General features: G+C 67.7%; 54 protein-coding genes and 1 other RNA gene (2 of these 55 cut by a window edge). 29 read left to right on the top strand and 26 right to left on the bottom strand.

From position 1 onward, the window contains the following. The 14 genes from ACFO5X_RS04875 to ACFO5X_RS04810 form a co-directional block, all read left to right on the top strand. Positions 1–708, top strand: the 3' portion of a protein-coding gene (locus tag ACFO5X_RS04875; protein WP_380716111.1) for an ABC transporter substrate-binding protein. The gene continues 606 nt to the left of window position 1, outside the view; only the last 708 of its 1,314 coding nucleotides appear in the window; the start codon falls outside the window, past its left edge; it ends in the stop codon at positions 706–708. A 108-nt stretch (positions 709–816) separates the two neighbouring features. Continuing rightward, positions 817–1,764, top strand: coding sequence for a carbohydrate ABC transporter permease (locus ACFO5X_RS04870; RefSeq protein ID WP_380716110.1), 948 nt, complete (start codon positions 817–819; stop codon positions 1,762–1,764). 121 nt (positions 1,765–1,885) lie between these two features. After that, positions 1,886–2,824 (top strand): carbohydrate ABC transporter permease, encoded by a 939-nt coding sequence (locus ACFO5X_RS04865; RefSeq protein WP_380716109.1) that lies wholly within the window; start codon positions 1,886–1,888, stop codon positions 2,822–2,824. Between the two features lie 115 nt (positions 2,825–2,939). After that, complete coding sequence (locus tag ACFO5X_RS04860) at positions 2,940–3,116, top strand: hypothetical protein (protein ID WP_380716385.1); 177 nt, start codon at positions 2,940–2,942, stop codon at positions 3,114–3,116. 4 nt (positions 3,117–3,120) lie between these two features. After that, positions 3,121–4,218, top strand: coding sequence for an ABC transporter ATP-binding protein (locus tag ACFO5X_RS04855; RefSeq protein ID WP_380716108.1), 1,098 nt, complete (start codon positions 3,121–3,123; stop codon positions 4,216–4,218). Then, positions 4,211–5,206: an ABC transporter ATP-binding protein gene (locus tag ACFO5X_RS04850; RefSeq protein WP_380716107.1), complete on the top strand. Its 996-nt coding sequence runs from the start codon at positions 4,211–4,213 to the stop codon at positions 5,204–5,206. Before ACFO5X_RS04855 ends, ACFO5X_RS04850 begins: the two co-directional genes overlap by 8 nt. Positions 5,207–5,216: 10 nt before the next feature. Beyond that, positions 5,217–6,851 (top strand): dihydroxyacetone kinase subunit DhaK, encoded by a 1,635-nt coding sequence (locus ACFO5X_RS04845; RefSeq protein ID WP_380716106.1) that lies wholly within the window; start codon positions 5,217–5,219, stop codon positions 6,849–6,851. A gap of 189 nt (positions 6,852–7,040) precedes the next feature. Continuing rightward, the gene (gene gap, locus ACFO5X_RS04840; protein ID WP_380716105.1) at positions 7,041–8,042 is read left to right on the top strand and encodes a type I glyceraldehyde-3-phosphate dehydrogenase; all 1,002 of its coding nucleotides are present in this window, start codon (positions 7,041–7,043) and stop codon (positions 8,040–8,042) included. A 369-nt stretch (positions 8,043–8,411) separates the two neighbouring features. Then, positions 8,412–8,708: a hypothetical protein gene (locus ACFO5X_RS04835; RefSeq protein ID WP_380716104.1), complete on the top strand. Its 297-nt coding sequence runs from the start codon at positions 8,412–8,414 to the stop codon at positions 8,706–8,708. Between the two features lie 81 nt (positions 8,709–8,789). Beyond that, on the top strand, positions 8,790–9,680 hold the full coding sequence (locus ACFO5X_RS04830) for a P-loop NTPase family protein (protein WP_380716103.1): 891 nt from the start codon (positions 8,790–8,792) through the stop codon (positions 9,678–9,680). Between the two features lie 29 nt (positions 9,681–9,709). Then, entirely contained in the window at positions 9,710–10,873 is a 1,164-nt protein-coding gene (locus tag ACFO5X_RS04825) for a GumC domain-containing protein (RefSeq protein WP_380716102.1), read from the top strand. 83 nt (positions 10,874–10,956) lie between these two features. Then, positions 10,957–12,399, top strand: coding sequence for a xylulokinase (gene xylB / locus ACFO5X_RS04820; RefSeq protein ID WP_380716101.1), 1,443 nt, complete (start codon positions 10,957–10,959; stop codon positions 12,397–12,399). After that, a complete protein-coding gene (xylA, locus tag ACFO5X_RS04815; protein ID WP_380716100.1) occupies positions 12,396–13,697 on the top strand; it encodes a xylose isomerase in 1,302 nt (433 codons plus the stop codon). Before xylB ends, xylA begins: the two co-directional genes overlap by 4 nt. Positions 13,698–13,801: 104 nt before the next feature. Then, on the top strand, positions 13,802–15,109 hold the full coding sequence (locus ACFO5X_RS04810) for a cytochrome-c peroxidase (protein WP_380716099.1): 1,308 nt from the start codon (positions 13,802–13,804) through the stop codon (positions 15,107–15,109). Here the strand turns inward: ACFO5X_RS04810 and hpaH are convergent. The 6 genes from hpaH to ACFO5X_RS04780 form a co-directional block, all read right to left on the bottom strand. Continuing rightward, positions 15,106–15,903, bottom strand: coding sequence for a 2-oxo-hept-4-ene-1,7-dioate hydratase (gene hpaH, locus ACFO5X_RS04805; protein WP_380716098.1), 798 nt, complete (start codon positions 15,901–15,903; stop codon positions 15,106–15,108). The genes ACFO5X_RS04810 and hpaH overlap by 4 nt on opposite strands. Further along, complete coding sequence (locus ACFO5X_RS04800; RefSeq protein ID WP_380716097.1) at positions 15,900–16,754, bottom strand: fumarylacetoacetate hydrolase family protein; 855 nt, start codon at positions 16,752–16,754, stop codon at positions 15,900–15,902. Before ACFO5X_RS04800 ends, hpaH begins: the two co-directional genes overlap by 4 nt. Next, positions 16,751–18,163 (bottom strand): pyridoxal phosphate-dependent decarboxylase family protein, encoded by a 1,413-nt coding sequence (locus tag ACFO5X_RS04795; RefSeq protein WP_380716096.1) that lies wholly within the window; start codon positions 18,161–18,163, stop codon positions 16,751–16,753. The genes ACFO5X_RS04800 and ACFO5X_RS04795 overlap by 4 nt, the downstream gene beginning before the upstream one ends. Positions 18,164–18,285: 122 nt before the next feature. Further along, positions 18,286–19,266 (bottom strand): 3,4-dihydroxyphenylacetate 2,3-dioxygenase, encoded by a 981-nt coding sequence (gene hpaD, locus ACFO5X_RS04790; RefSeq protein WP_380716095.1) that lies wholly within the window; start codon positions 19,264–19,266, stop codon positions 18,286–18,288. 116 nt (positions 19,267–19,382) lie between these two features. Beyond that, positions 19,383–20,894, bottom strand: a complete 1,512-nt coding sequence (gene hpaE / locus ACFO5X_RS04785) for a 5-carboxymethyl-2-hydroxymuconate semialdehyde dehydrogenase (RefSeq protein WP_380716094.1) — start codon at positions 20,892–20,894, stop codon at positions 19,383–19,385. Beyond that, on the bottom strand, positions 20,887–21,285 hold the full coding sequence (locus tag ACFO5X_RS04780; protein WP_380716093.1) for a 5-carboxymethyl-2-hydroxymuconate isomerase: 399 nt from the start codon (positions 21,283–21,285) through the stop codon (positions 20,887–20,889). The genes hpaE and ACFO5X_RS04780 overlap by 8 nt, the downstream gene beginning before the upstream one ends. Positions 21,286–21,416: 131 nt before the next feature. On the opposite strand from ACFO5X_RS04780, the gene hpaR reads away from it, so the two are divergent. Together hpaR and ACFO5X_RS04770 are read left to right on the top strand one after the other, a co-directional pair. Beyond that, entirely contained in the window at positions 21,417–21,869 is a 453-nt protein-coding gene (gene hpaR, locus ACFO5X_RS04775) for a homoprotocatechuate degradation operon regulator HpaR (protein WP_380716092.1), read from the top strand. Between the two features lie 93 nt (positions 21,870–21,962). Then, positions 21,963–23,132: a lytic murein transglycosylase gene (locus ACFO5X_RS04770; protein WP_380716091.1), complete on the top strand. Its 1,170-nt coding sequence runs from the start codon at positions 21,963–21,965 to the stop codon at positions 23,130–23,132. Positions 23,133–23,144: 12 nt separating this feature from the next. Here the strand turns inward: ACFO5X_RS04770 and ACFO5X_RS04765 are convergent, their stop codons facing one another. Next, entirely contained in the window at positions 23,145–23,837 is a 693-nt protein-coding gene (locus ACFO5X_RS04765) for a DUF4336 domain-containing protein (protein ID WP_380716090.1), read from the bottom strand. Positions 23,838–23,968: 131 nt separating this feature from the next. Between ACFO5X_RS04765 and ACFO5X_RS04760 the strand changes: the two genes are divergently transcribed. Further along, positions 23,969–25,189 carry an MFS transporter gene (locus tag ACFO5X_RS04760; RefSeq protein WP_380716089.1) on the top strand — a complete coding sequence of 407 codons (1,221 nt, stop codon included), beginning with the start codon at positions 23,969–23,971 and terminating at the stop codon, positions 25,187–25,189. A gap of 113 nt (positions 25,190–25,302) precedes the next feature. Here ACFO5X_RS04760 and ACFO5X_RS04755 read toward each other — a convergent pair whose 3' ends face one another. Together ACFO5X_RS04755 and trhO are read right to left on the bottom strand one after the other, a co-directional pair. After that, positions 25,303–25,959: a DUF4272 domain-containing protein gene (locus ACFO5X_RS04755; protein ID WP_380716088.1), complete on the bottom strand. Its 657-nt coding sequence runs from the start codon at positions 25,957–25,959 to the stop codon at positions 25,303–25,305. A gap of 217 nt (positions 25,960–26,176) precedes the next feature. Continuing rightward, entirely contained in the window at positions 26,177–27,088 is a 912-nt protein-coding gene (gene trhO / locus ACFO5X_RS04750) for an oxygen-dependent tRNA uridine(34) hydroxylase TrhO (RefSeq protein ID WP_380716087.1), read from the bottom strand. A gap of 97 nt (positions 27,089–27,185) precedes the next feature. On the opposite strand from trhO, the gene pncA reads away from it, so the two are divergent. From pncA to pncB, 3 genes are all read left to right on the top strand, one after another. Continuing rightward, complete coding sequence (gene pncA, locus ACFO5X_RS04745; RefSeq protein ID WP_380716086.1) at positions 27,186–27,785, top strand: bifunctional nicotinamidase/pyrazinamidase; 600 nt, start codon at positions 27,186–27,188, stop codon at positions 27,783–27,785. A 65-nt stretch (positions 27,786–27,850) separates the two neighbouring features. Then, positions 27,851–30,070, top strand: a complete 2,220-nt coding sequence (locus ACFO5X_RS04740) for a hybrid sensor histidine kinase/response regulator (protein WP_380716085.1) — start codon at positions 27,851–27,853, stop codon at positions 30,068–30,070. 68 nt (positions 30,071–30,138) lie between these two features. Further along, entirely contained in the window at positions 30,139–31,428 is a 1,290-nt protein-coding gene (gene pncB / locus ACFO5X_RS04735) for a nicotinate phosphoribosyltransferase (protein WP_380716084.1), read from the top strand. A gap of 6 nt (positions 31,429–31,434) precedes the next feature. Here the strand turns inward: pncB and ACFO5X_RS04730 are convergent, their stop codons facing one another. From ACFO5X_RS04730 to ACFO5X_RS04695, 8 genes are all read right to left on the bottom strand, one after another. Further along, positions 31,435–32,715 carry a sensor histidine kinase gene (locus ACFO5X_RS04730; protein WP_380716083.1) on the bottom strand — a complete coding sequence of 427 codons (1,281 nt, stop codon included), beginning with the start codon at positions 32,713–32,715 and terminating at the stop codon, positions 31,435–31,437. Positions 32,716–32,824: 109 nt separating this feature from the next. Continuing rightward, positions 32,825–33,751 carry a DMT family transporter gene (locus ACFO5X_RS04725; protein WP_380716082.1) on the bottom strand — a complete coding sequence of 309 codons (927 nt, stop codon included), beginning with the start codon at positions 33,749–33,751 and terminating at the stop codon, positions 32,825–32,827. Next, positions 33,748–34,278, bottom strand: coding sequence for a hypothetical protein (locus ACFO5X_RS04720; RefSeq protein WP_380716081.1), 531 nt, complete (start codon positions 34,276–34,278; stop codon positions 33,748–33,750). Before ACFO5X_RS04720 ends, ACFO5X_RS04725 begins: the two co-directional genes overlap by 4 nt. Next, positions 34,275–35,873, bottom strand: a complete 1,599-nt coding sequence (locus ACFO5X_RS04715; RefSeq protein ID WP_380716080.1) for an ABC transporter ATP-binding protein — start codon at positions 35,871–35,873, stop codon at positions 34,275–34,277. Before ACFO5X_RS04715 ends, ACFO5X_RS04720 begins: the two co-directional genes overlap by 4 nt. After that, positions 35,870–36,685 carry an ABC transporter permease gene (locus ACFO5X_RS04710; RefSeq protein WP_380716079.1) on the bottom strand — a complete coding sequence of 272 codons (816 nt, stop codon included), beginning with the start codon at positions 36,683–36,685 and terminating at the stop codon, positions 35,870–35,872. Before ACFO5X_RS04710 ends, ACFO5X_RS04715 begins: the two co-directional genes overlap by 4 nt. After that, positions 36,682–37,629 (bottom strand): ABC transporter permease, encoded by a 948-nt coding sequence (locus ACFO5X_RS04705; RefSeq protein WP_380716376.1) that lies wholly within the window; start codon positions 37,627–37,629, stop codon positions 36,682–36,684. Before ACFO5X_RS04705 ends, ACFO5X_RS04710 begins: the two co-directional genes overlap by 4 nt. Positions 37,630–37,735: 106 nt before the next feature. After that, entirely contained in the window at positions 37,736–38,185 is a 450-nt protein-coding gene (locus tag ACFO5X_RS04700) for a hypothetical protein (protein WP_380716078.1), read from the bottom strand. 147 nt (positions 38,186–38,332) lie between these two features. After that, complete coding sequence (locus tag ACFO5X_RS04695; protein WP_380716077.1) at positions 38,333–39,814, bottom strand: ABC transporter substrate-binding protein; 1,482 nt, start codon at positions 39,812–39,814, stop codon at positions 38,333–38,335. Between the two features lie 176 nt (positions 39,815–39,990). Here ACFO5X_RS04695 and glpK point away from each other — a divergent pair, with 176 nt between their 5' ends. Beyond that, a complete protein-coding gene (gene glpK / locus ACFO5X_RS04690; protein ID WP_380716076.1) occupies positions 39,991–41,469 on the top strand; it encodes a glycerol kinase GlpK in 1,479 nt (492 codons plus the stop codon). A gap of 28 nt (positions 41,470–41,497) precedes the next feature. Here glpK and ACFO5X_RS04685 read toward each other — a convergent pair whose 3' ends face one another. From ACFO5X_RS04685 to rnpB, 3 genes are all read right to left on the bottom strand, one after another. After that, complete coding sequence (locus ACFO5X_RS04685) at positions 41,498–43,990, bottom strand: GcvT family protein (RefSeq protein WP_380716075.1); 2,493 nt, start codon at positions 43,988–43,990, stop codon at positions 41,498–41,500. 105 nt (positions 43,991–44,095) lie between these two features. Then, a complete protein-coding gene (locus tag ACFO5X_RS04680; RefSeq protein WP_380716074.1) occupies positions 44,096–44,497 on the bottom strand; it encodes a hypothetical protein in 402 nt (133 codons plus the stop codon). A 189-nt stretch (positions 44,498–44,686) separates the two neighbouring features. Further along, positions 44,687–45,085: RNase P RNA component class A (gene rnpB, locus ACFO5X_RS04675), an RNA gene on the bottom strand. 158 nt (positions 45,086–45,243) lie between these two features. On the opposite strand from rnpB, the gene ACFO5X_RS04670 reads away from it, so the two are divergent. From ACFO5X_RS04670 to ACFO5X_RS04655, 4 genes are all read left to right on the top strand, one after another. After that, a complete protein-coding gene (locus ACFO5X_RS04670) occupies positions 45,244–45,939 on the top strand; it encodes a hypothetical protein (RefSeq protein WP_380716073.1) in 696 nt (231 codons plus the stop codon). Positions 45,940–46,001: 62 nt separating this feature from the next. Then, on the top strand, positions 46,002–46,661 hold the full coding sequence (gene pgsA / locus ACFO5X_RS04665; RefSeq protein WP_380716072.1) for a CDP-diacylglycerol--glycerol-3-phosphate 3-phosphatidyltransferase: 660 nt from the start codon (positions 46,002–46,004) through the stop codon (positions 46,659–46,661). Beyond that, a complete protein-coding gene (moaD, locus tag ACFO5X_RS04660) occupies positions 46,661–46,906 on the top strand; it encodes a molybdopterin converting factor subunit 1 (protein WP_380716071.1) in 246 nt (81 codons plus the stop codon). Before pgsA ends, moaD begins: the two co-directional genes overlap by 1 nt. A 5-nt stretch (positions 46,907–46,911) precedes the next feature. Next, positions 46,912–47,349, top strand: coding sequence for a molybdenum cofactor biosynthesis protein MoaE (locus ACFO5X_RS04655; RefSeq protein ID WP_380716070.1), 438 nt, complete (start codon positions 46,912–46,914; stop codon positions 47,347–47,349). A 96-nt stretch (positions 47,350–47,445) separates the two neighbouring features. On the opposite strand, the gene ACFO5X_RS04650 is transcribed toward ACFO5X_RS04655, so the two are convergent. From ACFO5X_RS04650 to ubiA, 3 genes are all read right to left on the bottom strand, one after another. Beyond that, a complete protein-coding gene (locus tag ACFO5X_RS04650; RefSeq protein WP_380716069.1) occupies positions 47,446–47,769 on the bottom strand; it encodes a hypothetical protein in 324 nt (107 codons plus the stop codon). Then, positions 47,766–49,721, bottom strand: coding sequence for an OmpA family protein (locus ACFO5X_RS04645; RefSeq protein ID WP_380716068.1), 1,956 nt, complete (start codon positions 49,719–49,721; stop codon positions 47,766–47,768). The genes ACFO5X_RS04650 and ACFO5X_RS04645 overlap by 4 nt, the downstream gene beginning before the upstream one ends. A gap of 65 nt (positions 49,722–49,786) precedes the next feature. Next, a complete protein-coding gene (gene ubiA / locus ACFO5X_RS04640) occupies positions 49,787–50,749 on the bottom strand; it encodes a 4-hydroxybenzoate octaprenyltransferase (RefSeq protein ID WP_380716067.1) in 963 nt (320 codons plus the stop codon). Positions 50,750–50,761: 12 nt separating this feature from the next. On the opposite strand from ubiA, the gene ACFO5X_RS04635 reads away from it, so the two are divergent. From ACFO5X_RS04635 to ACFO5X_RS04620, 4 genes are all read left to right on the top strand, one after another. Beyond that, positions 50,762–51,484: a 16S rRNA (uracil(1498)-N(3))-methyltransferase gene (locus tag ACFO5X_RS04635; protein WP_380716066.1), complete on the top strand. Its 723-nt coding sequence runs from the start codon at positions 50,762–50,764 to the stop codon at positions 51,482–51,484. Next, complete coding sequence (locus ACFO5X_RS04630; protein WP_380716065.1) at positions 51,481–52,119, top strand: hypothetical protein; 639 nt, start codon at positions 51,481–51,483, stop codon at positions 52,117–52,119. The genes ACFO5X_RS04635 and ACFO5X_RS04630 overlap by 4 nt, the downstream gene beginning before the upstream one ends. Continuing rightward, positions 52,116–52,643: a hypothetical protein gene (locus ACFO5X_RS04625; protein WP_380716064.1), complete on the top strand. Its 528-nt coding sequence runs from the start codon at positions 52,116–52,118 to the stop codon at positions 52,641–52,643. The genes ACFO5X_RS04630 and ACFO5X_RS04625 overlap by 4 nt, the downstream gene beginning before the upstream one ends. A gap of 112 nt (positions 52,644–52,755) precedes the next feature. Further along, positions 52,756–54,126, top strand: coding sequence for a glutamate--cysteine ligase (locus ACFO5X_RS04620; RefSeq protein ID WP_380716063.1), 1,371 nt, complete (start codon positions 52,756–52,758; stop codon positions 54,124–54,126). 54 nt (positions 54,127–54,180) lie between these two features. Here ACFO5X_RS04620 and ACFO5X_RS04615 read toward each other — a convergent pair whose 3' ends face one another. The 3 genes from ACFO5X_RS04615 to plsY form a co-directional block, all read right to left on the bottom strand. Further along, positions 54,181–54,717 carry a GbsR/MarR family transcriptional regulator gene (locus ACFO5X_RS04615; RefSeq protein ID WP_380716062.1) on the bottom strand — a complete coding sequence of 179 codons (537 nt, stop codon included), beginning with the start codon at positions 54,715–54,717 and terminating at the stop codon, positions 54,181–54,183. Positions 54,718–54,769: 52 nt separating this feature from the next. Then, the gene (locus tag ACFO5X_RS04610) at positions 54,770–55,537 is read right to left on the bottom strand and encodes an intradiol ring-cleavage dioxygenase (RefSeq protein WP_380716061.1); all 768 of its coding nucleotides are present in this window, start codon (positions 55,535–55,537) and stop codon (positions 54,770–54,772) included. 96 nt (positions 55,538–55,633) lie between these two features. Beyond that, positions 55,634–55,926: the end of a glycerol-3-phosphate 1-O-acyltransferase PlsY gene (plsY, locus tag ACFO5X_RS04605; protein WP_380716060.1), read on the bottom strand. It continues 313 nt past the right edge of the window; 293 of the gene's 606 nt are visible here — the last part of the coding sequence; its start codon lies beyond the right edge, outside the window; the stop codon is at positions 55,634–55,636.

Below are 55,926 nucleotides of genomic sequence, written 5' to 3'. Positions count from 1 at the left end.
GAGCGCGGCTCGGAAGGTATCACCATGGGGATCACCGGGGCGCTGTACCCCTGGGGCTTCAAATACGAGAACACGCCCGGCAAATACGACATGGAAGGCGCGGTGAACTCGCCGCAGGCGGTGGAAGCGCTGGAATTCTACAAGGAATTCTATAAGACCGCGACACCGCCCGGCTATACCAACGCCTATATGGGTGAAAGCCTTGACGCCTTCAAATCGGGTCAGGTGGCCATGGGGATGAACTGGTTCGCCTTCTTCCCCGGCCTCTATGCCGATCCGAACGTGGGTGGCGACAAGATCGGTTTCTTCGTCAACCCGCCGCAGAACCAGGCCGGCTCGACGCTGGGCGGGCAGGGCATCTCGGTCGTCTCCTACTCCGAAAAGCAGGACGCGGCGCTGGAATACATCAAGTGGTTCGCCCAGCCCGAGGTCCAGCAGAAATGGTGGTCGCTTGGCGGCTATTCCTGCCATAACGCGGTTCTGAACGATCCGGGCTTCAAGGACTCGGCCCCCTTCGCGGGCGACTTCCTCGAGGCGATGGGCGCGGTGCAGGACTTCTGGCAGGAGCCGGCCTATGCCGAGCTGCTGCTCGCGATGCAGAAGCGGATGCACGACTATGTCGTCGCCGACCAGGGCACCGCGAAAGAGGCGCTGGACGCGCTGATCGCCGACTGGACCGAGGTCTTCGAGGACGAAGGCAAGCTCTGATCCCGATGAGGGTGGGCAGATTGCCCACCCTACACCAAGCCGTAGGGTGGGCGATCCGCCCACCCCTCGCCGCCGCGTCCCCGCGACGCTGAATGCCCAGGCCCGCACATGACCGACACCATCGCCGATCGCGCCGCCCGCGCCACGCCCGTTCCCGTCGCCCGGCGCATCCGGGGCCTGTCGGACCGGGCCATCGCCTGGATCTTCGTGGCGCCGACGATCTTCCTGCTGCTGGCGGTGAACATCTTCCCGCTGATCTGGACGATCAATCTCAGCTTCACCGACTTCAAGGCCAACCGCGCCAACCGCGGTGTCGAATACATCGGGCTGAAGAACTACGAGCGCATCCTGACCGACAGCGACATCTGGCTGACGATGCAGGCGACCGCGCATTTCCTGTTCTGGACCATCGTCCTGCAGGTGCTGATCGGCTTCACGCTGGCCTGGCTGATCAACCGCAAGTTCCGCGGCAACGATCTCTGGACCACGATCATCGTGCTGCCGATGATGCTCTCGCCCGCCGTGGTGGGCAACTTCTGGACCTTCCTCTACCAGCCGCAGATCGGGCTGTTCAATTACATCGTCGCCTTCTTCACCGGCGTCGATCCATCGAGCTTCGAGATGATCGGCTCGGTCGCGCTCGCGCCCTGGGCCATCGTCATCGTCGACACCTGGATGTGGTCGCCCTTCGTCATGCTGATCTGCCTGGCCGGGCTGCGCTCGATCCCCGACTACATCTACGAGGCGGCCGAGATCGACCGCGCGTCGAAATGGCGCCAGTTCTGGACCATCACCGTGCCCATGGTGCTGCCCTTCCTGATGCTGGCGGTGCTGTTCAGGGGCATCGAGAACTTCAAGATGTTCGACCTCGTGGTGCAGCTGACCGGCGGCGGGCCGGGGTCGACCACCGAACTCACCTCGATCAACCTGAAACGCGAGGCCTTCGAGAAATGGCGCACCGGCTACGCCAGCGCCTATGCCATCATCCTCTTCGTCACCGTCTTCGGACTGGCCTCGATCTACGTGAAGGCGCTCAACAAGGTGAAGGAGCGCTGAGGATGCTGGCAGGATCTTTCTTGAGTATTTGGAAAGAGAAGAAGCCGGGCGCGGTCTTTCTCTTCTTTTCAAATACTCCCGCCGGAGGCACCGGCCGCAAGGCCGGATCAGGGGGCGCGCCATGAGCAGCTATTCGATCACGGAACCCTCGGCCCGGCAGAAGTGGATCGCCGGCACGCTGGTCGTGCTCTACGCGCTGATCACCATGATCCCGCTGGCCTGGATCATGATGACGGGCTTCAAGTCGCCGGCGGATTCCATCAGCTATCCGCCCAAGGTCATCTTCGACCCGACGCTCGAAGGCTACGTCAACCTCTTCACCACCCGCACCCGCCAGACGCCCGAGTTCCTGGCGGCGAACCCGCCGCAAAGCTGGGCGGACGAGATCGTGCGCCAATACGACATGGTCATCGTCGGCCCTTCCAAATTCGGCGAACGCTTCCTGAATTCGGTGATCATCGGCTTTGGCTCGACCTTCCTGTCGATCGTGCTCGGCACGCTGGCCGCCTATGCCTTCAGCCGCTTCAAGATCCCGCTCAAGGACGACCTGATGTTCTTCATCCTCTCCACCCGGATGATGCCGCCCATCGCCGTCGCGATCCCGATCTTCCTGATGTATCGCCAGCTGGGCCTCTCGGACACGCATCTCGGCATGATCCTGCTCTATACGGCCGTGAACATCAGCCTTGCCGTCTGGCTGCTCAAGGGCTTCATCGACGAGATCCCGCGCGAATACGAAGAGGCGGCGCTGATCGACGGCTATACCCGCTTCCAGGCCTTCGTGAAGGTGGTGCTGCCCCAGGCCGCCACCGGCATCGCCTCGACCGCGATCTTCTGCCTGATCTTCGCCTGGAACGAATACGCCTTCGCCGTGCTGCTGACCACGGCCACCGCCCAGACCGCGCCGCCCTTCATTCCAACCATCATCGGCGTCGGCGGGCTCGACTGGCCGGCGGTGGCCGCGGGGGCGACGATCTTCCTGCTGCCGGTGATGATCTTCACCATCCTTCTGCGCAAGCACCTGCTGCGCGGGATCACCTTCGGGGCGGTGCGCAAATGAGCGGGGCGGGGGATGGTGGGCGCAATCGCCCACCCTGCGCAGAGCCCGCGCGCTGGCGTCGGTTGGGTTGGGCAGGGATGGACAGAGAAGAAAGGGCAGCGTCGTGAGGGCCTTCGTGAACGGATTGATGCGCCTGCGCCGCGGCCCCTGGGAGATGGTCGCAACCCTCCTGATCGGATTGGGCGTGGTCATGCTGATGCAGCCCTTCTGGCTGATCCTCTACACCTGGTCCTTCCTCACCACGCTGGCCGGAACCGTGATGTTCATCATCGTCAGCCATTTCCCGGAGTAGCCCCGTGGCCGAGATCGTCATCAAGGACCTGCGCAAGGAATTCGGCGACTTCACCGCCGTGCAGTCATCGTCGTTCCGGATCGAGGATGGCGAGTTCTTCATGCTGCTCGGCCCTTCAGGCTGCGGCAAGACAACGACGCTGCGCATGATCGCCGGGCTGGAGCTGCCGACCTCCGGCGAAATCTGGATCGACGGCGAGGAGGTCAGCCAGAAACCCGCCAGCGCCCGCGACATCGCCTTCGTCTTCCAGATGTTCGCGCTCTACCCGCATATGAACGTGCGCCAGAACATGTCCTATCCGCTGGTCAGCCAGGGAATGCCGCGCGCCCGGGTGCGCGAGAAGGTGGCCGAGGTGGCGAAAATCCTCGGGATCGAGGACATCCTGAACCGCCCCGTCGGCGGCCTCTCGGGCGGCGACCGCCAGCGCGTGGCGCTGGGCCGCGCCATCGTGCGCGACCCCAAGGCCTTCATGATGGACGAACCGCTCGGCGCGCTCGACGCGGAATTCCGCGAACACATGGCCGAAGAGCTGCGCGCCCTGCACGACCGGATGGGGGCGACCACCGTTTACGTGACCCACGACCAACTGGAAGCGATGCAGATGGGCGACAAGATCGTGGTGATGAACCACGGCGTGATCGAACAGTTCGGCGCGCCGCAGGACATCTACGACAAGCCCGCCACCATGTTCGTCGCCGATTTCATCGGCTCGCCCGCGATGAACTTCCTCAAATTCACCGGCACCGTGGAACGGGGCGCCTCCGAGGTGGCGATGCACCACCACCGCTTCGCCATCCCCCAGACGCGCGAGGCCTTCGACGGCGACATGGTCTTCGGCGTGCGCCCCGAGCATATCCGCCTGACCGACGACGGCGCCTTCCGGGGCGAGATCGTCGCCAGCGAATACCTCGGCACCACCCAGATCGTCACCCTGAAAACCGGCGGAGGACGGCTCAAGGCGCGCATCGGCTCGGATCAGGTGGCCCGCACGGGCGAGACGGTGGGCCTCGATTTCAACCCGGCCACGGTCACGCTGTTTGACAGCCAGTCGGGCCGCGCGCTGGTCTCGGACCTGAACGAAGGGGTGCTGCGCCATGGCTGAGGTCATCCTGAACGGTGTCTCCAAGGCCTTCGGCGACACCCGGGCGGTGCAGGATGTCACCCTGACCGTGCCCGACGGCGCCTTCGTCGTGCTGCTCGGCCCCACCGGCGCGGGCAAGACAACCGTGCTGCGGCTGATCTCGGGTCTGGAAAATGCCGACGCGGGCGATATCCGGATCGGCGGCCGCTCGGTCATTCACGACACGCCCGCGCAGCGCGACGTGGCGATGGTCTTCCAGCAATATTCGCTCTACCCGCACCTCACCGTGCGCGACAACCTCGCCTTCCCCCTGCGCTCGCCGATCCTGAAGACGCCCGAGGCCGAGATCGCCCGCCGGGTGCAGCAGGTGGCCGAGGTGCTGCAGATCCCCCACAAGCTCGACAACAAGGCGACCGCGCTCTCGGGCGGCGAGATGCAGCGCGTCTCGATCGGCCGCGCCCTGGTCCGCGACCCGCAGATCTACCTGATGGACGAACCGCTCTCTTCGCTCGACGCCAAGCTGCGCGCGGAACTGCGGATCGAGCTGAAACGTATCCAGGCCGACCTTGGCGCGACCCTGCTCTACGTCACCCACGACCAGATCGAGGCGATGACGATGGCCACCCATGTCGGCGTGCTGGATCAGGGCCGGCTGGTGCAGTTCGGCACCCCGCGCGAGATCTACGAATCTCCGGTTTCGCAATACGTCGCCTCCCGCCTCGGCCTGCCGCGCATCAACCTGCTGCCCGCCACGCTCTTCGGCGGGGCACCGGCGGGCGCGCGCACCATCGGGATGCGCCCCGAACATGTGGCCCAGGGTGAGGGCAAGCCGGCCCGCGTCACGCGCGTCGAACATCTGGGCGACCACACCCGCCTGCACCTCAACCTCGAAGGCCATGACATCGTTACCCTGACCGAGGTCCATACGGTCTACGAACCCGGCGACACCGTCGCCATCCAGCCCCGCGCGGCGCTGTATTTCGATGCCGCCGGCGCGCGGATCGGATGAGGAGACAGCCATGAAGCAGTTCATCAACAGCAAGGAAACGCTGGTCACCGAGGCCATCGACGGCGCGCTGCGGCTGGGCGGCGGCCGGCTCGCCCGGCTCGACGGCTATCCCCATATCAAGGTCGTGGTGCGCACCGACTGGGACAAGTCCCGCGTCGCGCTGGTCTCGGGGGGCGGTTCGGGGCACGAACCCAGCCACGCGGGCTTCGTCGGGCAGGGGATGCTGACGGCGGCAGTCTGCGGCGACGTCTTCGCTTCGCCCTCGGTCGATGCGGTGCTGGCGGCGATCCTGGCGGTGACCGGCAAGGCCGGCTGCCTGCTAATCGTCAAGAACTACACCGGCGACCGGCTGAACTTCGGCCTCGCGGCGGAACGCGCGCGCGCCTTCGGGCTGAACGTGGCGATGGTCGTGGTCGATGACGACATCGCCCTGCCCGACACGCCGCAGGCGCGCGGGGTCGCCGGCACGCTTTTCGTGCACAAGATCGCCGGCGCGCTGGCCGATCAGGGCGCGTCCCTGGCCGAGGTGACGGCGGCCGCCCGCAAGACCATTGCCGGGGTGATCTCCATCGGCATGTCGCTCGACACCTGCACCGTGCCCGGGTCGCCCAAGCAGGACCGCATCGACGCCGGCAAGGCCGAGCTGGGCCTTGGCATCCACGGCGAGCCGGGGATCGAACAGGTCGATTTCACCTCCGCCGCCGAGGCCATGGGCATGGTCGTCGACCGCCTCGCGCCCAAAGTCGGCCCCGGCCCGCATGTGGCGCTGCTGAACAACCTCGGCGGCGCGATGCCGCTGGAAATGGCGGTCCTGGCCGAGGAACTGGCCCGCTCGCGCCTGGGCGAACGCATCCGCTGGATGGTCGGTCCCGCGCCGCTGATGACCTCGCTCGACATGCAGGGCTTCTCCGTCTCGCTGCTGCCGGTCGGCGCCTCGGAAGAGACGCTGCTCCAGGCCCCCGTCGCGCCCTGGGCCTGGCCCGGCTGCCGCGCGGTGGGGCCGGTCGCGGTGCTGCCGCTGCCGGACGGGCTGACCCCGATCCAGCCGATGCCCTCGAAGAATCCGGCCATGGCACGCTTCCTGACCGACTGCTGCGAAGAGATGATCGCCGCCGAGGCCGCGCTGAACGACCTCGACGCCCATGCCGGCGACGGCGACACCGGCTCGACGCTGGCAACGGCCGCCCGGGCCCTGATCAAGGCGGTCGACCGGCTGCCGCTGGCCGACCTCACCCAGCTCTACCGCGCCATCGGGCTGGAGCTGTCCCAGACCATGGGCGGCTCCTCCGGCGTGCTGCTGGCCATCTTCTTCGCCGCCGCGGGCGATGCCTCGGCCAACGGCGCCAATCCCATCGGCGCGCTGAAGGCGGGGCTGGACCGGGTCCAGCAGGTCGGCGGCGCGCGGGTCGGCGACCGCACGATGATCGACGCGCTGGCCCCCGCGCTCGAGGCGGTGCCCGAGGGTCTGGACAAGGCCGCCGCCGCCGCGCGCGCCGGGGCCGATGCCACGGCCGCGATGCGCCGCGCCAACGCCGGCCGCGCGAGCTATATCGCCGCCGACCAGCTGGTCGGCCACAAGGACCCGGGCGCCGAGGCCGTCGCGCGCCTGTTCGAATTTGTCGCCCGCCACCACCAGGCGGCGTGAAGGCAGGCGGCCGGGCAGGGGGGCTCTGCCCCCCGCCACCCTTCGGGCGGCCCCCCTGAGGTATTTGGAAACCAGAGAAGGGGAGAGGACTGGATTTCGCGGAGAGGCCATGCTACACGCGCCGTTAGCGCTAGCGGGTCTTTAGTTGTTGATTGTTAGCGCTACCATCTGCCATCAGGAGGACGCCCCATGACCGCAAAGCTCGCCATCAACGGATTCGGCCGGATCGGTCGCTGCGTGCTGCGCGCCTGGATCGAAAGCGGGCGCAGCGATGTCGAGATCGTCGCGATCAACGACTTGGCCCCGGTGGCGACCAATGCGCATCTACTGCAGTTCGACTCGGTCCACGGCCATTTCAACGCCGATGTCACGGTGGGCGATGACCATATCACCGTGAACGGCCACCGCATCCGCGTCACCGCCGAACGCGACCCGGCCGGGCTGCCCTGGCAGGGGGTGGACGTGGCGCTGGAATGCACCGGGATCTTCACCAGCAAGGACAAGGCCCAGGCGCATCTGAGCAACGGATCGGGCCGGGTGCTGGTCTCCGCCCCCGCGTCCGGCGCCGACAAGACCATCGTCTTTGGCGTCAACCACGACACGCTGACCGCCGCCGACAGGATCGTGTCGAACGGCTCCTGCACCACCAACTGCCTGGCGCCCGTCGCCCAGGTGCTGGATCAGGCCTTCGGCATCGTCTCGGGCTACATGACCACGATCCACTCCTACACCGGCGACCAGCCGACGCTGGATACGGCGCACAAGGATCTCTACCGCGCCCGCGCCGCCGCGCTCAGCATGATCCCCACCTCGACCGGCGCCGCCAAGGCGATCGGGCTGGTACTGCCGAACCTCAAGGGCAAGCTCGACGGCTCGGCGATCCGGGTGCCCACGCCCAATGTCTCGGCGGTCGATCTCTGCTTCCTGCCCGAACGCCCCGCCTCGGCCGAGGAGATCAACGCCGCCATAGCGGCCGCCGCCGCCGGCCCGCTGAAGGGCATCCTCGCCGCCTCGGACCTGCCGCTGGTCTCCTCGGACTTCAACCACAATCCCCATTCCTCGATCTTCGCCACCGCCCAGACCTCGGTGGGCGAGGCCGGGCTGACCCGCGTGCTGGCCTGGTACGACAACGAATGGGGCTTTTCGAACCGGATGCTCGACACCGCCGCCGCGATGATCCGCGCCGCCTGACGGCGGGCGAATCCACCCCACTCTGACTCCGAATCTGCCCTTCAGGGAAACAGTCCGGCTTCACATCCGGCACTGTTTCCGGCGCTTCTGCCGATTTTGTCAAAAATAGGCCGTTTCTGAGTGGAAACAGTGTGTTCGGCGCGATTTCCCAGCGCCCGGTTTCCGCCCCTGATATTTTCATAATCGGTCAAGGCGCGGTTTCGCCGGGCGTTCGTTGTCGTGTTGGTGTTTTCCGCTCGACGGGATCGCGTCCTTGGCCACCCATCCGGTCCTGGGGGCCGGAGCGGTTGGTGTGGTAACGATCAGAAAGGCCAGGGGCTTTCCCAAAAACCGGACTTGGTCCGGGAGAGCGGTCTGGAAGGTGACACGATGGAGACAGGCAAGGATAACCCGGCGGCAAAAGGGACCAATTACGGGGTCGCCGGGCGATCTCGGACCACGCGGGAAACGGAGCTGGCGCTGCCGCCCGCATCTCCTGTCCACGCTAATGTGGACGCACCCTTCAGACCGCTCGCGGCCTTTGTTCCCGAAGACCACTGGCGCCGGCTCGAACAGCCGCCCGCAGGCTCGCTGATGGCGCTGGCCGACGAGATGCTGGCCTGGGCCTGGGGCTGGCTCGCGCTGCGCCGCATCGCCGCGCGGCTGGCCCTGCGCGCCGGACACTGAAGACAGCCGCCGCGGCACGCGCGGCCACGAATTGCCCGCCAGGACCGGCCCGGCCGGTGCGGGCAACAGAAGGGGGCAAGAATGGACGACGATCACCCGTTCGACCGGACGGAGTCAGGGCCGGGCTCACTATGGCACAGCCTGCCCGAACCGAAGAACCGCGGCCTGTTCCGCAAATCCACCCCGCCCGAGCCGGAGCCCCGGCCCCGGCCTGCTGGCCCCGCTCGACTACGGGTGGTCACCTCGCTCCCCATTCCCCCGCGCACCCGTATCGCCGACGCGCCGCCTGCCGATGCCTGGGCCGCCCTGCGCGGGGCGCGCCTGCCGCTGGACATGGCCGGCGCCAATGACGCGGCGGTCGAACGCGCCTTCGATGACCTGCGCACCCGCCTGCTCAAGTATATGCGCAGCCATGCGCTCAGCCGCATCGCCATCGCCGCGCCCACCGCCGGCTGCGGCACCACCTTCACAGCCGTCAACCTCGCGCACAGCTTCGCCACCGTGCCCGGCCTGCGCACCGTGCTGATGGACATGAACCTGCACCGCCCCGGCGTCGCCCGCGCGCTGCGCCTGAGTGGCCCCGACGACATGCGCGGGTTTCTGGCCGGCCAGCGCCCGCCTGAGGCGCATTTCCTCCGCCTCTCCGACACGCTGGCCACCGGCCTCGCCCGCCCCTCCGACCAGCCGGTCGCGGGGCTGCTGAACAGCGACGCCTGCGCCCTGGCGGTCTCGGCCATGCTCGACCGGCTGCAACCGGGCGTCCTGCTCTGCGACATGCCCCCGGTGCTGGAACGCGATGACCTCGCCGCCTTCCTGCCGCAGGTCGATGGCGTCGTGCTGGTCGCCGACGCGACCCGCACCCGGCCCGAGCATATCACCGCCTGCGAAGACCGCCTCGCCGGCCAGACCCAGATCCTGGGCGTCGTCCTCAATCTGGCCCGCCGCACCGGCCCCGAACCGGTTCACGCGTAACGCGGCCCGAATCCAGGACGAAACCCAGAATGACCTTCCTCCCGCGTCTGAACGAGACGCTCGACACCCTGCGGCGCCGCACCGGGCTGATGCTCGTCGTGATGTGCCTCGGCCTGCTGCTCTCCGCCGGTCTCGGGATGACCCAGCGCCCGCTTTATGACTCCCGCGAAGTCATCGAGGTCTCGGCCCCGCGTCTGGCCGGGGCCTCGGCCGCCGCCGCTCGGGGCAGGCTGCGCGGCCAGGTCGACGGGCTGATGCGCGCGGTCCTGTCCGATCAGGCGCTGGGCCAGGTGATCGACGCCTACGATCTCTTTGCCGACCGCCGCGGCATGACCCGGCGCGCCCAGCTCGACGCCCTGCGGAACGCCGTGCGGATCGAGCTGAAGGCGCCGGGCCCGGAAGAGCCGCCGCGTCTGCTGATTTCCGCCCGGATGCCCGATGCCGAACAGGCCCGGCTGGTCGCGCAGGAACTCGGCCACCGCCTGATCCGAGAAAGCGTGCTGCTGCGCATCGCCGAGGCGCGGGCCACGCTCGACTTCTACCTTGCCCGCGAAAGCGGCCTGATCGCCGATCTGGCCGAGCAGGAGCGCCGCATCGCCGACTTCCGCACCCGCCACGACGCCGCGCTGGCCGCCGGTGATCCCGCCGGGATGGACGAGCTCGCCCGGATCGACGCCGCCATTCTGGCGATCGACCGCGCCCGGGCCGCGCCGGGGGCGGGCCAGTCCGACGCCGCCAGCGATCTCGACCGCCGCCGCGCCGTGCTGACCGCCGCGCGCCGCGCCCAGCTGCGCGCGCTCGCCCCGCCGCCCGCGCTGGAACAGGACTATGCCGCGCTGCTGCACGGCCTCGGCAATATCATGGCTCAGCTCGACGACACCGCCCAGAGCCGAGACGCCGCCGAGGTCGACCTGATGCTGGAAACCCGTCACATGTCCGAGCGGCTGGTGGTCATCGAACCCGCCGAACGGGCCGAGGCCCCGGTCGAGGACAACCGCCGCGCCGTAGCCTTCGGCGGCGGCGCGCTCAGCGCGCTGGTCGCGGTGGCGCTGGCGCTGCTGCTCGACTGGCGCAACCCGGTGGTGCGCACCACCCGCCAGCTTCGCCGCCTGACCGAGGTCGGCACCATCGTCAGCGTCCCCCGCGCTGTGCCGCCGGCGCGTTCCACGCACGACCGGACCGGCCCCGTCTGACCGCCGCCACACCCCGCGCCGCTTTTTAATTTGACACCGGAATTAAATCGCGGGACAGTCGCCTCGAACAGGGGGGAGGCGTCATGTTCATCGGTCTCGATCTGGGCACGTCCGGCGTGCGCGCGCTACTGTTGCGTGCCGATGGCACCGTCGCCGACAGCGCCGATGCCGCGACCCCGGTGGCGCATCCGCATCCCGGCTGGTCCGAACAGGATCCCGCCGACTGGATCGCCGCCACCCGCACCGCGCTGAGCGAACTCGCAGCGCGCCAGTCGCTGGCCGGGGTGCAAGGCATCGGCCTCTCCGGGCAGATGCACGGCGCCACGCTGCTGGACGAAACCGGCAAGGTGCTGCGCCCCTGCCTGCTCTGGAACGACACCCGCAGCCACCAGCAAGCCGCCCGGCTCGATGCAGACCCGGACTTCCGCGCGATCTCCGGCAACATCGTCTTCCCCGGCTTCACCGCCCCCAAGGTGCTCTGGGTCGCCGAGAACGAACCCGACACCTTTGCCCGCACCGCAAAGGTCCTCCTCCCCAAGGATTACCTCGCCTACTGGCTCACCGGCCGCTACACCTCCGACATGTCCGACAGCGCCGGCACCGCCTGGATGGACGTGGGCCGCCGCGCATGGTCCGACGCCCTGCTTGCCAAATCCGGGATGCGCCGAGACCAGATGCCCGCCCTTCTCGAGGGCACCGGCATCACCGGCGCGCTCCGCCCCGAGATCGCCCGCGACCTGGGCCTGCCGGACACCGTGCAGGTCGTCGCCGGCGGCGGCGACAACGCCGCCTCGGCCTGCGGCGTCGGCGCGCTGACCGAAGGCGACGGCTTCGTCTCGCTCGGCACTTCCGGCGTCCTGCTCGCCGCCCGCGATGGCTTCAACCCCGCCCCCGAAAGCGCCGTCCACACCTTCTGCCACGCCATACCGGGCACCTGGTACCAGATGGGCGTCATTCTCGCCGCCACCGACTCGCTGAATTGGCTCGCGAAGGTCACCGGCACGAAACCCGCCGACCTCACCCGCGCCCTCGGCCGCCTGCAAGCCCCGGGCAATCTCCGCTTCCTCCCCTACCTCTCGGGCGAGCGCACGCCGCACAACGACAGCACCATCCGCGGCGCCTTCCTCAACCTCGACATCGCCAGCGAACAGGCCGACCTCACCCGCGCGGTGATCGAAGGCGTCAGCTTTGCGCTGAAGGACAGCCTGATCGCCCTGAAATCCACCGGAGCCAAACTCGACAAACTCCTCGCCATCGGCGGCGGCACCCGGTCGCGCTACTGGGTCGAGCTGCTGGCCACGACCCTGAACCTCCCCATCGACCTGCCCGAACGCGGCGACTTCGGCGCTGCCCTCGGCGCCGCCCGCCTCGCGCTCTGCGGCGTCACCGGCGCCGCGCCGTCCGACGTCATGACCAAACCCCCCGTGGCCGAAACCATCGACCCCCGGTCCGACCTCACAGATTCCTTCGCCGAGGCCCACGCCGCCTTCGCCGCCTCTTATCCCACATTGAAAGCCCTGCAATGACGCACCCCTTCTTCGACGGGATCGAGCCCGTCCGCTATGACCCCGACAGCACCGGCATCGCCTTCCGCCACTACAACCCCGACGAGGTCGTGCTCGGCAAACGGATGGAGGATCACCTCCGCTTCGCCGTCGCCTACTGGCACAGCTTCGCCTGGGAAGGCGGCGACCCCTTCGGCGGCCAGACCTTCGAACGCCCCTGGCACCCGCAGGACGCGATGGACCGCGCGAAAATCAAGGCCGACTGCGCCTTCGACCTCTTCGACCTGCTGAACGTCCCCTATTTCTGCTGGCACGACGCCGACATCCGCCCCGAAGGCGCGACCTTCCGGGAAAGCCACGACCGCTTTCAGCAGATCATCGCCTATTTCGAAGAAAAAATGGCAACCCGGAAGACGAAACTGCTCTGGGGCACCGCCAACATGTTCAGCCACCGCCGCTGGATGTCCGGCGCCTCGACCAACCCCGACCCCGAGGTCTTTGCATATGCCGCCGCCACGGTGAAGATGTGCTTGGACGCGACCCATCGACTCGGCGGGCAGAACTACGTCCTATGGGGCGGGCGCGAGGGGTATGAAACTCTGCTCAACACCGACCTGGGCGCCGAACTCGACCACATGGGCCGGTTCCTGAACATGGTCGTCGACTACAAGCACAAGATCGGCTTCACCGGCGCCATCCTGGTGGAACCCAAGCCGCAGGAACCGTCCAAGCACCAATACGACTACGACGTCGCCACCTGCTTTGGCTTCCTCCAGAAATACGGGCTCGAGAAAGAGGTGAAGCTGAACATCGAACAGGGCCACGCCATCCTGGCCGGGCACAGCTTCGAGCACGAGATCGCCCTCGCGGCCAGCCTCGGCGTCTTCGGTTCCATCGACATGAACCGCAACGACTACCAGTCCGGCTGGGACACCGACCAGTTCCCCAACAACACCCCCGAGGTGGCGCTGGCCTATTACCACATCCTCAAGGCCGGGGGGTTCACCACCGGGGGCACCAACTTCGACGCCAAGATCCGGCGTCAGTCGCTGGACGCAGAGGATTTGGTCGCCGCCCATGTCGGCGGCATGGACATCTGCGCCCGCGGCCTCAAGGCAGCGGCGGCGATGATCGAGGACGGCGGTTTGGACAAGGCGCTGGCCGACCGCTACGCCGGCTGGGCCACGGAAGAGGGCAGGGGCATCCTCGCCAGCGACCTCGACAGCCTCTCGGCGCGCGTCCTGTCGGGCGAGATCGACCCGCAGCCCCGCTCGGGCCGGCAGGAGATCCTGGAAAACTACGTCAACCGCTTCGTCTGATGGGGCGCGGCGCCGGAGATTGGCGTCTTCTGGATCGGATCGCTGCCGCGATCCGACCGGCGGGGGCTCTGCGCCCGCACCCCCGGAGTATTTGGAAAGAGAAGATGCAGGCAGGCGGTCTGGCCCTCGCCGCGCTGCTCGGGCTCACGACCGCCGCCACCGCCGGCCCGCTGCCGCGCGATGAACCTACCTTTCGCCCGGTCGTTCCCGCCGAGGCCGCGCTGGGCCGGCTGCTGTTCTATGACCCGATCCTCAGCGGCAACCGCGAGGTCTCTTGCGCCACCTGTCACCACCCGCGCTTCGCCACCTCGGACGGCCTCTCGCTCGGCATGGGCGACGGCGGCATCGGCCTCGGCCCCGACCGCCAGATCGACCCGGCCAACCCGCCCGAAAAGCGCATCCCGCGCAACTCTCCGGCGCTCTTCAACCTGGGCGCCACCGAATTCACCCATTTCTTCGCCGACGGCCGGCTGGAAGACGACCCGACCCGCCCGCATGGCATCCGCACCCCGCTGGGCGAGGACATGGCCGCGGGCTTTGACAACGCCCTCTCGGCGCAGGCGATGTTCCCCGTCCTCTCGCCGGACGAGATGGCGGGCCACTACACCGAGAACGACGTGGCAAAGGCCGTCCGGCTCGGTTTGCTCACCGGCGAGGGCGGCGCCTGGTCGATCCTGTCCGCGCGCGTCGAGGCGATCCCCGCGTATCGCGCCGCCTTCGACGAGGTGATCGGCCCGCGCCCCGTCGCCTTCGCCGATATCGCCAATGCGCTCGCGGCCTTCATCGCGCTGGAATGGCGCGCCGACGACAGCCCCTTCGACCGCTATCTGCGCGATGGCACCCCGCTGGAGCCGATGGCGGCCCAGGGTATGGAGCTGTTCTACGGCAAGGCCGGCTGCGATGCCTGCCACTCCGGGCGCTTCCAGACCGACCACGGCTTTCACGCCATCGCCATGCCGCAGATCGGCCCCGGCAAGGCCGCGCGCTTCGAGCGTCACAACCGCGATGTCGGCCGGATGCGCGTCACGGGGGATGAGCGCGACGCCTATGCCTTCCGCACGCCGCCGCTGCGCAACGTCGCCCGGACCGCGCCCTATGGCCATGCCGGCGCCTATGCGACGCTTGACGCGGTGATCCGCCACCATCTCTCGCCCCGCGCCGCGCTCGCCGCCTATGATCCGGCGCAGCGGCTGCTGCCCGCGATGGCGGTGCAGAGTGACCTGGCGATCCTCGAATCCCCCGAGGAAGTGCAGGCCATCGCCGCCGCCAGCAGCCTTGCCCCGTCACAGCTGACCGACAGCGAAATCGCCCAGCTGGTCGCCTTCCTGAACGCGCTCACCGACACCGCCAGCCTGCCGGGCCGTCTCGGCATCCCCGACACCCTGCCCAGCGGCCTGCCGGTGGCGCGTTAGGCGAAGCCGACCGACACCGCGCCGAAACGGCCGAAATCGGCCTCGATCCGCGCGCCCGGCGGGCATTCGACCGGCCGGATGAACGACCCCGACAGCACCACGTCCCCCGCCTCGATCTGCTGGCCGTATTGCGCCATCCGCCGCGCCAGCCACAGCACCGAGGTCACCGGATCGTTCAGCACACCCGCGCCCAGCCCGGTTTCCTCGACCACCCCGTCGCGTGTCACCACCGCGCCGACCCAGCGCAGGTCGAAGGCGTCGATGGCATGGCGCTGCGCCCCCAGCACGATCCCCGCATTGGCGGCGTTGTCGGAAATCGTATCGGTGATGATCCGCGCCCGGCCCGTCGCCGGATCGGCGCGCAGGATGCGGGTGTCGAGAATCTCCAGCGACGGCGCGACGCTCTCGGTCGCTGCGATCACATCCTCGCCAGTCTCGGCGCCCGCCAGCGGGGCCTTCATGACGAACGCAATCTCCGCCTCGACGCGCGGCTGGATGAACCGCCCCGCCGGCACCATCGCGCCGTCCTCGAAAACCATGTCGTCCAGCAAGACCCCGCTGTCCGGCGTGTCGATCTTCAGCGCGTCCTGCATCGCCCGGCTGGTCAGGCCGATCTTCCAGCCGATCCGCTTGCGCCCCGCCTGCATCTTCCGCGCCACCAGCGCCGCCTGCACCGCATAGGCGTCGTCCATCGTCATGCCGGGATAGGCCAGCGACAGCAGCCCGCACTGCTTGCCGGTCTCCTCCGCCTCGAAAAGGGCGGCAGCGGCCTGCGCCACCTGCTCGGGCGTCATGCCTCGTCCTCCACCGTATTGCGCAGCACGCCGATCCCCTCCGCCTCGACCTCGATCACGTCCCCAGGCTTCAGGTATCGCGGCGGATCGAACCGCGCCCCCGCGCCGGTCGGCGTGCCGGTGACGATGATGTCGCCCGGCACCAGCGTGGTGAAGGTCGAGATATAGGCGATCTGCCGCGCCACCGGGAAGATCATCCGCCCCGTCCGGTCGTCCTGCCGCACCTCGCCATTCACCCGCGTCATCAGCCGCACATCCTCGATCTGCGCGGGATGCGTGAAGGGCACCAGCCAGGGCCCCATCGCCCCTGAGGAATCGAAGTTCTTGCCCTGCGTCACATTGAACTTGGCATGGCGCACCCAGTCGCGCAGCGTGCCTTCGTTGCAGAGCGTCAGGGCGGCGATATGGCTCAGCGCCCGATCCTGGGGGATATGCCGCCCGCCCTTGCCGATGACCACCGCGATCTCGCCCTCATAATCCAGCTGCTCCGACGCCTTCGGACGGATCAGCGCCCGCCCGTGCCCGGTGAACGATCGCGGAAAGCGAATGAACAGCGACATGTTCGCCGGCGCCTCCTGCCCATCCTTGTATTCCGCGTTGCGGTCCGGAAAGTTGACGCCGACGCAGATGATCTTTTCCGGCGCCGGGATCGGGATGTCATAGGTGAACTCGCGATGCGTCACCGCGCGCCCCTGCGCCGCCTGCGCCAGCGCGTGCAGCCCGTCTGCCGCGATCACCTCGCGCAGGGTCGGCCATTGCGGGAACTCCGGCGACAGCGCCACCGCGCCCCCCTCGGTGATCGCGCCATAGAAGGTCTGCCCTCCGGCGGTATAGGTCGCAAACCGGCTCATGTCAGACCCCTCGCAATCTCGGTGATGACGCCATGCGCCATCATCACATCCTCCTCCGTCGTCTCGAACTGTCCGGCCTGGAAGCGGATCACGAAAGACCCGTCCACCCGCGTCTGCGTCAGGTAGATGCGCCCGTCGTCGTTGATCGCATTGACCAGCCGCAGGTTCAGCGCGTCCAGATCATCCACACCCTCGGGCGCATAGCGGAAGGTGAACAGCGACCACATCGGCTGCGTGACGATCTCGAAATCCGCTTCCGCCGCCAGCCGCTCGTGCAACTGCCGCGCCCAGGCGACATGGTTGCGCAACCGGGTCCGCAGCCCCTCCAGCCCATAGGCCCGCAGCACGAACCAGATCTTCAGCGCGCGAAAGCGGCGGCCCAGCGGCACCGACCATTCCGAATAGTTGATGATCCCGTCCGCCCCGTGGGTCTTCAGATACTCCGGGCTGATTGCCAGCGTCTTCACCAGATCGTCCGGGTTCTTCAGGAAATGCGCCGAACAGTCGAACTGCACCCCCAGCCACTTGTGCGGGTTGAAGACGATGCTGTCGGCGCGCTCGACGCCTTCCCACAGGGGCCGGAACTCCGGACAGATCATCGCCGATCCGGCCCAGGCGGCGTCGACATGGCTGAAAAGCCCATGCCGCTCCGCCACATCCAGACAGGCCGCCACCGGATCGGTCGCCCCCGTCCCGGTACCGCCAACACAGAGGATCACGCCACAGGGCGTCAGCCCCGCCGCCTTGTCCGCAACAATCGCCGCCTCCAGCGCCGCCGGATCCATCCCCCGCTGCGCCCCCTTGATCGGCACCCTTACCAGATTGGCCTGCCCGATCCCCGAGACCCAGATCGCCCGGTCGATCGAGGTATGCACCTCGGACGAGGCATAGACCCGCAGCCGCGCGTTCCCCGCCAGCCCCTCGCTGTTGCCGGTCCAGTTCAGCGCCTTCTCCCGCATGGTGAGGACAGCGGCCAAAGTCGCTGAGGAGGCCGAATCCTGGATCACCCCCTGAAACGGCTGCGGCAGTCCCAGCGCCTGCCGCAGCCAGTCCATCATCCGGGTTTCCATCTCGGTCGCCGCGGGCGAGGTCTGCCACAACATGCACTGCGGGGCGAGCGCCACCGCCAGGAACTCGGCGAGAACCGAGGCCGGCGCGGCGTTCGAGTTGAAATAGGCAAAGAACCGCGGGTGCTGCCAATGGGTGATCCCCGGCATCACGACATCCTCGAAATCGCGGAAAACATCCTCCAGCGCTTCCGCGCCTTCAGGCGGTGCCAGCGGCAGCGCGTTCAGCACCTCGCCCGGCCGGGTCCGCGCCCGCACCGGACGCTCCCCCACCGTCTGGTGATAGTGCTGCGCCCACTCCGCCACCCGCGCGCCCCAGGCGCCGAACTCGTTCCACTGCATCCCCTGCCTCGCTCGGCGCCGGCCGCTGTCCCGGCCAGGCCCTTCTCTGGTTCACAAACACCTTGGGGGTGAATTGGCCGAAGGCCAAGAGGGGGCAAGGCCCCCTTCCACCCCCGCCGCCCTCACGGCGCGATGATCGGCTGCGCCTTCAGGTCCGACGCCACCGGTTCCACCCCCTCGAAGGCCGAGCCTTCCTCGAACCAGCTCTTCGGCGCCGGCGCGCCCCACAGCGTTTGGCGCTGCGGGTCCTTCAGATCCCAGCGGATCGGCTCGAGGTCGGGATCGACCGTCTGATAATCCGAGCAGTAGATCTCGATCCGGTGCCCGTCCGGGTCGCGCACGTACAGGAAGAATGCATTCGAGATGCCATGCCGCCCCGGCCCCCGCTCGATGTTGGGCAGATATCCGGTGGTGCTCATCAGGTCGAGCAGGTCGATGATGTTCAGCGGCGTCGGCACCCAGAAGGCGGTGTGATGCAGGCGCGGGCCCAGCCCGTTGGTGAAGGCCACGTCATGCACGCCGCCCTTGCGGTGCATCCAGGCCGCCCACAGCCGCCCCGTCTCGCTGTCCTCGGTGTATTCCGTCACCCGGAAGCCGATCTCGTTGTAGAAGCCGACCGAGGCGTCGACGTCCGAGGCGAACATGTTGAAATGGTCGATCCGCAGCGGCTTTACCCCGTTGTAGAGCCTGTATTTCTGGTGGATCGGCGCCAGCCGGTCCATCTTCACGTAGAACTCCAGCGGAATGCCCCAGGGATCGCGGGTGCGCAGCGTCCGCCCCATGAAGGGCTGCGCGACCCATTCCACCGGCAGGCCCTTGCCCTCGAAGAACGCCGCGGCCCTGTCCAGATCTTCCTCGTCGAACAGCTTGAACCCCAGCACGCCCACCGAGGGCGCCTCCGCCTTCACCAGCGCGATGCAGTGATGCCCCCGTTCCTCCATCGCGCGCAGGTAGATCGTCTCGTGATCCTCGTCCGTCACCTGCAACCCAAGCGTATCGACATAGAAGGCGCGCGAGGCGGCGAGGTCGATCACGCGGTATTCGACGTGGGACAGCCGCACGATGTTGAAGGGTGGGTAGAGATTGGGGGCCGGAACGGGCATGTCTTGGTCTCCTCCTGCGGCGGCGTGATCCACTTGAGCGCGTGCCGCGCGTTCGATTGTCTGCGATGAGGCGCTCTGCCCCTCAAACTCCCCGGAGTATTTCCGAAGAAAAGAAATCAGGCGCCAAGGCGGGGAATCCTGTGCTGGCCGGTCGCCAGACCGATATGCTTGGTCTCCATGTAGAAATCGAACGACCAGTCGCCGCCGTCGCGCCCGATCCCGCTGGCCTTGACCCCGCCGAAGGGGGTTGGCAGGTGTCGCACGTTCTCCGAATTCACCCAGATCATCCCCGCCTCCAGCCTGTCGGTAAAGCGCAGCGCGCGGGTCAGGTCGTTGGTCCAGACATAGGCGGTCAGCCCATAGGGGATGTCGTTGGCGATCTGCAGCGCCTCGGCCTCGTCCTCGAAGGTGATGGCCGTCAGGACGGGTCCGAAGATTTCTTCCTGCGCGATCTTCATGTCGTTCTGCGCCCCGGTGAACAGCGTCGGCGCCACATACCAGCCGGTGTCGCCCACCCGCGCGCCCCCTGCGGCGATGGTCGCGCCTTCGCTGCGCGCGGTCTCGAAATAGGAACAGACCTTGTCGAAATGGGTCTTGTGGATCAGCGGCCCCACCTCGGTCGCCGGATCCAGCGGGTGGCCGACCTTTATGCGCTTCACCCGCTCGGTCAGCTTCGCCACGAACCCCGCCGCCACCGAACTCTCCACCAGCAGCCGCGAGGAGGAGGTGCAGCGCTCGCCGTTCAGCGAGTAGATCATGAAGATCGCGGCATCCAGCGCGCGGTCGAGGTCGGCATCGCCGAAGACCACCACCGGGTTCTTGCCGCCAAGTTCGAAATGCACCCGCTTCAGCGTGTCGGCGCCCTGCTTCATGATCATCGACCCGGTGCGGCTCTCGCCGACAAAGGCGATGGCGCGGATGTCCGGGTGCTCGGTCAGCGCGCGCCCGGCATCCTCGCCAAAGCCGTTGACCAGGTTCCACACCCCATCGGGCAGCCCGGCCTCCTGCGCGATCTCGGCCAGCAGCCGCGCGGTCAGGGGCGAGAATTCGGCCGGCTTGTGCACCACCGTGCAGCCTGCCGCCAAGGCAGGGGCAATCTTCCAGGTCGACAGCATGAAGGGCGTGTTCCAGGGCGTGATCACTCCCACCGGGCCAATCGGCACCCGTGTGGTCAGGTTCATCAGCGTGTCCGAGGGCAGCACCTGCCCGTCGCGCGCCCCGGGCGCGCGGTCGGCGAAAAACCGGAAGTTCTCGGCCCCCCGCAGCGCCGCCTTGGACATGAACCGCAGCGCCTGCCCGGTGTCCCAGCATTCGCACAGCGCGATTTCCTCGGCGCGGGCGACAATACCGTCGGCGATCCTGTGCAGAATCTTCTTGCGCTCGGTCCCGCCCATGTCGCGCCAGGCCGGAAAGACCGCCTTGGCGGCCCTGGCCGCCGCATCCACATCCGCCGCGCCGCTCTTGGCCACCGCGCAGATATGGCTCTCGTCCACCGGAGAGGCATTGTCGAACGTCGCGCCCGACTGCGCCGGCACGGTCTCGCCGCCGATCAGGTTCATCACCCCGTCACGGCGGAACCGCTCCAGCAGGCCGCCCAGGCGGTCGAGGTTGGTGGCGAGATCACTCATGGCTGCCGTCCCCTTTCAGATGGTTGCGGATGGTGCCCGTCTTGGGCGAAAGTTCGGGGTCGATGTCGCGCATTTCGAAGGACAGCGCGATGGAATGCTGTGCCATCGCCGGCGCCAGAAACGCCTCGGCCGCCGCGAAGACATGCGCCGTGGCGGCCTTGCGCGTCGCCAGATCGCGCCCGCCGCGCAGGCGCAGCGCGATGTCGACATAGCCGTGCTGCGGATCGCCATCGGCGATGCTGACATGATCGGCCCGGATCGCGCGCACCCGCACCCCCGCCATCGGCAGCACCCCGGTCTCTATCGCCGCCCGCCGCAACACGTCGCACAGCGCGCCGATATCGACACGGCCTTCCATGTTGGCGGAATAGTCCACGGTGATATGCGGCATCTTCGGCAGTCTCCCCACGCGCCGATTTAGTTAACGTGTTTAGCAATCTTCCCGCAACAGTCAAGGGCGCCCCTTTGCGCCGCCCCTTTCATCACGATTGCACAGTTTGCGCGGATCGGCAAAACTGCTGCATGGCAAAAACGCTCTTGTCGACGTCCCGATCGCTTCCCATCGCCCTGCTGCGCGCGCGCGAGCGGGTCATGGGGCCCATCCGCAACCAGCTCTCCACCGTCGGCGTGACAGAACAGCAATGGCGCGTCCTGCGGGTGCTGCAGGAAGACGGCCCGATGGAACCGACGCGGATCGCCGAGCAGGCCTGCCTGCTGCTGCCCAGCCTCACCCGCATGTTGCAGAAGCTCGAAGAAAAGAAACTGATCCAGCGCAAACCCGACAAGACCGACCGTCGCCGGCAGGTCGTGCGCATCACCCCGCGCGGCAGCCGCCTGATCGACGAGAACCTGGAACGCAATCTGGAGCTTATGGAACAGGTCCGCCAGCGGATGGGGGTCGACCGCTACGACGCCCTGCTCGACCTGCTGAACGCGCTCGACCAGCTGGGCCCGCCCGAGGACAAGGGCGACTGAGCGGCGCCCCGCCGCAGCGCAGCTCCGCCATTGCCCCGCCCGGCCCGCACGCTAGACTGGGGCAAAACCGCAGCAAGTCGGGACAAGGGCAGTATGGGCAATTTCATCAACACCACAATTCCACGGCGGGCCATGCTCGCCGGACTGGGCTGCGGGCTGCTCGCGGCCTGCACCAATCCGACCGGCCCGGCCTTCACGCCCGCGCCGCGCAGTAGCGCCACCTGGACCACTGCGCCCAATTCGGGGTTCGACGCCTGGGTCGCCGGCTTCCGCACACGCGCGCTGTCGCAGGGCATTTCCGGCCCGGTCTTCGACAGCGCCTTCCGCGGCGCGGGCTACCTGCCCTCGGTGGTCGAACGCGACCGCAACCAGACCGAATTCACCCGAACGCTGGAAGACTACATCGCCATCGCCGCCTCGGACGAACGCATCGCCAAGGGCCGCGCCGCGCTCAGCCGCCACGCCACCACCCTGCGCGCCATCGAATCGCGCTATGGCGTGCCCGCCAATGTGGTCGTCGCGGTCTGGGGGCTTGAGAGCTTTTATGGCGAAAGGCGCGGCGACGCCCCGGTGATCGCCTCACTGGCCACGCTCGCCTATGACGGCCGCCGCGGCGCCTTTTTCGAAAGCCAGCTGATCGCAGCGCTCAAAATCCTGCAGAACGGCGATATCACCCCCTCGGGCATGACCGGCAGCTGGGCCGGCGCGATGGGCCACACCCAGTTCATCCCGACCTCGTACCTGGCCTATGCGGTCGACTTCAACGGTGACGGCCGCCGCGACATCTGGTCGGACGATCCGACCGACGCGCTGGCCTCCACCGCCGCCTATCTCTCGCGCTCGGGCTGGGTGCGCGGCCAGCCCTGGGGGGGCGAGCTCGGCTCGGCCGCAGCGAAGTCCGGCACGCCCGTCTCGGTGATCCAGCCCCAGCCCGGCGGTCCGCAATTCGCGGTCTTCCGCAACTTCGGCGTCATCAAGCGCTACAACAACTCCGACCTCTACGCGATCGGCGTCGGCCACCTGTCCGACCGTCTGGCCGGGGGCGGCCCGCTCAGGACCCAGTTCGGCCCCGACGCGCGCGGGATGACTCTGAACGACCGCAAGGCCCTGCAACAGCGCCTCACCGCGCGCGGCTTCGACACCGGCGGCAGCGACGGTGTGATCGGCCCCAAGACCGAATCCGCCATCCGCGACTTCCAGCGCAGCAACGGCCTGCCCCAGACCGGCGAACCCTCGATGGACCTGCTGCGCCGGCTGGGCTGAGGGCAGGGGGGCCTAGCGCATCAGCCAGGCAAAGGCGTTGCGCAGCGCCGCCTGTCCGCCGCGCTCCAGCGGCGCGCCATGCGCCATGACCAGCCGCTGCGCCGGCCACCCGAGGATGCGCCCGACGCCCGCGCGGGCGGCCGCCCGGTCCGTCGTCGCCATGCGGAACTTGCGCGGCACCGAGGGCGCATTCGCCGTCATCAGATCCAGCCGCGCCACCAGCGCCCGCCACCCGTGAAACCATCCCGCCGGGATCTGCTGCACCAGATCCGTCACCAGCACCGTGGCCGAGCGGCGGTGAAAGAACACCACCTCGGTGGTGATCCGGTTCCCGCGCACCACCACCTGATCGAAAGCGCCGGCCCAGTCCCGATCCGCGTCATCCCCCAGCGTCGCATGGATCGCCGTCCCCGCCACCTCTGCGGTCAGCCCCGGCGCGCCGTGCACCCGCGCCTCGGGCCATGCCGCCGCCCATTCGGCAAGGAAGGTGTGGTGCAGGCTGTTGGGCGCGATCACATAGCGCACGGGGCCGAGCGCCTCCACCGCGCCGCGCACCTCCCGCGTCAGCGCCACCGGCGACCAGACCCACAGCCCGCCGTCCCCCGGCAACCGCACGACTGCCATCCGCGTCGGAAACCGGAACCCCGCCGCGCCGGTCACCGCCGGCCCGTCGCACAGCCAGAGATCGGGGCCGAACTGTCGCACGCTCAAACCTGTCCTGAACACCTCTGCGCCCAGGCTAGGCCCCGCCACCCGGATTGTCCAAGCCAACCGCACCCTCGCCCCCCGGAAAATCGCGCTGGCAAATCGCCCGCGCCCGCCCTAGCGTCCGCGACATGAGCACGGACGACATACACGACAGCGCCTATTCCTGGCTGCGCCTCTGCATCACCATGGTCATCGCCATGGTCGCCAATGTCGGGATCTGGGCGATCATCCTCGTCCTGCCCTCGGTCGAGACCGAATTCGGCGCCACCCGGGCCGAGGCCTCGCTCGCCTATACCATGACGATGATCGGCTTTGCCCTCGGCAACCTGCTGATCGGCCGCATCGTCGACCGCTTCGGCGTGACGCTGGCGCTGATCGCCGCCGCGCTGACCTCGGCCGTGGCCTATCTGCTGGTGATGGCCGCGCCCACGATGGGCCTGCTCTCCACCGCCCACCTGCTGCTGGGCCTCGGCACCGCCGCCGGCTTCGGCCCGCTGATGGCCGACATCTCGCACTGGTTCCTGCGCCGGCGCGGCATCGCGGTCGCACTGGTCGCCAGCGGCAACTACATCTCGGGCGGCATCTGGCCCAGCCTGCTCACCCCGATGCTGACCAATGGCGACTGGCGGCAGGTCTACCTGCTGCTCGCCGGGGTCACCGTCGCCACCGTGATCCCGCTCGCCCTGCTGCTGCGCCGCCGCCTTCCGGAAGAGGCGCACGGCCGCGCCCAGGCCGCATCCGACCTCAAGGCGCTCAGCGCCGGCTTTTCGCCGCGCGCGCTGCAATGGCTGCTCGGCCTCGCCGGGATCGGCTGCTGCATCGCCATGTCGATGCCGCAGGTACATATCGTCGCCTATTGCATCGGCCTCGGCTACGGCCCCGCCGTCGGCGCCGACCTGCTGTCGCTGATGCTGCTCGGCGGCGCGGTCAGCCGGATCGTCTTCGGCCTCGTCGCCGACCGCCTCGGCGGCGTGCGCACCGTGCTGGTCGGCGCGCTGCTCCAGGCCCTCGCCCTCGCGCTCTACCTGCCCTGGGACGCGATGGTGCCGCTCTACATCATCAGCCTCGTCTTCGGCCTCTCGCAAGGCGGCATCGTCCCCAGCTACGCCCTCATCGTGCGCGAATACATGCCCGCCCGCGAAGCCGGCGCCCGCGTCGGCTTCGTCCTGATGATGACCATCCTCGGCATGGCCATCGGAGGCTGGATGTCCGGCTGGATCTTCGACCTCTCCGGCAGCTACCACCTGGCCTTCCTGAACGGGGTGCTCTGGAACGGGCTGACGATTGCGATCATGCTCCTGCTGCTGGCGAGGTCGCGGCCGAGGGGGGCGAGGGGTGTGGTGGCTTAGGGCAACGGCTGCGCTCGAACCCTTGCGCCAAGTCTGCTGCCCGCGGGAGAACCGTCCGCTTCGGAGGTCGGCTTGGCGGACGACGCCGACCCCGCAGGCGTCACATTCGCCTTTTATGTGTCGGTAGGTGTCTCGTCCCAAAGATAGGGTTCATCTGCCGGTGCAGCCAACCAGTTAAGGGCATGGTGACGTTCCACTACGACGTCCATATTCAAGCCGGCGGGCATCGCTTGGCCCTTCATTGATGCCTCTCGCGCTGCCCAGTGCAAACGATAGGTAAAGTCCGACTCGTCAAGTATCTCGGATTGGGATCGCAGCAGAACACCGTTCAGAAAGCTCGCACGGTCCCCCGTATGAAAAATGCTCCAGAATGCATTCCAGTCGCAACTTGTCGACGGAAACAACAACTCATCGTATCTCCCGGCGGCCCACAGCAAGGCATGGCCAGCCTCGGCTCGCCAAGAGAATTGTAGTCTGGCGTTTTCTGAAGGTTCCCGATCAAGAATGAATGTGGACTCCTTTGGAGAGAGTTCCTTTTCGACGCCATAGTGCTGAACCCCTTCCAGAACGAAGTCGTGGTCCGCGCCTGCACCTTTCATGGACACGAGTGCCAGACAGATTATTCTCGTCCCTACAGCTTCCGGGGTTCGACGTTCCGTTTCTTCGACAGTTTCGATTCTTGGAAGGTAATCGATGTAGGGAACATCGTGCGCCTTCAGCCTCGCGATCGAACCCGCCTTGCGTATGTCCGCCTCTGCTTCAGGGTTCATTCGGGCCTCTCTTCTCGCCGTAATGGGGTCGCCGATCCATTTTGCAGCGTCTACGTCTGGAAATCAAAGGCCGCGCTCGCCTCCGACCCCCAATTCCAGCCTCGCGCACCCTGCGCCTGCCCCGAAACCGCGCGCGCCCAGAGCGGAGCAATGGTGTGGAACGTCAGGCCACGCCTTACCGCAAGCCGATGTCCCCTCATGGGAAAGCGTCCCGGACCTACGCCCCCTCACCCCCCAGATGCCGCTCCCCCCGTTCCCGCGCCAGCCGCATCTGCCGGGTCCGCTCCCGGAACCGGGCCTTGTCCGCCTCGCTCGTCTCGCTGAAACAGTGGTGGCACGACACCCCCGCCTCATACTCCGCCCGCTCCATATCCGCCGCCTCCAGCGGCCGCCGGCAGCCGTGGCACAGCAGGTGGTCGCCGGGCTTCAGGCCGTGGCCGACGCTGATCCGCCCGTCGAAGACAAAGCAGTCGCCCTGCCAGGCGCTCTGATCCTCGGGCACCTCCTCCAGATACTTCAGGATGCCGCCCTTCAGGTGATAGACCTCGGCCACCCCCTGACCCAGCAGGTAGTTCGTCGACTTCTCGCAGCGGATCCCCCCGGTGCAGAACATCGCGATCCGCTTGTTGTGGAACCGCTCGCGGTTCGCCTCCCACCAGGCCGGAAACTCGCGGAACGACCGGGTGCCCGGATCGACCGCGCCCTCGAAGGTCCCGATCGCCACCTCGTAGTCGTTGCGCGTGTCGATCACAGCCACGTCGGGCTGGCGGATCAGGTCGTTCCAGTCCTCGGGCGCCACGTAATGCCCGGTGCCGGCCAGCGGGTCGACATCGGGCTGGCCCATCGTGACGATCTCTTTCTTCAGCCGGACCTTCAGCTTGCCGAAGGGTTCGGCTTCGGCCTGCGCCTCCTTCCACTCCAGCCCGGCGCAGCCGGGCAGGGCGCGGATATGCGCCAGCACGGCGTCGATCCCCGCGCGCGGCCCCGCGATGGTGCCGTTGATCCCCTCGCGCGCCAGCAGCAGCGTGCCCTTCACGCCCTGCGCGCGGCACAGCGCCGCCAGCGGCTCTTTCAGCGCGGCGGGGTCGTCGAAACGGGCGAAGTGATAAAGCGCGGCGATGGTGAACATGGCCGGCTGTCTAGGCCGCGCCGCGCGTCCGGGCAAGCCCACCGATTGACGCGGGCCCCTCCCGCCCCTACCGATGGACCAGCAGAAGGAGACCGCCATGACCCGCGCCCTCATCGTGATCGACGTCCAGAACGACTTCTGCCCCGGCGGCGCGCTGGCGGTGCCCTTCGGCGACGCCGTGGTCGCGCCGATCAACGCGATGATGGACAGCTTCGACGCGGTGATCCTGACGCAGGACTGGCACCCGGCCGGCCATTCCTCCTTCGCCTCCTCCCATCCCGGCGCCGCGCCCTATGCGGTGGTGCAGATGGATTACGGCGACCAGGTGCTCTGGCCCGACCACTGCATCCAGAACAGCCCCGGCGCGGCCTTCCATCCGGGCCTGCGTACCGATGCCGACATGATCCTGCGCAAGGGCTTCCGCCCGGCCATCGACAGCTATTCCGCCTTCTTCGAGAACGACCGCACCACGCCCACCGGGCTGGACGGCTACCTGCGCACACGGGCGATTTCGGAACTGGTCCTCGTCGGGCTGGCCACCGATTTCTGCGTCAACTACTCGGCCGTCGATGCCGCCCGGCTCGGCTATTCCGTCACCGTCGCTCTGAACGCCTGCCGGGGCATCGACCTCGACGGCTCGCTCGCCGCGGCCGAGGTGGCGATGCGCGAGGCCGGGGTGCGCCTGACCTCCGGCTGAGGTCGTCCTTTCTTAACCGGCTGCGGGCTATCAAGGGGCAAGGACTACCCTTTCCCGGATCCGCCATGCTGGATGCCCCCGACCCCCGGCCCCCCGATATCGAGGCCGAATTCTCGCCCGAGAACCTGCTCGCGCGTTATGCGCGCGGCCGGGTCGCGCATGTCGGCAGCCGGCAGGTGCTCACCATGGCCGGCGGGCTGACCCTGACCGCGGTCGAGGGGCTGGTGGCCGGCGTGATCGCCATGGCGATCGCGCTCGCGGGCGAACTGGTCGACTGCCTGCTGCTCGCGCGGGTGCCCGCTCTGCTGGCGCGCGGCATGCCCTTTGCCCGCCTTTCCCGTCTGGTGACCGCAACCGCGACCCTTCAGGCGATGTCCATCGCCGCCTGTGTGCTGATGGCCTGGTTCGCCGCCAACGCCCATGCGCCGCTTTTCGCCCTCGCCTTTCTGGCCGGTGCGGCCGTCAACGCCGGCATCGTCCTGCCGTTTCACCGGGGCGCGGCGCTCAGCCGTCTGATGATCTATGCGATCACGCTGGTCGTCGGGTTCAGCGGCCAGGTCCATACCGAACACCCCGGTCACGTCGAACTCATCCTGAATGCCTCGGGTGCGGCGGTGCTGGTCTTTCTGGTCCATGTGATGCTGAATTTCGCGCTCACCGGAACCGCCCGCAACCGGCAGCACCTGCTCGAGATGGCCGAACACCGCCACCAGCTCGAAGTTGCAAACCATCGCCTCCGTCGCAGCCAGAAAGAGGCGCAGCGCCTCGCGCTGGTCGCCCGCCACGCCAACGACAGCGTGCTGCTGCTCGATGCCCACGGGCGGATCACCTGGGTCAACGACGCCTTCACCCGCATCACCGGATATCCTTTGGCCGAGGCGGCAGGCCAGCGGCCCGGCGATCTGCTGAACGGTCCCGAAACCAGCGCCGAAACCATCGCTGCGATCCGCGCGGCCGCATCGGCAGGTCGCCCCTTCCGCGGCGAAATCCGCAACCGCATCCGCGACGGCACCTATGTCTGGATCGACTCCAATCAGGTGCCGGTGCTCGATGCCGACGGCCGCCCCGAGATGTTCATCGCGGTCGAACGCGACGTGACCGAGGCGCGCCGCGTCGCCTCGGACCTCGCCCGCGCCAAGGACCGGGCCGAGGCCGGCGCGCGGGTCAAGGCCGAGTTCCTGGCCAACATGAGCCACGAGATCCGCACGCCGATGAACGGCATCACCGGCATGGCCGAATTGCTCTGCGACACCGACCTGACCGCCGACCAGCGACTCTATGCCGAAACCATCCACGACGCCGCGCAGTCTCTGCTCGGGCTGATCGACGACATCCTCGATCTCTCGCGCCTCGACGCCGGCAAGCTGTCGATCGTGCCGGCCGATTTCGACCTGCGCGCCTGTCTTGACAGCGTCATCGCCATGTTTCGCGCCCAGGCCGGGCGCAAGGGGCTGGCGCTCACCCTGCGGGTCGACCCGCAGGTGCCGCGCTTTGTCACCACCGATGACACCAGGTTGCGGCAGATCCTGGTGAACCTCATCGGCAACGCCATCAAGTTCACCCAGACGGGCGGGGTCGACGTCACCGTCCGCCTCTCCGAACCGCCGGATCGGCTGGCCATCTCCGTCACCGACAGCGGTATCGGCATCGCTCCGGACCACCTCGACCACATCTTCCAGCGATTCAGCCAGGCCGAATCCGACACCACGCGGCGCTTTGGCGGCAGCGGTCTGGGGCTGACCATCTCGCACATGCTGGCCAACTCCATGGGCGGGACCATCGAGGTGCGCTCGTCCCCCGGCGCCGGATCGTGCTTTACTCTCTCGCTGCCGCTCGTCCTCGCCGCCGGTCCGCCCGCGCCGCCCCCCGAAGAGGTCGTCCCCGACCCCGCCAGTCTTGCCGGACGGCGCGTGCTGGTGGCCGAAGACAATCAGGTCAACCGCCTGCTCGTGCAGCGCTTTCTGCACGATCTGCCCGTGACGCTGCACTTCGCCCGCAACGGTCGCGAGGCGGTCGAAATGACCCGCAGCCTCGGACCCGACATCGTGCTGATGGACATGTCGATGCCCGAGATGAACGGGATCGAGGCCACCCGCGCCATCCGCGGCGCCGGTGTGGCCCAGCCGGCCATCGTGGCGCTGACCGCCAATGCCTTCGAGGCCGACCGCGCCGCCTGTCTGGCCGCCGGGATGGACGGTTTCCTCACCAAACCCGTCCGCCGGGCCGAGCTGGTCCGCGTGCTGGCGCAGTACAATCCCCGCCCGGGGGGACCCGCAGCGCATTGATTCCGCTTGGATAGCCCGCCTCGTCGTGTAACTTGCGCGGCAATAACCCTGACCGGGGAGGCGGGACTTTGGACATCGCGGCACGCGTCTACAATCACAAGTGGAAGATCGATCCGATCATCCGCTCCCTGATCGACACCGATTTCTACAAGCTGCTGATGTGTCAGTCGGTGTTCCGCAACAAGCCCGACACGCGCGTCACCTTCTCGCTGATCAACCGCTCCAAGCATGTGCCGCTTGCCCGGCTGATCGACGAGGGCGAGCTGCGCGAACAGCTCGACCACATCCGCTCGCTCTCGCTCAGCCGCGGCGAAAGCACCTGGCTGCGCGGCAATACCTTCTATGGCAAGCGCCAGATGTTCCGCCCCGACTTCATGGAGTGGTTCGAGGGCCTGCGCCTTCCGCCCTACTTTCTCGAACGCAAGGGCGACCAGTACGAACTGACCTTCGAAGGCGCCTGGCCCGAGGTGATGCTCTGGGAAATCCCGGCCCTCGCCGTCCTGATGGAACTGCGCGGCCGCGCGGTGCTGAACGCGATGGGCCGGTTCGAGCTCAAGGTGCTCTACGCCCGCGCCATGACCCGGCTCTGGGAAAAGATCGAACGCCTGCGCACGGTCGACAACCTGTCGATCGCCGATTTCGGCACCCGGCGCCGGCATTCCTTCCTCTGGCAGGACTGGTGCGTCCAGGCGATGATCGAGGGGCTGGGCAGGAAATTCACCGGCACCTCCAACTGCCTGATCGCCATGCGCCGCGAGGTCGAGGCCATCGGCACCAACGCGCACGAGCTGCCCATGGTCTATTCCGCCCTGGCCGAGACCGACGCCGAGCTCGCCCGCGCGCCCTACGAGGTGCTCTCCGACTGGCACGACGAACACGATGGCAACCTGCGCATCATCCTGCCCGACACCTATGGCACGAAGGGTTTCCTCGAGAACGCGCCCGACTGGCTGACCAAATGGACAGGCGTTCGGATCGACAGCGGCGATCCGGCCACCGGCGCCGACATCGCCATCGACTGGTGGCGCAAGCGGGGCGAGGATCCGCGCACCAAGCGGGTGATTTTCTCCGACGGGCTCGACGTCGACAAGATCGTCGAGCTGCAGGCGCAGTTCGCCGGCCGCGTCAACGTCTCCTTCGGCTGGGGCACGCTGCTGACCAACGATTTCCGCGGCCTCGCGCCCGACGATGCGCTGGCGCCCTTCTCGCTGGTCTGCAAGGCGATCAGTGCCAATGGCCGCCCCACCGTCAAGCTGTCGGACAACCCCGAAAAGGCGATGGGCCCGCCCGACCAGATCGAACGCTACAAGCGGGTCTTCGGCGTGGGCGACCAGCAGCGCATCGCCGTCGAGGTCTGAGCCGCCTCAGAACTTCGGCATCGTGAAGCAGAAGACCGCGCCGCGTGGCTGCGCCGGGCGCAGCGACAGCTGCGTGCCCCAGCGCATCACGATCCGCCGGACCAGCGCCAGGCCGACGCCCGAGACCTCGGCGTTAGCTGCGGGCTTCGACATGGTCCAGAACATGTCGAACACCCGCGCGGCATGTTCGCCCGGAATGCCGGGACCGTCATCCTCGACCTCGAAGCGGTGAATGCGCCGGTCGGCGGCATAGCGGATGATGATGTTCGGGCGATGGTCGGGGTGGTGCTTCACCGCGTTGGAAATCAGGTTGCGCAGGATGATCTCCAGCTCCACCCGCTGCGCCCGCACCACCGGGAAACTGCCCTCCAGCCGGGCCGAACCGCCCGCGGGCACATGCAGGCGCACAATCTCCTCGACCGTCCGGCGCAGGTCGACGTCACTGATCTCCTGCGCCGCGCCCTCGATCAGGATATAGCGGAACACCGCCTTGATCAGCGAATCGAGCGTTGCCGCCCGTTCGGAAATCGCACTCAGATGTTCGCGCACCGCCGGCAGCGCGGGGCCGGGCGCATCGGAGAGGTCCTCCTGCGCGAATTCCGCCAGCGCGCTGATCTGGCGGAGCGGCGCCCGCAGGTCGTGGGCCGCGACCTGGGCAAACTGTTCGATCTCATCGATCCGGCGGATGTCATGCTCCAGTTGCATCCGCATCCGCTGGCGTACCAGAACCAGCAGGCCAAAGGCCGTCAGCACCGCCAGCGCGGAGGGCATCAGATAGAGCATCACGGTGCGCTCATCGAGCGCCAGTTGCTGCGCCCTCATCCGTGCTTCGACGCGCTCGTTGATGATCTCCAGTTCCTGCAGCGAATCCTCGTCCGAAATCCGCACGGCTGCGTCGATCTCCCGCGGGCTGCGACCCTCGGCGTGCATGGCGGTGATCACGGCGATGTTGCGGCGGTAGGCTTCGACCATCTCGCGCTGCGCCGACAGCGTCAGGTTCAGATCCGCCGCCGCCACCTGCGCCTCCAGCGTGTTCAGCACCGCCGTCGCCCGCTCGGCCGAGGCGATGGCGGCGTCGCGGTAGAAGGGTTCGCCAGGGCGCAGAATCCAGTTCTTGAAATGGTGGATCAGCCCGCCGTATCCGATGGCCCGCTGATGGTCGAGCACCACACGGTGATAGGCCAACTGTCGGTCGGACAGCCGGCTCTGCTCCTGGCGAATCGACCTGAACATCACCGCGAAGACGAGAAGCGTAACAAGGGCGATGGCCAGAAAGGTCAGCGTCAACGCTTTGATATTTTGCTTCAATTGCCGTTTTGGCGTCATCGCCTTGCCTCGTGCCCTTCCTCTCGGGGTCGCGGCGCGCAGACTAATCAGCCAAACGTTAACAAGGCCCTCATGCGGGCGGAGCGGAAGCAGAAATCCGGGCCGCCCGCCGCTGACGCTGTTCGCGCCAGATCACGATCAGCCCGCCCAGCACGATCAGCAGCGCGCCGGGGAACAGATCGCTCCAGGGCGCCTCGTTGAAGAACAGCCAGCCCAGCACGAAGGCGGTCGGAATCCCGAAATACGCAAACGGCGCCAGGTTGCTCTGTTCGGTCATGCGATAGGCCACGACCATGCACAGCACCGCCAGCCCGCCGAACCCGCCCATGGCAAGGATCCACAGCAGATCTTCGCCCGTCCGCAGCCCGGAAAACCCACCCGCGACCAGCGCCAGCAGCACCGAACTCACCAGCGCCACGCCCGAGGAATAAAGGTTCGCCAGCGCGCTGGGCACATCCGGGTCCAGCCGCCGCGCCATAACGCCGGTCAGCGCATAGAACAGCGCCGCGCCCAGCGGCGCGATGGCGGCCGCGGAAAAGGTCTCGCGCCCCGGTCCCATGATCAGAACCACGCCCACAAAGCCGATCAGCACGGCGCTCCAGCGCAGCGCCCCGACCTTCTCGCCCAGGATCGGCACCGCCAGCGCGGTCATGAACATCGCATTGGAATAGCTGATCGTCGCGGCCGTCGCGAAGGCCAGCGTGCCGAGCGCATAGTAGAAACACAGCTGCGCGACGCTCACGATCAGCCCGCGCGCGCCCGCCAGCTTCCACTGCCGGATCCGCAGCCGCCGTCCGCCCGCATGCCAGGCCGGCGTCAGCCACAGCGCGATCACGCTGGGTATCAGACCCACCGTATTGCGATAGGCCGACAGCTCGGCGGCGCTGTAGTAGGGCGACAGATGCTTGATCACCAGCCCCATCAGGTCGAACAGCAGGATCGCCAGCAGCGACAGCAGGATGGCCAGCCCGGTGCGGTCCGCCGGCCGGGCGCTCACCGTCCGGTCCTGCCGCTGCGCCAGATCAGCCAGACCGCCGCCAGCATTCCCAGAACCCCGCCCAGATAGCTGGCGTCATGCATCACTCCGGCCCGCAGAAAGCCGACCGGATCCTGCGTCTCGACCGGCAGCGCGACTTGCGCCGCCGTCTCGGGCGTCACCACGACTAGACCGAACAGCAGCCCGGCCAGCGCGGTCAGCACGGTCACCCCCACCGCCAGCGCGATGGCCCGCAGCCCGGCGCGCCAATAGCGCCCGGTGGGGCGCAGCGTGAACAGCCCCAGCACCAGCGGCGGCAGCCCCATCAGGACGCCCATCCACCAGCTGGCCAGGATGCCCACCTCCATCGCCCCCAGGCGCGGCGCCATCTCGCGCGGAATGGTGAACTGGCGGAACTTGAAGGCGTGGAAATAGTCCGGTCCCACGGTATAGCTCACCTGGTTGTGCAACGCGCCAAAGGCGGCGGCGGCCAGCACCGCGATGGCCATCAGCCCCAGGAAGACGCCAAACCTCGCCATCCCGGTCATGCCTTCGCCCCGGCAAACTCCGGCAGCACCGGCGCGGCGGCGATCAGCTTCCGCGTATAGGCGTGGCGCGGGTTGTCGAAGACCTCCTGCGTCACCCCCTGTTCCACGATCTCGCCCGCCTGCATCACCATCACCCGGTCCGTCACCGTGCGCACCACGCTCAGATCGTGGCTGATGAACAGATAGGTCAGGTCATAGGCCCGGCAGAGATCGGCCAGCAGGTCCAGGATCTGCGCCCGCACGGAAACATCCAGCGCGCTCACCGCCTCGTCGAACAGAATCAGCTCGGGCCGGATGATCAGCGCCCGCGCAATGGCGATCCGCTGCCGCTGCCCGCCCGAGAACTCGTGGATATACTTGCGCGCATCCGCCGGCCGTAGCCCCACCGCCATCAGCGCCTCGGAAATCGCATTCTCGCGCGCCTTGCCGGTGGGCGGTGTGTCCAGCAGATGGAACGGCTCGGTGATCAGCCGGTCGACCCGGTGGCGCGGGTTGAAGCTGCCGAAGGGATCCTGGAACACCACCTGCATCTTGCGCCGCACCTTCAGGTTCGGCCTGCCGCCGCTCAGCACCGGTTCGCCGTCCAGCAGGATTTCTCCCGCCTGAACCTCCTCCAGCCCCAGCAGCGCGCGGGTCAGCGTCGACTTCCCGCAGCCCGACTCGCCCACCAGCCCCAGCCGTTCGCCCCGGTTCAGGGTAAAGCTCACGCCCTTGACCGCCCGGAACACCCCCGGCGGCGCAAACAGCTTCGTGCGTGGCAGCCGATACTCCCGCACCACATTGCGCACCTGCAACAGCGGCGCCGGGGCAGGGGCGGGCGGCAGATCCACCTTGTGGGTCGAGGCCTTGAACAGCGCCCGCGTATAGGGATGCTTCATCTCGGCCAGCAGCGCGCGCGTCGGCCCCTGTTCCATCACCTCGCCGTGGCGCATTACCACGATGCGGTCGGCCATGTCGGCCACCACCGCCAGGTCATGGGTGATCATCAGCAGCCCCATGCCGAAATCGTCGACCAGCCCCTTCAGCAGCTCGAGGATCTGCGCCTGCGTCGTCACGTCCAGCGCTGTCGTCGGCTCGTCGGCGATCAGCAGCTTGGGCCGCAGCGCGATGGCCATGGCGATCACCACCCGCTGCCGCTGCCCGCCCGACAGCTCGTGCGGATAGCGCGACAGCGGGAACCGCCCCGCCGGCAGCCCGACCCGGTCCAGCACCTCGCGCGCGCGGACATAGGCTTCGTCCCTCGGCATCGCCTTGTGGATCAGGATCGTCTCGGCCACCTGATCGCCGATGGTCTTGACCGGGTTCAGCGCCGTCATCGGCTCCTGAAACACCATCCCCACCATCTGCCCGCGCATCCGGCACATCTGCGCCTCGGACAGCGCCAGCAGATCCTGCCCGTCCAGCCGGATCGCGCCCTGTGCCTGCATCCGCTCGGGCAGCAGCCCCATCACCGCCAGCGCGGTCATCGACTTGCCCGACCCGCTCTCGCCCGTCACCGCGACGATCTCGCCCGGCTCGATCCCGAACGAGACGTCTTTCAGGATCGCCGTCTTGTGAATGTCCAGGCTCAGCCCGTCGATCTGCAACAGGCTCATGTCCGCGCCACCCGCAGCCGTGGGTCGAGCAGATCGCGCAGCCCGTCGCCCATCAGGTTCAGCCCCAGCACCGTCAGGATGATCGCGATGCCCGGGATCATCGCCAGATGCGGCGCGATCGCCACCAGCGTCTGCGCATCGGCCAGCATCCGGCCCCAGCTCGGCACCGGCGGCTGCGCGCCCAGCCCGATATAGGACAGCCCCGCCTCGGCCAGAATGGCCAGCGAGAACTGGATCGTCCCCTGCACGATCAACAGGTTGGTCACATTGGGCAGGATATGCTCCCGGCTGATCCGCGCCGCCGACTTGCCCGCCACCCGCGCCGCCATGATGAACTCGCGCTCCCACAGGCTCAGCGCCGCGCCCCGGGTGATCCGCGCGAAGACCGGGATGTTGAAGATGCCGATGGCGATGATCGCATTCACCGCACCGGGCCCGAAGACCGCCGTGATCAGGATCGCGATCACCAGCGAGGGGAAGGCAAAGACCAGATCGTTGCCGCGCATGATGATCTCGTCCAGCCAGCTGCCCTTGCGCGCGGCGGCGGTCAGCCCCAGCGGCACGCCGATGGCGATGCCGATGCTCACCGCGATCAGCGCCACCGCAATCGAGGTGCGCGCGCCCACCATGATCATCGAGAAGATGTCGCGCCCGAAATGATCGGTCCCCAGCCAGTGCAGCCCGTTCGGCCGCTGGAACTTCTCGGGAATGTTCATCGCGGTGTAATCGAAGGGCGTCCAGAAGAACGACAGGATCGCCGCCAGGATGAACAGGCCGGACAGGAACCCGCCCAGGATCAGGTTGCGGTTCATGTCCGCGTCCTCAGCCGGGGATCTACGGCGGCATAGGCCAGATCGACCGCGAAATTCACCGTGATGACCGCAAAGACCAGCAGCATGACCACGGATTCCACTACGATCAGATCGCGCGAGGAAATCGCCTGGAACACCAGCCGCCCGAGACCCGGCAGATAGAACACGTTCTCGATGATGATCGCGCCCGCCAGCAGGAACGAGAACTGCAGCCCCAGGATCGTCAACACCGGAATCATCGCGTTGCGCACCCCATGCCGCCACAGCGCCTGCCGCCGGCTCAGCCCCTTGGCCCGCGCCGTGCGCATGAAATCCTCGCCTAGGATATCCAGCAGGGCCGACCGCATGACTCGCGCCAGGATCGCCGCCTGCGGCAGCGCCAGCGAGATCGCAGGCAGCGTCAGCGACTTCAGCGCCGGGCCGATGCCCTTCTCCCAGCCGGCAAAGCCCCCCGCGCCGAACCAGCGCAGGTTGATGGCAAAGATCAGCACCATCATCATCGCGAACCAGAAGTTCGGCACCGCCACCCCCAGCTGCGTCGCCCCCATCACCGCCACATCACCCGCCTTGCCACGCCGCGCGGCCGCATAGATCCCCGCCGGAAAGGCGATCAGCGTCGACAGCGCCAGCGCATAAAGCGCCAGCGGCAGCGAGACCTTCAGCCGGTCCGCCACCATCTGCGCCACCGGCGTGCGATAGGTATAGGAGGTGCCGAATTCGCCCTGCACCATGCCACCCACCCAAGTCAGGTAGCGCTGCCATTTCGGCACGTCGAGCCCCAACTCGCTGCGCAGCGCCGCCACCGTGTCGGGCTGCGCATTGACCCCCAGCATGAAGCTCGCCGGGTCCCCCGGCGCCACCTCGATCACGGCAAAGATCACCAGGCTGGCCACCACCAGGCTGAGGACAAGGGAAAGCAGGCGTTTCAGCACATAGCGAAGCATCGCGCGGACGTTAGGCGCGGCCGCGGGCAGGGTCCAGAGGGGATCGTGCGCCGCCACCCCTTCCGCCCCCGCAACCGCGCCCCGGCCCAGGCACCCGTCGACGCCCTCAGTTGCCGATCTTTGGTTGCTCCCGTGAACAGGTCGACAAAACGCGCCAGCCTCCTCCGATCTTCACGGAGGTATCGCTCCAGTTCACCTGAACCGGCCGATGATGGTCTCTGTCACAGATCAAACCGGCCAGCAGGACCGCTGCAAGATAGACGGCTTCCTCGGAGAGGCCTTCGGATTGTATCGACCAGACGTAGGTAAGCGGGTCGGCGGAAGGTTCATACTGCGCATGAAACGGTTCGCCGAGAAATTCACCATCGATATCACCAGCCGGTCCATCGCGCGTGAGGCCCATTCCTGCATGGAACGATGACATGACTGCGTCGACATCGACTTTGCCGTCAGGCATCCGCGGAACATCATTCGCGGCCGCAAGCGCGGGGAGGCTGCCCCCGAGCACCACCACAAGAATACGCAGCGCCGCTGTCTGAAAAATTCGGCCGGCCATACTGAAACCTAGCAAGATCAATTGCCAACATCAACGACAGCCGGCCGGTGCCGGGCATGACGCTCTGCAAGGGTTCTCGAGCGCCCGGTCCCCAAAAGAAAAGGGCCGGCTTTCACCGGCCCCCTGTCTCCGCGATCCGCTGACGGATCACTGCTTCCACTTCACCACGGTCAGATCCACCGCCGCCGTCGGCGCGTTGACCCACAGGCCCTCGACGCCGGCCTTCGCGACCGAGAGCATGGCGAGCTGGAACAGGTAGCCGTTCACGTAATCCTTCGCGATCATCTCCTGCGCCTGCTTCAGCATCTCGCTGCGCTTCGCCGGATCGGTGGTCCGGTTCAGCTCGGCCATCAGGTCCTGGAAGGCCTTGTTGTCATACTGGAAGTAGTAATCCGGCCGGGCATAAATCCCGATGTCCATCGGTTCGGTATGGCTCACGATGGTCAGGCCGAAATCCTTGCCGCGGAACACGGTCTCCAGCCACTGTGCCCATTCCACGTTGACGATCTCGGCCTTGATGCCCACGGCCGCCAGCTGCGCCGCAATGATCTCGCCCCCGCGCCGCGCGTAGGAGGGCGGCGGCAGGTGCAGCGTGGTCGAGAAGCCATCGGCCATCCCGGCCTCGGCCAACAGCGCCTTCGACTTCTCCGGGTCATGGTTCGACAGCGCCGTCAGATCCTCGTAGTCCGGATTGTGCGGGGCGAAATGGGTGCCGATGGGCGTGCCATAGCCGAACATCGCGCCGTCGATGATCGCCTGCCGGTCGATGGCATGGGCCACCGCCTCGCGCACCTTCACGTTGTCGAAGGGCGGGCGCTTGTTGTTCATCGCCAGGATCGTCTCGCCCTCGGTCGAGCCGACCAGCACCTGGAACCGCGGATCCGCCTCGAACTGCGGCAGGTTCTCCGGCGCCGGGAAGCCCGAGAAGACGTCGATATCCTCGGCCATCATCGCCGCGAAGGCGGCGGTCGGATCCGAGATGAACTTGAAGGTCGCCGTCTCCAGCGCCGGAGCGGCGCCCCAGTAGTCGGCATTGCGCGCCAGCTCGATCTTGTCTCCCTGCGTCCAGCTCACGAACTTGAAGGCGCCGGTGCCGATGGGCGTGGTCTTGATGTTCTCGATGCTCTCGGGCGCCACGATCACCGCATCGCCCCAGGCCATGTTGAACAGGAACAGCCCGTTCGGCTCCTTCAGCGTCACCTTCACGGTCAGCGGATCGACCACCTCCACCGTGTCGACCGCCGCAAACAGCGCCTTCTGCGCATTGGTGCTGTCCTCGGCCCGCGCGCGGTCGAGGCTGAACTTCACGTCCTCGCCGTCCATCGTGGTCCCGTCGTGGAACTTCACGCCGTCATGCAGGTGGAAGGTATAGACCAGCCCGTCCTCGGAAATGTCCCAGCTTTCCGCCAGGCCCGGCACGATGGACCCGTCGCCCTGGAACTTGGTCAGCCCCTCGAAGACGTTGGTATAAAGCACCGAGTCGATGGCCTGCGCCGCGGCGCTGGTCGGATCGAGATGCGGCGGCTCCAGCTGCATCGCCACGGTGATCGCGGTCTGCGCCTGCGCGGCGCCCAGTCCGGCGGTGATGGCCAGCGCGCTGGCAAAGGCCAGCTTGGCAAGACGGTTCATCGGCATACTCCCCTGCGGATGTGGATTCGCGCCGGTTTTTTCCGGCGTTGCTCCGCTCAGTCTTGGCAAAGTTCGGCGGCGACACAAGCGATTAATGGCGCGGCGGGGGTTGGCAGCGTGGCCTCTGCCGGGAATACTCCGCCTTAGTGTTTTTGCATGCGCAGGAGGCAGGTGGCATGAGCCATGTTCTGGCCATCGACCAGGGAACAACGTCGTCGCGGGCGATCCTCTTCGACGCGGCGATGCACCCCGTGCACACCGCCCAGACCGAGTTCACCCAGCACTTCCCCAAGGCCGGCTGGGTCGAACACGACCCCGAGGAAATCTGGTCCACCACGCTCGCCATGTGCCGCGCCGCGCTCGACAAGGGCGGGCTTTCGGCCTCGGACATCGCCGCCATCGGCATCACCAACCAGCGCGAAACCACGGTCATCTGGGATCGCAAGACCGGCAAGGCGATCCACAATGCCATCGTCTGGCAGGACCGCCGCACCGCCGACATCTGCGCCGCGCTGAAAAAGGACGGCCACGAGGCCCAGGTGACCGCCCTGACCGGCCTGCTGCTCGATCCCTATTTCTCGGGGACCAAGGTCAAATGGCTGCTCGACACCGTGCCCGGCGCCCGCGACCGGGCCAAGGCGGGCGACCTGCTCTTCGGCACCATCGACAGCTTCTTGATCTGGCGCCTGACCGAGGGCCGGGTCCACGCGACCGATGCCACCAACGCCGCGCGCACGCTGCTCTTCGACATCCGCGCCGGCCGCTGGAGCGAGGAGATGTGCGCCTTTCTCGGCGTGCCCACCGCCATGCTGCCCGACGTGCGCGACTGCGACGCTGCCTTCGGCGAAACCACGCTGCTCGGCGGCTCCATCCCGATCCTCGGCGTCGCGGGCGATCAGCAGGCGGCGACCATCGGTCAGGCCTGCTTCCAGCCCGGCATGATGAAATCGACCTACGGCACCGGCTGCTTCGCCCTGCTGAACACCGGCGACAGCCCGGTCTGCTCGGACAACCGGATGCTCACCACCATCGCCTACCAGATCGGCGGCCAGCGCGCCTATGCGCTGGAAGGCTCGATCTTCATCGCCGGCGCCGTGGTGCAATGGCTGCGCGACGGTCTGAAGATCATCGAACGCGCCGACCAGTCCGGCGCGCTCGCGAGGTCCGCCGATCCGGCGCAGGACGTGGTGATCGTGCCCGCCTTCACCGGCCTCGGCGCGCCCTACTGGGATCCGGACTGCCGCGGCGCGATGTTCGGCCTGACCCGCAACACCGGCGCGGCCGAGATCGCGAAGGCCGCGCTCGAAAGCGTCGCCTTCCAGACCCGTGACCTGGTCGAGGCGATGCACGCCGACTGGGCCGCCGAGGCCGAGACGATCCTGCGCGTCGACGGCGGGATGAGCGCCAGCGACTGGACGATGCAAAGCCTCTCGGACCTGCTCGGCGCCCCGGTCGACCGGCCGGTCATGCAGGAAACCACCGCGCTGGGGGCCGCCTGGCTCGCCGGTATGCGCGCCGGGGTCTACCCCGACCGCGACGGCTTTGCCGCGACCTGGGCGCTCGATCGCCGCTTCGAACCCACGCTCGACGCCGCCCCGCGCGAGGCCCGCTACGCCCGCTGGAAACGCGCCGTCGCGGCCGCGATGAGCGTCTAGGGCAGGGCGGGGCTCGCCCCGCCGCCGATCACCCGTCCTTGCGGATGACCTCGTTCTTCGGATCGTAGGGGCTGTCCTCCACGATCTCGGCGTCCCACAGCTGGTTCAGCATCTTCACCTTCAGCTTGCGGCCCACCGTCGCCAGCTCCGGCTTGACGTAGCCCATCCCGATGGACTTGCCGAAGACCACCGAATACCCGCCCGAGGTCAGCCGCCCGACGCGCTCGGCCCCGTCATACAGCGCCTCGCGTCCCCAGGGATCGGCATCCGCCGGCCCGTCGATCAACAGCGTCACGCATTTCGACCGGATGCCCTTGGCCTCCATCGCCGCCCTGCCGTGGAACTCCTTGGACAGGTCGACAAACCGCGGCAAATCCGCCTCCAGCGGCGTCGCGTCACGGCCCAGTTCGGTGCCGAAGGCGCGATAGCTCTTCTCCTGCCGCAGCCAGTTCTGCGCCCGCGCGCCCACCAGCTTCAGCCCGTGCTTTTCGCCCGTTTCCATCAGCCGGTCCCACAGATGCGCCTGCATCTCGATGGGGTGATGCAGCTCCCAGCCCAGTTCGCCCGTATAGGCCACCCGGATCGCCATCACCGGCACCATGCTCAGCTCGATGTCGCGCGCCGACAGCCAGGGGAACCGCTTGTTCGACAGCGCCGTCTCGGGCTCCGCGTCGCGGATCAGCTCCTTCAGCAGATCGCGCGATTTCGGCCCGGCCAGCGCGAAGACGCCATATTGCGTCGTCACATCCTGGATGACGACGAACCCGCCGCCCGCCGCCATGTGATCCTCCGCCGCCTTCTTCAGGAAATCCGCATCATAGGCCGTCCAGGCACCGGCGGACACGAGGTAATAATCGTCCTCGCCCTTCCGCACGATGGTGTATTCCGTGCGCGTCGTCCCTGCCGAGGTCAGCGCATAGGTCAGGTTGATGCGCCCGACCTTCGGCAGCTTGTTGCAGGTGAAATGGTCCAGGAACGCGGTTGCCCCCGGCCCGTAGACGCGATGCTTGGTAAAGGCGCTGGCGTCGATCAGACCGACGCTCTCGCGCACCGCCTTCGCCTCTTCCACCGCATATTGCCACCAGCCGCCCCGCCGGAAGCTGCGCGCGGCGTGATCGTCGAACCCCTGCGGCGCATAGTAATTCGGCCGCTCCCAGCCGTTCACCTGCCCGAACTGCGCGCCCTTCGCCTTCTGGCGGTCATAGACCGGCGTCGTGCGCAGCGGCCGGCAGGCTTCGCGCTCCTCGTCCGGGTGGTGCAGGATGAAGACATGCGCATAGCATTCCTCATTCTTGCGCGCCGCATATTCCGTCGTCATCCACGACCCGTAGCGCTTCGGATCCAGCGAGGCCATGTCGATCTCGGCCTCGCCCTCGATCATCTGCTGCGCCAGGTAATACCCCGTGCCGCCCGCGGCGGTGATCCCGAACGAGAACCCCTCGGCCAGCCACATGTTGCGCAGCCCCGGCGCCGGGCCGACCAGCGGGTTGCCATCCGGCGTATAGCAGATCGGCCCGTTGAAATCGTCCTTCAGCCCCACGGTTTCCGAGGTCGGAATCCGGTGGATCATGCTCATGTATTCCTGCTCGATCCGCTCCAGATCCAGCGGGAAGAGATCGGCGCGGAACGACTCCGGCACGTCATAGAGGAACCGCGCCGGCGCGCCGTGCTCGTAGGGGCCCAGGATCCAGCCGCCCCGCTCCTCGCGCACATACCACTTGGCGTCCGCATCGCGCAGCACCGGGTGCTGCGGGTTGGACTTGCGCCACTCCACCAGCGCCGGATCCGGCTCGGTCACGATATACTGGTGCTCCACCGGGATCGCCGGGATCTTGATCCCCAGCAGCCGCGCGGTGCGCTGCGCATGGTTGCCCGTGGCCGTCACGACATGTTCGGCGGTGATGACGGCCTTTTCATCCGAGGGAACGAGGTTGCCGCCCTGCTCCACCATCTTCGTCACGCTGACGCGCCACTCCGACCCGGTCCACGCGTAGCCATCCACCTGCCACTTGCGCTCGATGGTGACACCGCGCTGGCGCGCGCCTTTGGCCATCGCCATCGTCACGTCGGCCGGGTTGATATAGCCATCGGTCGGGTGGAAGATCGCGCCCTTAAGGTCGTCCGTGCGCACCAGCGGCCAGCGGTCCTTGATGTCCTTCGGGCTCAGCCACTCGAAGGGCACGCCGCAGGTCTCGGCGGTGGTCGCATAGACCATATATTCGTCCATCCGCGCATCCGTCTGCGCCATCCGCAGGTTCCCGACGACCGAAAACCCCGCGTTCAGCCCGGTCTCTTCCTCCAGCGTCTTGTAGAAATCGACCGAATACTTGTGGATATGGGTGGTCGCAAAGCTCATGTTGAACAGCGGCAACAGCCCGGCCGCGTGCCAGGTCGACCCCGAGGTCAGCTCGTCGCGCTCCAGCAGCATGACGTCGCTCCACCCGCCGCGGGCAAGGTGATAGGCGATACTCGTCCCGACGGCACCGCCGCCGACGACCAGAGCTTTGACATGGCTTTTCATGAGAGCGACTCCGACAGGTTGCTCCCTCTCAATAGCGCCATTCACGAATGCTTGGGGAGCCCGTCCGACACGTCGCGAACTGAATGCGACATGGCGGCCCGGGCGTCAGTTGGTGACGCCGCAGAAGCTGCCCGCACCACAACCCGAGGTCTTTTTCGACGGCCGGTTGACGATCACCGCCGGAGGCTCCGCCGCGGCCGGGCCCACATAGCTGCCCGCCTTCATCACCTCAAAGACGGCCTTGCCACCGTCGCTGTTCAGGGCCTGCTTGAGCGGCCCGGTCGTGGCCTGCGTTTCTGCCGGCTGAACGTTCTGCGCAGGTACCGCTTCCGGCGAATCGGGGGTCGAGGCGGCCGTCACGCCAAACCCGATGCGGTGACGGACGGTGTCCAGATAGTCGGCGGGCCCGAAGGTGCCCGCCGAAGCGCCGCGCTGCTGCGCGAAATCGATGCCGATGACGAAAAGGAAAGCAATGGTACAGAAAATGAGAAATGCAAGCTTGCCCAACGCACTGGCTCCGGATGTTGTTTGTCTTTGGGGAATATGATCGCCGAAAACGGGCAGGAATGCGGCCTGTTTCGTTCAATTCGGCGAATTTTGAGAAATTGCTAAAATTCCCTCTTTGCGCGTAAAATCAATGTATTAGCTTTGTTCACATGTTGTCCACATGCGGAAAGGCGGAATTGTGGAGAATAATTGCGCGGAGGGCCTGTAAGCCGGATTCTGTTCCCGGCAGTTGCCTGCCGTTCGATGACCATTCCTCTACGGCACATGTTGCCATGGGCCTTGAGCTGCCAACCCGACCCCTCTCGGCGAAAGCGCGCCTAGCGGCGGTCTCCCTTGCGGGACCGGTCCCGCGCGGGGGTCCTATTCGGCATTGCTCCCGGTGGGGCTTGCCGTGCCGCCCCTGTTGCCAGGGGCGCGGTGGGCTCTTACCCCACCGTTTCACCCTTACCCCGGCGGACCGGGGCGGTCTGTTCTCTGTGGCGCTTTCCGTCGGGTTGCCCCGCCCGGGCGTTACCCGGCACCGTTGCCTTCCGGAGTCCGGACTTTCCTCGGACCGGTTTCCCGGCCCGCGGCCATCCGGCCCTCCGCGCGGCCCCGCTTTGACAGGCGGCGCGGCGCGGGTCAAGCGCGGCTTGTGTGACCTGTGTCACAGACCGGCCGGCCCCGGCGGCTCTAATGTCGAAGCGATGCAATGCGAGGCCCTGGCGCGGCCCACTCACCCGCGCGCCGGACCACGGGAGACAACCATGACCGAATTGAAGGTCGCCCTGTCCCGCCTGGGCAGGGAACACGGCTACTTCGACCCGAAGACCGATCTCTTCGACAGCCTCGGCCAGCTCTGCGAGGCCGCCCCCGCCTCCGACGATCCCGCAACCGAGCGCGAGGCGCGCCGGCTCGCTCGCCTGTTGCGCGAACGCGGCCGCGCGACGCTCGAGGTGGCGACCAGCCGGTTCGAGCCGATCCGCGTGCCCACCGGCGAGGCCTGGACCGGGTGGTGGACCGCCGTCGGCGAATACGGCGAGGATTCACCCGAGGCCCGCAAGGCTCGCGGCACCTATCTGAGCGCGCTGCTCAACCACGACTGCGCCCTGCGCTGCCGCCTGCTCGACTGCGCGCTGCTGATCGGCGAATCCACCCGGCAGGAACGCCAGATCGCCCAGCTCGCCGACCTCCAGCGCTCCGCCGAACGCGCCTGCGCCGCCAGTGTCCGCGACATGGACCGCCCCGGCGCCGCCCGCACGCTCGCCGCCGTGCAGGCGCTGCGCGCGCCGCTGGCCCGGCTGCAAAAGGCCCACGCACGCATCGTCACGCTTGCCCAGGACGAACAGCGCCGCATCGAAACCATCAAGCGCTCGAACGACAGCTGGATCGGCGACATTCAGGCCCGGTCCCTCCGCGACGCGGTCCGCAAGGCGCTGACCGCGCTCGGCATCGCCGCCTAGGCCCGGTCCGGCGGCTCTTTCCTTGGCCAGTGCGAACGGCTATGCCTCGCCCCATGCTTGGTATGAACATTCCGACTCTGCTGACGACCATGCGCCTTCTGGCAGCGCCCGGGCTGTCGGTGATGTTCCTCTTCTTCGCCCGTCCCTACGCCGACTGGTTCGCCCTCGTGCTCTTCCTCGGCGCGGCGATAACCGACTGGTTCGACGGCTATCTCGCCCGCATGTGGAAGCAGGAAACCCGCATGGGCGCGATGCTGGATCCGATCGCCGACAAGGCGATGGTCGTCGTCGCGCTCATGGTGATCGTCGGCTATTCCTCGATGTCGCCCTGGCTGGTGCTGCCCGCCACCGTGATCCTCTTCCGCGAGGTCTTCGTCTCGGGCCTGCGCGAATACCTCGGCAATGTCTCGGGCACGCTGCGGGTCACCAGACTGGCCAAGTGGAAGACCACGGCGCAGATGGTCGCCATCGCGGTCCTGTTCAGCCAGGGCATTTTCGAGCATTATCTGGGCGTCGCCGCCTGGGGCATGGACCCGGAACAGTTCGGCTCGGTGATCTCGGGCCGGCTGCCCGACTCACACGGCCTGCGCTGGAAGGCAGCGGCGGTGGACGCTTCGGGCCGTGCCGGGCTCTGGCTGCTCTGGGTCGCCGCGGGGCTGACGCTGATGACGGGCTATGACTATTTCCGCAAGGCGCTGCCCCACCTGAAGGAGGTGCGCTGATGGACGTGCTCTATTTCGCCTGGGTGCGCGAACGCATCGGGCTGCCCAAGGAACGGATCGACACCGCCGCCGCCACCGTGGCAGACCTGGTCGAGGAACTGCGCACGCGCGAGCCGCGCTACGCGGCCGCCTTCGCCGATATCTCGGCCCTGCGCGTCGCCGTCGACCAGCAGCTCACCGATTTCGACGCCCCCCTCGCCGGCGCGCGCGAGGTCGCCTTCTTCCCGCCGATGACCGGGGGCTGAGGCCCATGCGCGTCGTCGTCCAGTCCGCCCCCTTCGATTTCGGCGCCGAGGCCGAGTCCTTCGGCGCCGCCGCCGGCGTCGGCGCGGTGGTCACCTTCACCGGCGTGGTCCGCGACGCCGGCGGCCGCCTCGCCGCGATGGAGATCGAACACTACCCCGGCATGACCGAGGCGGCGGTGACAAAGATCACCGAAGAGGCCGCACAGCGCTGGGATCTGGCCGACGTGCTGGTGATCCACCGCCACGGGCGGCTCGAACCGGGCGAACGGATCATGATGGTCGCCACCGCCTCGGCACACCGGCAGGCCGCCTTCGAGGCCGCGGAATTCCTGATGGACTACCTGAAATCCCGCGCCCCCTTCTGGAAGAAGGAATTCACCGCCGACGGCGCGGAATGGGTGGCCTCCAAAGACTCCGACGAAGCCGCCCTCGGCCGCTGGTAACGCCTCGCCAGGCGCTCCTGGCTTCTTCTCTTTCCAAATACTCCGGGGAGTCGCGCCGCAGGCGCGGCGGGGGCAGCGCCCCCAGGGCCCGGCCAGTCAGCCCCGCGCGCGTTCCAGGATGGTGCGCAGATCCTCGGCCTCGGCGCGGGCGTCGCGCAGGCCTTCCATGGCGGCGCGCAGTTCGGCCTCGGTCTGGGCCAGCTGGTTCGACAGTTCCGCCTCCCGCGCCTGCAGCCAGACGATCGCCTGATCGCGAGTCTCCTCCGCCTCGTGCAGTTCCCGACTCATCCGGTCCAGCTCGTTCACGTCCGAGGCGCTGACACGGGTAAAGCGATGCACCAGCCAGTTGGCGAACCAGCCCACGCAGAAGGCCGCGAACAGAATGATCGCCGTTGCGATGATGAATTGTGCCCGGTTCAATCCCCGCTCCCTTCGCCGCCCGTTTCTGCGGGCGGGGAGGCTTCCTGATCGGCCGGCTCCGCACCCTCGTCCCCTGCATCGCCGACCGGGGCCTCCTGTGCAACCGTTTCCAGCGTCGTCGGGGCCTCTTTTACCGGTTCGGGGCGGATCAGGCGGAATTCGATCCGGCGGTTGGTCTCGCGGCCTTCCTCGGTCTTGTTGTCGGCGATGGGCCGGGTCTCGCCATAACCGATGGCGGTATAGCTCGATGTCAGGATGCGCCGCGCGCGCAGCTCGTTCAGCACCGACTGGGCCCTCTCCTGGCTCAGCTTCTGGTTCATCTCGTCGCGGCCCTGGCTGTCCGTATGCCCCTGGATCTCCAGCTTGAGATCGCCGCAATTGCCCAGCAGCTCGGCAATCGCCTCCATGGTGTCCAGCGAATCCGCGGCGATGGTCGCCGAGCCCGGCTCGAAACTGATCTTGCCCGAGGTCGCCTGGATATCCGCCAGCGCGGTCTCGCACATCTCGGGGGTCGGGGCCGAATCCTCCTCCACCGCCGGGGGCGCCTGATAGGCGATGTCCAGCGTGAAGGTCTCGCCTTCCCCCAGCTTCTCCGACAGAAGCGCCGCAATCTCGGCGCTCGCTTCCTCCCGGTTGGCGGTGCCGCGCACATCCAGCGAGTCGGGCGACACGACCACCGCGCCATGGGTCAGATGCGACAGCGCCTCCAGCGCCGAGAGCACCCGCACCGGCCAGTCCGCCGGCAGGTTCTCGGCCACGCGCGCGGCGGTATAGACCGACTGGCTGCCAAAGCGCGCCTTGGCATAGGCGTCGGCCATCCGCCGCAGCGTCTCGTCGCCGACGCGGCCGCGCAGCTGCACCAGCCCCTCGGGGCTGCGGGTGACGGTGAACTCGGGCGGGCCGGATTCGGCCTTGCCCGGCGGCGGCGGCAGCACGGCGTGCAGCGCGAAGACGGCGGGCAGGGCGTTCTCCAGCTCGCCCACCACCTTGTCGAACAGCGCGGGGTCGGTGCCTTCGACGGCGGCCAGCGTGATGTCGGCGTCCGAGAAGGTGACGCTGCCCTGTCCCAGCGCGGCCACTGCGTGGATCGCCAGCGCCGCCGCTTCCGACCAGCTCGGCGAAGGCACGCCCAGGCCCAGCTTGCACGACCCGGTGCGCTGCAGCCCGGCTGCTTGGGCGGCGGCCAGGATGCGTTCCCGCGCGTCCTCGGTATCGGCCGAGCAGGCGTCGAAGCGCCCGCCTGATTCGTCGAGGATATAGCGCAGCGTGAACGGCGTGATGACCGGGCGCGGCGCCGAAATCTTCAGCGAGACGCGCAGCCCGGGCGGCGTCGCCTTGCGCAGCTCGGCCTCCAGCTTGCGTCGCGCCTCGGCACTTTCGGCAATCGCGGTGATGCTGACCCGCCCGGCATCGACCGAAACCTTGCTGCGCGGCAGCTTTGCCAGCGCCGTGATGGTAAAGCCCAGCGCATCGGACCAGCCGGGCGGCTCGGGGTGATCGGCCGACTGCATCAGGTCGCTGACCGGCGCGCCACCCGCGGCGCGGCCCAGCGCCGCGATCAGCGCCGCGCGGTCGGTCTTCTTCGGCACCAGCCCGGCAATCGAGATGCCGGCATGGTTGCGCAGGATCTCGACCGAAAAGCGCGGCGGCGCAATGGCCCGGGACGGCGCGACCTCGGTGGCGTTGATGATGCGCGCGGTATCGACGACCCGGCCCACGGTGCTCAGCGCGTCGAAGCGGTGGGCCTCGTCCGGCGCGGTGCCCGTCAGGATCACTTGCAACCCGTCCGATTCGACCTCGGCCCAGTCCTGATGCGCGCTGTCCAGCGCCTGACGCACCGCGATCTCGGTCTTTTCCTCGACAGCGGTGGCCATGAACCCCGCGGCAAAGAGGCTGAGCGCGCCCGCGATGACGAAGGCCGCAGCGACGACAAGAACGGTGGGAAAACGCATCGGCCGGATCCTAACTTCCCGGAAAACTGCCCCGCCGTCTTAGCGGCGCGGGCCATGGGGTTCAATCACACGAACAGCGCAAGCCCGAGGAAGATGAGCGGAATAAGGCCGGTATCGCGGTTGGCGCGAAACAGCTGCAGCATCTTCGCCCCATCCGTGTGATCGAAGCCGCGCAGCTGCCAGGCCATGTGCCAGCCCATCGCCCAGGGGCCGACCAACGCCAGCGCCAGCGCCAGGACCGAGGCCTTCGGCATCAGCGCGAGGATGATCGACAGCCCCATCAGCGCGACGGTCAGGGCCAGGAAATACTTCAGCCAGCGCACCGTTTCGGCGCCGAAGAGCCGCGCGGTGGACTTCACGCCGATCAGCGCGTCGTCCTCGGCGTCCTGATGGGCGTAGATCGTGTCGTAGAACAGCGTCCAACTGATCCCCGAGAGATACAGCACCACCGGCGGCCAGTGCAGCGCACCCGCATGTGCCGCCCAGGCCAGCAGCGCGCCCCAGTTGAAGGCGAGGCCGAGGAAGACCTGCGGCCACCAGGTGAAGCGCTTGGCGAAGGGATAGATGGTGACGAGAAACAGCGAGAGCACGCCCAGGGCGATGGCGGCGCGGTGGAAGGTCAGCAGGATGGCAAAGGCGATCAGCGCCTGCAGCGCCATCCAGACCAGCGCCTGCCGCACGCTGACCGCGCCCGAGGGAATCGGCCGCGACCGGGTGCGCGCGACCTTGCCGTCGATATGCCGGTCGGTGATGTCGTTCCAGGTGCAGCCCGCTCCGCGCATCAGGAAGGCGCCGAACCCGCAGCCGGCGAAGATCCACAGATCCTCCCAGCGCGCGTCCTGTCCGGCCAGCATCGCCAGCGCCAGCCCCCACCAGCAGGGGAACAGCAGCAACAGGGCCGGGCTGGGCCGGTCGAGCCGTGACAGCCGCAGATACGGCCGCGCGGCGGCGGGGGCCCAGCGGTCGACCCAGTTGCCCGGTTCGGCGTCGGCAACCTGCGTATCTGGCGTCGGGGCGTTGGCTTGCATATATCCCTGTCCATGGCTGCGAAGATCAGACTGTATGTAGAGCACGATCTGGCGCAGGGGCAATCGGTCGATTTGTCCCGGGACCAGACGCATTACCTCTTCGGGGTGATGCGGCTGGGGGTCGGCGACAGCGTTCTGGCCTTCAACGGCCGCCAGGGCGAATGGCTGGCCACGGTCGCCGAGGCCGGCAAGCGCGGCGGCACGCTGACCATCGCCGAACAGACCCGTCCCCAGGCCGATCCGCCCGACCTCTGGCTGCTGTTCGCGCCGATCAAGAAGGCGCGCACCGATTTCATCGTGGAAAAGGCGGTCGAACTCGGCGTCGCCCGCATCCAGCCGGTGATGACCGAATTCACCAATTCCGAACGCGTCCGCCAGGACCGCCTGCAGGCCCATGCGGTCGAAGCCGCCGAGCAATGCGGCGCGACCCATCTGCCCGAGGTCGCCGAGGCCGCGCGCCTCGAGCGCCTGCTCGCCGACTGGCCCGCGGACCGCGCGCTTATCTTCTGCGACGAGGGCGCGGCCGGCACGCCCGCCGGCCTCGATGGCCTCGCCCCGGGACCGGCGGCGGTGCTGATCGGCCCCGAGGGCGGCTTCTCCGACACCGAACGCGCCCGCCTGGCGCGCCTCCCCTTCGCCCGCACCCTCAGCCTCGGCCCCCGCATCCTGCGCGCCGACACGGCGGCGGTCGCCGCACTGGTCCTCTGGCAGGCCCGCCTGGGGGATTGGCGATGAGGGCGCAGGCGCCGCGTCGGGAGCTGAACCTGTTCTTTTCCAGGGACCGGGAAAAGGCTGTCATCCTGTACCGGGCCTCAAACAAGCTCCATCGCCTGATCGGATGGGATCTGCGGAGCGACAGCTATACGCTGGGCCAGTGGATCAAGAAGACCATCTATCCGCAGGATTGTGCGCTGTCGCCCGATGGCAGCCGCTTCCTCTATGCCGGGATGAACGGAGGCTGGGCCTTCCTTGCCGTCAGTCACCCTCCATTCTTTACGGCCATCGCCCATGTTACTGGCCTGCTGACCTGGGACCTGGGTGGGTTCTTCGTGGATGACGCCACTCTTGCCTTGAAGGTGAACGCCGATCCGGCAGCCTTTTCCTTCAGCGGTCTGCAACTGGCGCCACCGGGGGTCTATATGAACAGTGTCGGGGAACCCCTGTCTGCCGGCCATCGGGCGGCGGTGCAGAGCAAAGAACGTGCCCGGCGCGGCCAGCCGGACGACCTTGCGGGCCGCTATTCTTGCCGGGAGGCGCGGCTGTTCAGGAAGACCCCGGACGGGGACCAGCTGTTGCAGGACTTTTCGCGCATGAAATTCGAGCCGATACCGGCACCCTATCAGGGCGTTGCAAGGAGCCTGTGGCAATGACCTTCATCCGCCCCGAAGTGCGCACCACCCTCTGGCGCTGGCGCGAGGTGATCGCGGGGGCGGCGGTGGCGCTGCTGGGGCTCAGCTGGGCGGCGGGGCCGGGCGGGCTGCTCGGCTGGATCGGCTGGGTGCTGGTCGTGGGCGGCTTTGCCATGGGCGTTGTCGGGGCGCAGCGGGCGCGGTTCCGGCTCGAAGGCGAGGGGCCAGGCGTCGTCAGCGTGGACGAAGGGCAGATCTCCTACTTCGGCCCGCTCACCGGCGGCGTGGTCGCGGCGCGCGAGATGGAGCGGCTGACGCTCGACCCGACCCAGCATCCGGCGCATTGGGTGCTGAGTCAGCCGGGGATGCCGCCGCTGGCGATTCCGGTCACCGCACAGGGCGCCGAGGGGCTGTTCGACATCTTCGCCACCCTGCCCGGAATGCGCACCGAACACATGCTCGCGCAGCTGCGCGGCGGCGCGGTGCATCCGGTGGTGATCTGGGAAAAGGCCCCGACGCGGCCGCCGCATCTGCGGCTTAATTAGAAAACCGCAGGCATCCCTCAGAAATGCACAGGTCGCTCTGGCGTTCTGGCGGGTTGACAGGCCCGGCCTTCCGCTTCACCTCTGGCCGGAACACGATCCAAGGAACCATTCCATGTCCATCCCCCAGTCCGGCGGCGGGCCGATCGAACGGCACGAGCAACTGGCCGAATACCTGGCATCCGGCTGCAAGCCGAAGGACCAGTGGCGCATCGGCACCGAGCACGAGAAGTTCGGCTATTGCAAGGACAGCCTGCTGCCGATTCCCTACGAGGGCGAACGCTCGGTCCGTGCCGTCCTCGAAGGCCTGCGCGACAAGCACGGCTGGGCCCCGCTCGAAGAAGGCGGCAACCTGATCGGCCTCACCAAGAACGGCGCCAACGTGAGCCTGGAACCGGGCGGCCAGCTCGAACTGTCGGGCGCGCCGGTCGAGACGATCCACCAGACCTGCGACGAGGTGAACGAACACCTGGCCGAGGTGAAGGACATCGCCGACAAGGTCGGTGTCGGCTTCATCGGCTTGGGCGCCGCGCCGGTCTGGACGCATGACCAGATGCCGCTGATGCCCAAGGGCCGCTACAAGCTGATGGACGGCTACATGCAGACCGTTGGCACCGCGGGCACCACGATGATGCGGCGCACCTGCACCGTGCAGGTGAACCTCGATTTCGCCACCGAGGCGGACATGGTGCAGAAGATGCGCGTCGCCATCGCGCTGCAACCCATCGCCAATGCCCTCTTCGCCAATTCGCCCTTCTTCGAGGGCAAGCCGAACGGCGTGCGGTCCTACCGCGCCTGGGTCTGGCGGCATCTCGATCCGGCGCGGACGGGGATGATCCCCTTCGTCTTCGATCAGGATTTTGGGTTCGAGCGTTGGGTCGAATACGTGCTCGATGTGCCGATGTATTTCGTCTATCGCGACGGCAAATACATCAACGCGCTGGGCCAGTCGTTCCGCGACTTCCTCAAGGGCCAGCTGCCTGCGCTTCCGGGCGAGACGCCGACGCTGTCCGACTGGGCCGACCACCTGACGACCGTCTTCCCCGAGGCGCGGCTGAAGAAGTTCATCGAGATGCGCGGCGCCGATGGCGGCCCCTGGCGGCGGCTCTGTGCGCTGCCGGCCTTCTGGGTCGGGCTGATGTACGACCAGTCCTCGCTGGATGCGGCCTGGGATCTGGTCAAGGGCTGGAGCGCCGAGACGCGCGAAGGGATGCGCGTCGTCGCGGGAGAGCAGGCACTGGCTGGCGTGGTCGACGGCATCTCGCTGCACGACATCGCGCGCGAGGCGGTGGCGATCTCCGAGGCAGGCCTGAAGGCACGCGCCAGGCCGGGCGCGGGCGGGCTCGTGCCGGACGAGACGCATTTCCTCAACGCGCTGAAGGAAAGCGTCGAGACCGGCAAGGTCCCGGCGGACGAGCTGCTCGACCACTATAACGGCGACTGGAACGGCGATCTCAGCCGGATCTATCCCGAATACAGCTACTGAGCCAGCACCGGATTTCTCTGGTTTCCGAAATTTCTGAAACCAGAGAAATCTGTCTCATTCCGCCCGTTTCTTCTTGCCGACCAGCTTGCCGATCTTCGCGCCAAGCTTGAGCACCGTCATCTGCACCGGCCGCGGCAATCCCGAAACCTCCGTATACCAGCGGTCGAACAGCTGCATCACGTCCAGCGTCTCGATGATGCGCGCGCGGATCGGGGGCGGGGTCCGGTCGCCCTCGGCCTCCAGCGCGATCTGCTGCAAGGCATTGAACGTGGGCAGGAATTCCCGCGCGCGCCGCGCCTCGACCACCGCAGTTACCAGATCGAACAAATCGCGGATCGCGGTGAAGCGGTCGCGCCGGTCGCCAATCTCTCGGCTGACCCGGACCAGTCTCCAGCCCTGCAACTCCTTCAGCGCGGTCGAGACGTTCGACCGGGCCAGCTCCAGCGTCTCGCAGATCTCTTCCGCCGTCAGCGGCTCGGGCGCGAGATGCAGCAGCGCGTGCACCTGCGCGACCGAGCGATTGACCCCCCAGCGCGATCCCATGTCGCCCCAGTGCAGGATGAAGGCCGTCATGGCGGGGGTCAGGTTCATTGGCGCGCCTAAAATTTCTGTAATCACAGAAATTACCGAAATACGCCGAAAGTCAACCCGCCGGCGGGCGCATCCCGCCAAACCTCGCGCCCTGCGGCCGGGCCTCGGGCGCGATCCCGACCACCAGCGCGGCGTCGTAGAACCCGGGCTGTTCACGGATCGCCGCATAGGCGGTCTCGCCTGCCTGCCGGGCGATGCCGTCGCTCGCGTTCACCGTATCCCGCTGGGCGGTGCGGTCGTTGTAGGGCGGCACCGACTGGAACAGATAGGCGCTCAGCGCATCGGGAAAGAAGATCTGCCCGGTCAGAACGGTGGTCTCCTCCAGGAACACCCGGTAGTGCACATGCGTCGTCCGCCCGCGATACCAACCCGGATAGATGGTGTCGAAGACCGCGACGCCGCCGCCTTCCGTGAACTGGGTTCCGCGCAGGAAGGTCCGGTCCTTGGTGCTGACCCGCCGGTCGCTGCCCTGCCGCGCAAAGCCCGAATAATTCCCCGCCGCGTCGCAATGCCAGACATCCACCCGCGCGCCCTCGACCGGTTGGCAGTCGGCGGTCACGACCTGCAGGCGCAGCTGCATCGCCACGCCGGCCCGATCCTCGGTGATATCGCGCCGGATCAGCCCCGGGTCGATGTAATAGGGGCCGGCCGTCGATTCGGGCGTCAGGATGCAGGCGTTCGCGCCGATCAGCCCGGCGGCGGCCGCCTCGGCGCGCAACGGCGAGGGAAACACCCCCGCACCCAGGGTGACAAAGGGAGAGGCCGCAAGCGCGGCCAGAAACTCGCGCCGCGAGCGCGGCGGGGTCTGAGGGTCGGCCATCTTCGGATGTCCTGTGTTATTGACTGCACAGTAATGAATGCACCTTTGCCCGCTCTCCGTCGCGCAAATCTGCGTGTGGCGGTGGAAATCCGCCGCTCAGCGCTGCCCGATCCGCGGCTCGGTCCCCGCCCGCAGCCGGGCGATATTGGCGCTGTGGCGCCAGAAGATCAGCCCGGTCAGCGCGAGGGCCAGCACCACCGTGCCGGAATAACCGAAGAGCATCGCCCAGAGGGTCGAACTCGCCGCCGCCGCCAGCGCGGCCAGCGAGGAAATGCGGCGCAGGGCCGCCACCACCGCCCATGTCGCGCAGCAGGCAAGCCCCACGGGCCAGGCCAGCGCCAGCCAGACGCCCAGGAAGGTGGCGACGCCCTTGCCGCCCTTGAACCCCA

This window comes from Seohaeicola nanhaiensis, assembly GCF_042654245.1.
GTDB classification, from domain to species: domain Bacteria; phylum Pseudomonadota; class Alphaproteobacteria; order Rhodobacterales; family Rhodobacteraceae; genus Seohaeicola_A; species Seohaeicola_A nanhaiensis.
Note: the sequence above shows the minus strand (reverse complement) of the source record. Positions and strands in the feature narration are given on the sequence as shown.

What these genes read in the sequence shown, in the direction of transcription:
- ACFO5X_RS04870 (WP_380716110.1), top strand. Translation starts at nt 817, where the DNA reads ATGACCGACACCATCGCCGATCGCGCCGCCCGCGCCACGCCCGTTCCC.
- ACFO5X_RS04865 (WP_380716109.1), top strand. Translation starts at nt 1,886, where the DNA reads ATGAGCAGCTATTCGATCACGGAACCCTCGGCCCGGCAGAAGTGGATC.
- ACFO5X_RS04850 (WP_380716107.1), top strand. Translation starts at nt 4,211, where the DNA reads ATGGCTGAGGTCATCCTGAACGGTGTCTCCAAGGCCTTCGGCGACACC.
- ACFO5X_RS04845 (WP_380716106.1), top strand. Translation starts at nt 5,217, where the DNA reads ATGAAGCAGTTCATCAACAGCAAGGAAACGCTGGTCACCGAGGCCATC.
- gap (WP_380716105.1), top strand. Translation starts at nt 7,041, where the DNA reads ATGACCGCAAAGCTCGCCATCAACGGATTCGGCCGGATCGGTCGCTGC.
- ACFO5X_RS04835 (WP_380716104.1), top strand. Translation starts at nt 8,412, where the DNA reads ATGGAGACAGGCAAGGATAACCCGGCGGCAAAAGGGACCAATTACGGG.
- ACFO5X_RS04830 (WP_380716103.1), top strand. Translation starts at nt 8,790, where the DNA reads ATGGACGACGATCACCCGTTCGACCGGACGGAGTCAGGGCCGGGCTCA.
- ACFO5X_RS04825 (WP_380716102.1), top strand. Translation starts at nt 9,710, where the DNA reads ATGACCTTCCTCCCGCGTCTGAACGAGACGCTCGACACCCTGCGGCGC.
- xylB (WP_380716101.1), top strand. Translation starts at nt 10,957, where the DNA reads ATGTTCATCGGTCTCGATCTGGGCACGTCCGGCGTGCGCGCGCTACTG.
- xylA (WP_380716100.1), top strand. Translation starts at nt 12,396, where the DNA reads ATGACGCACCCCTTCTTCGACGGGATCGAGCCCGTCCGCTATGACCCC.
- ACFO5X_RS04810 (WP_380716099.1), top strand. Translation starts at nt 13,802, where the DNA reads ATGCAGGCAGGCGGTCTGGCCCTCGCCGCGCTGCTCGGGCTCACGACC.
- hpaH (WP_380716098.1), bottom strand. Translation starts at nt 15,903, where the DNA reads ATGACGCCCGAGCAGGTGGCGCAGGCCGCTGCCGCCCTTTTCGAGGCG.
- ACFO5X_RS04800 (WP_380716097.1), bottom strand. Translation starts at nt 16,754, where the DNA reads ATGAGCCGGTTTGCGACCTATACCGCCGGAGGGCAGACCTTCTATGGC.
- ACFO5X_RS04795 (WP_380716096.1), bottom strand. Translation starts at nt 18,163, where the DNA reads ATGCAGTGGAACGAGTTCGGCGCCTGGGGCGCGCGGGTGGCGGAGTGG.
- hpaD (WP_380716095.1), bottom strand. Translation starts at nt 19,266, where the DNA reads ATGCCCGTTCCGGCCCCCAATCTCTACCCACCCTTCAACATCGTGCGG.
- hpaE (WP_380716094.1), bottom strand. Translation starts at nt 20,894, where the DNA reads ATGAGTGATCTCGCCACCAACCTCGACCGCCTGGGCGGCCTGCTGGAG.
- ACFO5X_RS04780 (WP_380716093.1), bottom strand. Translation starts at nt 21,285, where the DNA reads ATGCCGCATATCACCGTGGACTATTCCGCCAACATGGAAGGCCGTGTC.
- hpaR (WP_380716092.1), top strand. Translation starts at nt 21,417, where the DNA reads ATGGCAAAAACGCTCTTGTCGACGTCCCGATCGCTTCCCATCGCCCTG.
- ACFO5X_RS04770 (WP_380716091.1), top strand. Translation starts at nt 21,963, where the DNA reads ATGGGCAATTTCATCAACACCACAATTCCACGGCGGGCCATGCTCGCC.
- ACFO5X_RS04760 (WP_380716089.1), top strand. Translation starts at nt 23,969, where the DNA reads ATGAGCACGGACGACATACACGACAGCGCCTATTCCTGGCTGCGCCTC.
- ACFO5X_RS04755 (WP_380716088.1), bottom strand. Translation starts at nt 25,959, where the DNA reads ATGAACCCTGAAGCAGAGGCGGACATACGCAAGGCGGGTTCGATCGCG.
- trhO (WP_380716087.1), bottom strand. Translation starts at nt 27,088, where the DNA reads ATGTTCACCATCGCCGCGCTTTATCACTTCGCCCGTTTCGACGACCCC.
- pncA (WP_380716086.1), top strand. Translation starts at nt 27,186, where the DNA reads ATGACCCGCGCCCTCATCGTGATCGACGTCCAGAACGACTTCTGCCCC.
- ACFO5X_RS04740 (WP_380716085.1), top strand. Translation starts at nt 27,851, where the DNA reads ATGCTGGATGCCCCCGACCCCCGGCCCCCCGATATCGAGGCCGAATTC.
- ACFO5X_RS04720 (WP_380716081.1), bottom strand. Translation starts at nt 34,278, where the DNA reads ATGACCGGGATGGCGAGGTTTGGCGTCTTCCTGGGGCTGATGGCCATC.
- ACFO5X_RS04715 (WP_380716080.1), bottom strand. Translation starts at nt 35,873, where the DNA reads ATGAGCCTGTTGCAGATCGACGGGCTGAGCCTGGACATTCACAAGACG.
- ACFO5X_RS04710 (WP_380716079.1), bottom strand. Translation starts at nt 36,685, where the DNA reads ATGAACCGCAACCTGATCCTGGGCGGGTTCCTGTCCGGCCTGTTCATC.
- ACFO5X_RS04705 (WP_380716376.1), bottom strand. Translation starts at nt 37,629, where the DNA reads ATGCTTCGCTATGTGCTGAAACGCCTGCTTTCCCTTGTCCTCAGCCTG.
- ACFO5X_RS04700 (WP_380716078.1), bottom strand. Translation starts at nt 38,185, where the DNA reads ATGGCCGGCCGAATTTTTCAGACAGCGGCGCTGCGTATTCTTGTGGTG.
- ACFO5X_RS04695 (WP_380716077.1), bottom strand. Translation starts at nt 39,814, where the DNA reads ATGAACCGTCTTGCCAAGCTGGCCTTTGCCAGCGCGCTGGCCATCACC.
- glpK (WP_380716076.1), top strand. Translation starts at nt 39,991, where the DNA reads ATGAGCCATGTTCTGGCCATCGACCAGGGAACAACGTCGTCGCGGGCG.
- ACFO5X_RS04685 (WP_380716075.1), bottom strand. Translation starts at nt 43,990, where the DNA reads ATGAAAAGCCATGTCAAAGCTCTGGTCGTCGGCGGCGGTGCCGTCGGG.
- ACFO5X_RS04670 (WP_380716073.1), top strand. Translation starts at nt 45,244, where the DNA reads ATGACCGAATTGAAGGTCGCCCTGTCCCGCCTGGGCAGGGAACACGGC.
- pgsA (WP_380716072.1), top strand. Translation starts at nt 46,002, where the DNA reads ATGAACATTCCGACTCTGCTGACGACCATGCGCCTTCTGGCAGCGCCC.
- moaD (WP_380716071.1), top strand. Translation starts at nt 46,661, where the DNA reads ATGGACGTGCTCTATTTCGCCTGGGTGCGCGAACGCATCGGGCTGCCC.
- ACFO5X_RS04655 (WP_380716070.1), top strand. Translation starts at nt 46,912, where the DNA reads ATGCGCGTCGTCGTCCAGTCCGCCCCCTTCGATTTCGGCGCCGAGGCC.
- ACFO5X_RS04645 (WP_380716068.1), bottom strand. Translation starts at nt 49,721, where the DNA reads ATGCGTTTTCCCACCGTTCTTGTCGTCGCTGCGGCCTTCGTCATCGCG.
- ubiA (WP_380716067.1), bottom strand. Translation starts at nt 50,749, where the DNA reads ATGCAAGCCAACGCCCCGACGCCAGATACGCAGGTTGCCGACGCCGAA.
- ACFO5X_RS04635 (WP_380716066.1), top strand. Translation starts at nt 50,762, where the DNA reads ATGGCTGCGAAGATCAGACTGTATGTAGAGCACGATCTGGCGCAGGGG.
- ACFO5X_RS04630 (WP_380716065.1), top strand. Translation starts at nt 51,481, where the DNA reads ATGAGGGCGCAGGCGCCGCGTCGGGAGCTGAACCTGTTCTTTTCCAGG.
- ACFO5X_RS04625 (WP_380716064.1), top strand. Translation starts at nt 52,116, where the DNA reads ATGACCTTCATCCGCCCCGAAGTGCGCACCACCCTCTGGCGCTGGCGC.
- ACFO5X_RS04620 (WP_380716063.1), top strand. Translation starts at nt 52,756, where the DNA reads ATGTCCATCCCCCAGTCCGGCGGCGGGCCGATCGAACGGCACGAGCAA.
- ACFO5X_RS04615 (WP_380716062.1), bottom strand. Translation starts at nt 54,717, where the DNA reads ATGAACCTGACCCCCGCCATGACGGCCTTCATCCTGCACTGGGGCGAC.
- ACFO5X_RS04610 (WP_380716061.1), bottom strand. Translation starts at nt 55,537, where the DNA reads ATGGCCGACCCTCAGACCCCGCCGCGCTCGCGGCGCGAGTTTCTGGCC.